Source organism: Ruegeria sp. CH2, assembly GCF_056537065.1.
In genome coordinates this window covers 54163-111833 of the sequence record NZ_JBQFQV010000002.1, presented here as the reverse complement: position 1 = coordinate 111833, position 57671 = coordinate 54163, and the positions used below count along the sequence as shown (strand labels likewise).

The window sequence follows — 57671 nt, the reverse complement described above, 5'->3', positions numbered from 1 at the left end:
AAATCGTGGATCAAACCGGGCTGGAATCGCGGCTTGAATGTCTGAAGCAGTTGCGACGGCCAACATGGGTTCCATCTGTGCAGGAATGAAAATCTTGGGCGGCGTTAAGGAAACTTCCGGCTTCTCCGTTGCCGCTTCAGGATTCGGGCCGGTTGCAAACTCGCTTTCCGGCATGACAGTGTTTTCCGGTTCCTGGGCGGGCGTTGCATCGGATTGATCCAAAATTACCGGATCGACGGACTCGCTATTTGGCTTGTCCAAGGGTTCGCTGACGTCGGCGGGGATTGAGAAAGGCTCAGGCTCGGAGGCCCCTGAAACCAAAAGATCCTCTGGCGAAGGGGCGTCTTTCGGGTCCGGCAGGCTGGTGGTTGCAGCCTCAGGCGGTTCTTCGGGGACCAGAAAGGTTTCAGAAAGCGCATTCAGAACAGCCTGATCTTCTGCGTCTGCGGATGGCCAGTCATCAAAAAGATTTGCAACGACCCATTGCAAGGCGGCCCCACACAAAAGGGCAAGCAGTACTAACGCGACCCAAGTTTTCCGTTTTTTTCTGACGCGCGGTTTGTCCAGATATAGCGAACGGACCCGCTCGGAAACGATCTGCTCAGTATCTGTATCATCCGGAGGGGGAGGATTGTCTGTCTGGACAGATGTCGAAACAGGTTCTTCCTGCGCCTTCGCAAGCACCGACGCGCGCTTCTCCCGCGCCTCTTTCAGGCGCGCTTCCCAGGTTTTCGTGCTTTTCGCAGCAACGGTGTTATCGAGTGTCCCGTTGCCGTTTTCAGTGTCAGACACGGGGTTCAAACTTTCAAAACATATCGAATTTATCCGAACAACACCAAGCGGTTACGGCCAGAGCAATCATAACCTTCAGATCCCTACCCGGTGTAGCCCTTGGAAACATAACACCTTGCCGGACGTTTGAGAAGTTTTGCACCTGATACAGAACGGCAGGTCAATCCGGCTGCGTTTCACCCAAGGCGCAGACCACTTTCCATTGATCGTCTGTTACCGGCTGAACCGACAAACGAGAGTTTTTCACCAGCACCATGTCGGAAAGCCGTTCGTCGGCCTTGATCTGGTCCAGTGTCACGGGCTTGGAAAATGGTCGGATGGCCTTGATATCCACGCATTCCCAGCGCTCATCATCGGTGGAACTGTCGGGATGTGCCTCGGCGCATACCTCGACAATACCCACAACCGATTTGTCCTTTTGAGAGTGGTAGAAGAACCCCCAATCCCCAATGGCCATCTGACGCATGAAATTGCGCGCCTGATAGTTGCGCACACCGTCCCATTCCTCGCCCGTGTCCCCCTTGGCCATTTGCTGGTCCCAGCTCCAGGTCGAAGGTTCGGACTTGAAAAGCCAATACGCCATCAGCCGATCACCTTTTTCCAGGGAATCAGCTCAACCGACTGGAACAATCCTGCCTTTGCATAGGGGTCATTATCTGCCCAGTTTTGCGCAGCAGCCAGATCTTCGACGTCGAGCACAACCAGCGAACCGATCATGGCGTCGCCATCCAGCAGCGGCCCTGCCTGCGATACAACACCCGTTTCTTCGATATAGGCCAGATGGGCCGCGCGATTGTCCAGCCGGGTTTGCAGTGCCCCGGCTTTGTCACGGGCGATGAGTGCGATCTGCATGTTATTCCTCCTTGAGTGGGCGATTGAGCAGATTTTGGATGGCCTCGGTTACACTGTAGGCACCATGGCTGAGATCCGCCACAGTTGTACTGATGGGCATGTCCAGCCTTTCCCTGACGGCAATCTCTGACATGGCGCGCGCAGTGGCGACGCCTTCGACGGTAGTATGTTGGTCAAATGGTTGGTTCAGACCCAAACTAAGGCCAAAACGGTAGTTTCGGGACAGTTCTGAGGAGCAGGTCAACACCAGATCCCCAAGCCCGGACAAGCCCATCAGGGTGTCAGGACGCGCGCCACGCAGGGTGGCAAAGCGCTGCATTTCCGCAAAACCGCGAGTCATCAACGCGGCCCGGGCGCTGTCCCCCAACCCCGCGCCGATTGCTGCGCCGCAACCGATGGCCATGATGTTCTTCAGCGCCCCGCCAAGTTCAGCACCTATGGTGTCAGTGGTCCGATAGAGGCGCAGATTCGCAGTGGCCAGTTTGGTCTGCAATGCTTTGCCAAGATTCGTATCACCGCAAGCCAGCGTTAACGCAGTGGGCAAACCGCGCGCTATGTCATCAGCAAAACTGGGTCCTGTCAGCAAAGCGATCGGGGCGTCGGGGACAACATCCCTGATGACCGCAACGGGCCCGAGGCCAGAATCCAACTCTATCCCCTTACAGCAAGCGACCAATGTCTTGCCGCGCAGCACCGGGGCGTGATCCTGCAAGGCGCTGCGCAATTGCTGCATAGGAACAGCCAAAAGCAGAATGTCAGCCTTCGACGCCTCAGCGATATTTGCGGTTACGGCGATGTTCGTGGGTAAGGAAACCCCAGGCAGCCGGGTGGAGTTTTCGCGCGTCTCGTGCATCTGCCGCGCCTGATCGGCGTTTCTGGACCACAGCGTTACCGGCCCGTTGCCTGATAGCGAGATCGCCAAAGCGGTACCAAACGCGCCGGATCCCAGGACAGATATGTTCATGCCTTGGCCCCTTTCTTACCGCTGCCCAGCATGGCCGGGCTGCGTTGATCCAGCGGCCAGCGGGGGCGGGCAATCAGGTCCAGACCGTCGCGCGCGCCGGTGCGAAAGCGTTCAAGACCCGCATAGGCAATCATCGCGGCATTGTCCGTGCACAAAGCCAGCGGAGGTGCCGTAAACCGGGCACCTTTCTGGGCACAAACAGACTCTAACGCTGTCCGAATGGCCGAATTCGCCGCCACCCCACCTGCGACCGCGACAACGGGATCAACAGGGTTGTGATCAAGGTACAGATCAATCGCGCGGCGGGTTTTCTCGGCTAATGTGTCCACAATGGCCTGCTGGAACCCTGCGCACAGATCAGCACGGTCCTGACGGGTCAGCCCACCCTTATCGGCCACGATCTGGTCGCGCATCCGCATCAACGCTGTTTTCAGCCCCGAAAAAGACAGGTCACAGCCGGGCCGGTCGAGCAGTGGCCTGGGAAAGCGGAACCGCTGGGGATTACCATCACGGGACTCAGCCTCGACAGACGGGCCGCCGGGTTGCGGCAGGCCCAGCAGGCGAGCGGTCTTGTCAAAGGCTTCCCCTGGCGCATCGTCGATGGTGCCGCCCAGGCGGGTAAACTGCTCGGGGGTATGGGCGATCAGGTATTGGCAATGGCCGCCCGACACCAGAAGCATGAGGTAAGGGAAGGCGATGCCGTCCGTCAGGCGGGGTGTCAGGGCGTGACCGGCAAGATGATTGACGCCAATCAGCGGCAGGCCCGTGGCGGCGCTCAGCCCTTTGGCACACATGACACCGGACATGACCCCTCCGATCAGACCGGGCCCGGCGGTGACGGCAATGGCGTCCAGGTCGCGAAGTGACAGACCAGCGGCCTCCAGCGCCTGCACGACGCAGACATCCAGCTTTTCGGCATGCGCACGGGCCGCAATCTCGGGCACGACACCGCCAAAGGCGCTGTGCAGATCGGTTTGACCGTGCACCACAGAAGACAGGATTTCGGCTTTGGCACCTTCGGTCTGGCGCACGACCGCTGCGGCTGTGTCGTCACAGCTGCTTTCCAAACCCAATACGGTAAGTGTTTGCACCATCACCCTGATCCGTTGCATCATGTATATACGGCGGGGTATCACCCTGCGCGGATGCAAACAATCCTGAAGGGTCAAGGCGCCACACGTTGTTTTTGTTGATGACCCGCCCTCGCTCCGCCTCGGAAAGGTTTGTCGAGCAGCTGCCAACCGGCGTCAGATCCCGGGTTCAGGTCCTCTATTCGCCGATCATGGAAATCCGGCCTCTGCCAGTTGCGGTGGATACCAAAGGTGTAAAGGGACTGATCTTTACATCGGCCAATGCGGTGAATGCGGCGGTCTCGAAAGGTGTTGACCGCACTCTGCCGGCCTATTGCGTGGGACCCGCAACAACCGGTACCGCGAAAGGGTATGGGTGGCAGGCCAAGATGGTTGGAACCACGGCAGAAGAATTGGTCGGGCATCTGCTCAAGCATCGGCCCAAAAGCCCCCTTTTGCACCTGCGGGGTGAGCATACACGGGGCAATGTCGCTGGCAGCCTGACCGAATCTGGTCTGACCGTTCGGGAACAGCCGGTCTATCAGCAGCGATTGTTGCCGCTAACACCCGAGGCAACCGAGGCCGCCAGAGGAGATCAGCCTATTATTGCTCCGCTTTTCTCGCCGCGTACGGCGCGACATTTTGCCGATATCTGGGCCGGATCAGCCCCCCTTTGGCTGGTTGCGATCAGCCAGGCTACGGCTGATCCCCTTTATTCCTTGGGCTATGAGCACCTGAAGATCGCAAAACATCCGACACCGAAGAAAATGCGTAAAGCTGTTAAAAAGCTTGCGAAACATGTGTTGCGGGTTGAGGGAGGCGAGGTCCCCGATTAACTTAACCTGGGCTGTTATTCATCTGAATTTGGATTCGATAAGGGGAATATTGCGGTGGCTGGTAAGAAGAAATCCGATCAAAAGCCGGTGGAACCCCTCCTAGCGGATGATGCAGTTGAAACTGATCTGCGGCAGGACGATACGCCTGTTGACCCGACTGAACCTGTAGAAGAAGACCTGTCCGAAGCCGAAGCCGAAGCCGAAGCCGAAGCCGAAGCCGAAGCCGAAGCCGAAGCCGAAGCCGAAGCCGAAGCCGAAGCCGAAGCCGAAGCCCCGGTCACTGAAAAGACCGTCGAACGCGTAGTTGAAAAACGTGGCGGTTTCGTTCCGGCCCTGTTGGGGGGCGCGCTGGCTGCCGTTGCAGGTTTCGCGCTGGGCAACGGAGGGCTGTTGCCAACCAGCCCGGACAACTCGGGAGCGCTGGCAGAGCTGGAAGCAAAGCTGACAGAGCAGTCGGACCAGATCGCCAAACTGTCACAGGCGCTTGCAAACAGCCCTGATGTGTCTGGACTGGCAGATCAGGTCAAAACGTTGTCGGACAAGCTGACACCGGTTGAAGGCGACCTGAGCACGGTAAAATCCTCGGTCGATGCGCTGTCCGGTCAGGTCGCGCCATTGACGGACCGGATCGCTGCGCTGGAAAAAGCCCCGATTGCCTCCACTGCCTCGCCCGAGGCAACCGCCGCGTTTGAGGCGGAACTGAAGAAACTTCAGGATTCGCTGGCAGCGCAACGGGCTGAAGTCGAAAAAATGGTTTCGGACGCTCAGGCCCTTGAAGCGAAAGCCTCGGCAGAAGCACAAGCCGCAACGAATGCTGCCACTCTGGCGCGCCTGCGTGGGCAGCTGGATACCGGTCAGCCTTTTTCGGAACTGGTTGCTGAATTGAAGGCAGGCGGCGTGAATGTGCCGGACGCCCTGTCCGGCCCGTCGGAAAAAGGCGTGGAAACACTGACCGCGCTTCGGGCGTCGTTCGAGCCTGCGGCGCGAGATGCATTGGCCGAGGCGCGCGAGGCTGAAAAAGGAACGGGTTTGGTCGCCTTCCTGCAACGCCAAACGGGCGCCCGTTCCGTCACGCCTCAGGAAGGTGATGGTCCAGACGCTGTTCTGTCGCGCGCGCAGGCTGCGCTGGCAGATGGCGACCTGACCAAAGCGTTGAATGAACTGAAATCACTTCCCGAAGTGGCGCGGGCTGCGATGGCCGATTGGGAGCAGGCGGCCGGGATACGAGCCGCCGCCGTTGACGCCGTGAATACGCTGGCTTCCAGCCTGAACTCGAACTGAAGGACCTGCCATGCTGTGGTCATTGTTTAAGATCCTCGTTTTTGTTGCGATTATCGGCCTGCTGGCGCTGGGCGGTCACTTCCTGATGCAAACCAGTGGTGGGGTGCAGATCACGGTCGCGGGCACGGAATTCACCCTTGGGCCGCTTCAGTCGGTGATTGCGCTGGGTGTTCTGGTATTTGCGGTCTGGCTGTTCTTCAAACTGCTCAGCCTTTTGGTTGCGACGCTCAAATTCCTCAACGGCGACGAAACCGCCCTGTCGCGTTATTTCGACCGCAGCCGGGAACAGCGCGGCTATCAGGCGCTGGCCGATGGGTTGATGGCGTTGGCCTCGGGCGAGGGGCGCATTGCCATGACCAAGGCCAGTAAAGCCGAAAAGCTGTTGAACAAGCCGGAACTGACGGATCTACTGGTGGCGCAGGCTGCCGAGATGACGGGTGACACCAAGAAAGCTTCGGACACCTACAAGAAACTGGTGACAAACAGTGCGACCCGATTTGTCGGGGTGCGCGGTATCATGAAACAGAAGCTTGCCGAGGGAGATGATGAAACCGCCCGCAAGCTGGCCGAAAAGGCACTGGCCATCAAACCCCGCCACGAAGAGACACAGGATGTTCTACTGAATTTGCAGACCAAGGCGCAGGATTGGGCCGGTGCCCGGTCGACGCTGACTTCCAAGTTGAAAGCAGGGTATCTGCCGCGCGACGTCTTCAAACGCCGCGATGCGGTTCTGGCGCTGTCCGAAGCCAAGGGAATCCTGGATGAAGGCGCAACTGTCGAGCAACAGGAGCGCGCGATCGAAGCCAATCGCCTGTCGCCCGATCTGGTTCCCGCCGCCGCCATGGCAGCCCGCGCGTATATCGCCAAGGGCAAGTCGCGGGCAGCGACAAAGATCCTGAAAAAAGCGTGGGAGGTTCGCCCACATCCGGATCTGGCCCATGCCTTTGCCGAGATCGCGCCGGATGAAACTCCGGAACAACGGGTCAGACGATTCACGGCACTGACCCGCATTCATCCTGAAAACATGGAAACTCGTTTGATCCTGGCCGAGCTGAACATTGTGGCCGAAGACTTTCCCGAAGCCCGCCGTGCCCTGGGTGATGTTGTCGAAAAACGGGGTGATGCGCGCGCCTATACATTGATGGCTGCTGTTGAGCGCGGCGAGGGTGCCACGGACGCCGTTGTCCAAGGTTGGCTTGCCAAGGCACTGAACGCGCCGCGCGGCCCGCAATGGGTGTGCGACAACTGTCATGACATTCAACCCGAATGGGGACCTGTCTGTCAGAACTGCCACAGCTTCGATACGCTCAGCTGGCAGACACCACAGACACCCGAGATTGCAACAGCAACCGGGGTTCACATGTTGCCGCTGATCGTCGGCGCACTTGAAAACCAGACCGAAGAACCCGAAACAGTCGAGCCTGCGGAGGACGATGATGTGGTTGAAGTCTCAGTGGATGCCGTAGAGGTCGCGGACGACGCAGAGGCTCAGAAACAGGTCTGAGCCCTGCTGTTGCTAACTGTGAATTGTCGCAATCAATTCGGTTTGCTAACGTCATCCTCGCGTCGGGGAGGGCGTTCAAATCCAAATGCTGGACTACTCTCACAACACTTGGTTGGTGGTGGCTTCGCTTGCCGTGGCGCTCATGGCCGGGTTCACGGGTCTGTACCTGACGCATGGCGCGTCAAGGCTGGATAGCCAGCAGCGCAAGTTCGTGGTGGCATTGGCCGCTGTCATTCTGGGCGGCGGCATCTGGTCGATGCATTTCGTAGCGATGCTGGGGCTGCAACTGCCAATCCTGTTCTACTATGATGCCCTGATCACTCTGATGTCGGCACTGGTCGCGATCCTGATGGTCGGGCTGGCGTTGCTGCTGCTGCATTTCCGGCCTCGCTCGGTTCAGACGATGATCGGATCTGGTGTGATTGTCGGGCTGGGCATCGTCGCGATGCACTTTGTCGGGATGGCTGGTATGCAGCTTTGCCGCCCCGTCTATGACATTTTCGATGTTGCTCTGTCAGCACTGGCATCAGTAATCTTGTCGGTGGCTGCAATTTGGGTGGCTTATGGCAACCGGACACAACGGAACATCCTGCTTGGCACGGTTTGTTTCGGGCTGGCGGTGTTCACCATGCATTTTGTTGCCACGGGCCTGACTGATTTCGTCGCGAGCGACAGCCTCGGCGGGGCGGGTCCAGCGCTGGATAATCAGGTTTTGGCAATGGGGGTGACGGTATCCGTCTTTCTGATCTGTGGTGCTTTCCTGTTGACCGGTATTACGTTCATAGAGCCAAAGCCCGTGACTGCACCTGCCTCAGGACCTGTGTCGGAACCCACCCCAATGCGCGCTGGTGTTCCGTATGAGCGCGAAGGCCAGACTTTTTTTGCGCATCCCGCGCGGATCGCCGCAATTCGGGCCGAAGGGCATTACACGGTACTCTATATGGATGCAGAGAAACTGTTCTGCCCCTGGTCGATCACCGATGCGGAAACGCGGCTTTTGCCCGAAGGGTTCCTGCGGGCGCATCGCAGTTATCTGGTGAACCCGAAACACGTCTCGCGATTTGAACGTCACAAGGACAACGGCACCTGTTATTTCGATGGTGTTGACGCGCTGAGCAAGGTGCCGGTCAGCCGGTCCCGCCTGACAGATATTCGCGAGGCACTGGGGGTCTAGGCGCAACTCGTGCAGTTCTTTCGCATTTCGTGAAACAAGCCGCGCGCTCCGTTTTCCTTAACTGGATCAGTTAAATCCGCCGTTCTTTCCTTACCTCAGGTCCCCCAAGGCATATCGCCCGGACCCAGGGAGGAAAAACATGATACCAGCCGGCTTTGAGTATCACCGGCCAGGCGACATTGCCTCGGCCATCGGCATTCTACAGGAATATGGCGACGAGGCGCGCGTGATCGCGGGCGGGCACAGCCTGATCCCGATGATGAAGCTTCGCATGGCCGAGATGGGTCATCTGGTCGATCTTCAGGCCATTGAAGAGCTTAAGGGGATAGAGGTCGGGCCTGACACCGTTACTTTGGGTGCGATGGTCACGCAGCACGAGCTGATCACCCACAGCGGTCTGGCCGAAGCCATTCCGTTGATCCGCGAGGCGGCGCTTCAGATTGCGGATCCGCAAGTGCGGTACATGGGCACTGTCGGTGGCAATGTAGCCAATGGTGACCCGGGCAATGACATGCCGGGTCTGATGCAATGCTTGAACGCCTCGTTCGAGTTGTCCGGCCCGGACGGGAACCGGACAGTTGCCGCGCGTGATTTTTATGAGGCCGCGTATTTCACCGCCCGCGAAGACGAAGAAATCCTGATCCGGATTTCGATCCCTGTGCCGGGTGCAGGCGTGGGGCAGGCCTATCAAAAGCAAAAGCGCAAGATAGGAGATTATGCGACCGCCGCTGCGGCTGTGATGGTTGGCAACGGTCAGGCCTCGGTTGCGATGACCAATCTGGCCGACACGCCCATCTGGTCGGATGAGGCCAGCACCGCGCTGGCTGCGGGCGATGTCGAAGGGTGCGTTGCCGCAATGCTAGACGCAATCGATCCGGTCGCTGACAACCGCGGCCCTGTCGAATTCAAGAAACACGTGGCAGCCGTGGTGCTGCGCCGCGCCATCGACCGTGCGCAAAGCCGCGCGGGCTGAGGGGGAGGGAACCAATGTCGAAAATGCATGTCAAACTGACCGTAAACGGCAAGCAGGTTGAAGGTCTGGCCGAGCCGCGCACGCTGCTGATCCACTTCCTGCGGGAAGACCTGAAAATCACCGGCCCACATATCGGGTGTGAAACCAGCCATTGCGGGGCCTGCACCGTTGATATCGACGGCAAGTCGGTCAAATCCTGCACCGCCTTTGTAGCGCAGGTAAACGGTGCTGAGATCACAACCGTTGAAGGCCTGACCAATGACGATGGCAGCCTTGGAGTGTTGCAGGAAATGTTTCGCGAACATCACGGGCTGCAATGTGGGTTCTGCACGCCGGGCATGATCACCCGGGCGCATCGTCTGCTTCAGGAAAACCCGAACCCGACCGAGGAGGAAATCCGTTTCGGCATGGCCGGAAACCTGTGCCGCTGCACCGGATACCAGAATATCGTTAAGGCCATCTCGGCTTCGGCTGATTTGCTCAATGCTCAGAAGGAGGCCGCGGAATGAACGACCAGACTCTGACCCCCGAAGAACGCGCTGCCAACCTCAAAGGTATGGGCTGCGCCCGAAAGCGCGTCGAGGACGTGCGTTTCACCCAAGGAAAGGGTAATTACGTCGATGACATCAAGCTGGACGGGATGCTGTTTGGCGATTTTGTGCGCTCCCCCTATGCCCATGCCCGCGTCGTCAGCGTGAACAAAGAGGCGGCCTTGGCACTGCCCGGCGTGATCGCCGTTTTGACCGCCGAAGACCTGTCTCCTTTGGGATTGCACTGGATGCCGACACTTGCCGGTGACAAGCAGATGGTGCTGGCCGATGGCAAGGTGCTGTTCCAGGGTCAGGAAGTTGCCTATGTCGTCGCCGAAGACCGCTATGTCGCGGCGGATGCCGTTGAATTGGTCGAGGTCGAATACGAAGAGCTTCCTGTCATCACGGACCCGTTCGAATCGTTGAAGTCGGACGTGGTGCTCCGCGAAGACCTGGAAGGTCAGACCGAAGGCGCACATGGTCCGCGCAAACATCACAACCACATCTTTACGTGGGAACAGGGCGACAAGGACGCGACCGAAGCTGTGCTGGCCGAGGCGGACGTGGTCGCCGAAGAGATGATCTATTACCACCGCACCCATCCGTGCCCGCTTGAGACCTGCGGTTGCGTGGCGTCGATGGACAAGGTGACTGGCAAGCTGACTCTGTACGGGACGTTCCAGGCCCCCCATGCAATCCGGACAGTTGTGTCTCTGATTTCGGGGCTGGCCGAGCATAATATCCGCGTGATCAGCCCCGATATCGGTGGTGGGTTTGGCAACAAGGTGGGGGCTTACGCAGGCTATGTGTGTTCGGTGGTGGCCTCGATCGTTACCGGCAAGCCGGTGAAGTGGGTCGAGGACCGGATGGAAAACCTGATGTCCACTGCCTTTGCCCGCGACTACTGGATGCAGGGGAAGATTGCCGCCACCAAGGATGGCAAGATCACCGGATTGTGGTGTCACACCACGGCGGATCATGGTGGTTTCGACGCTTGTGCCGATCCGACCAAATTCCCTGCCGGCTTCATGAATATCTGCACCGGGTCTTATGACATCCCGACTGCCTATCTGGCGGTGGATGGTGTCTATACCAACAAGGCGCCGGGCGGTGTGGCCTATCGCTGTTCCTTCCGCGTAACCGAAGCTGCCTATTTCATCGAACGCATGATCGAGGTTCTGGCCATCAAGCTGAACATGGACGCGGCCGAGCTGCGCCGGATCAACTTCATCCGCAAAGATCAGTTCCCGTATCAGTCGGCGCTGGGCTGGGAATATGACTCGGGCGATTATCACACCGCCTGGGACAAGGCGCTGAAGGCCGTGAACTATGAGGGTCTGCGGGCGGAACAGGCGCAGCGGATCGCAGATTTCAAGGCTGGGAAAACGCGCAAGCTGCTGGGCATCGGCCTGACACATTTCACGGAAATCGTCGGGGCCGGACCGGTGAAGAACTGCGATATCCTCGGGCTGGGAATGTTCGACAGCTGCGAGATTCGCATTCATCCGACCGGATCAGCGATTGCGCGGCTGGGGACGATCAGTCAAGGGCAGGGCCACGCCACAACCTTTGCCCAGATCATCGCCAGTGAAATCGGCCTGCCCGCCGATGACATCACGCTGGAAGAGGGTGACACGGATACCGCACCTTACGGGCTTGGGACTTATGGGTCCCGGTCTACTCCGGTCGCTGGTGCGGCCACGGCGATGGCGGCCCGCAAAATTCGGGCAAAAGCCCAGATGATCGCGGCCTATCTGCTGGAGGTGCATGACAATGACGTCGAATGGGACGTGGATCGCTTTGCTGTCAAAGGCGCTCCTGAGCGGTTCAAGACCATGAAGGAAATCGCATTCGCCGCCTATAATCAGGCCATTCCTGGACTGGAGCCGGGTCTGGAGGCCGTCAGCTATTACGACCCGCCGAATATGACTTATCCGTTCGGGGCCTATATCTGTGTCATGGAGATTGACGTGGATACCGGTGAATGGGAGGTCCGGCAGTTCTACGCTTTGGATGACTGCGGCACCCGGATCAACCCGATGATCATCGAGGGTCAGGTCCATGGGGGTGTGACCGAGGCACTGGCCATCGCGATGGGTCAGGAGATTGCCTATGATGACATGGGCAATGTGAAAACCGGTACGCTGATGGACTTTTTCCTGCCAACCGCGTGGGAGACGCCGAACTATACCACTGACCATACGGTGACCCCATCCCCGCACCATCCGATTGGCGCAAAGGGTGTGGGGGAAAGCCCGAATGTCGGCGGTGTGCCTGCGTTCTCGAACGCAGTGCATGACGCGTTCCGGCCTTTTGGGTTGGTGCAGAGCCATATGCCGCACGATCACTGGCGGATTTGGAAGATTGCCAATGGTCTGGGGATGCATGGGTGATTGGGATCGGACCGGCTGTTGCCGGTCCGACCGACGGAGGGGGCTCTGCCCCCTCCGAACCTCCCCCGGGATATTTGGGGCCAGATGAAGATAGGATCCTGGTTTTGACCTTGAACGACGTGCAGAACGGGTTGGCCGAGCAGGGCTATGTTGCCGATGATCGGTTGGTCATGGCGCTGCATCTGGCGCAGAAACTTGGGCGCCCGTTGTTGCTGGAGGGGCCGGCGGGTGTGGGGAAAACCGAAGTTGCGAAAGCGGTGGCAGCCTGGCGCGATACGCGATTGATACGTCTGCAATGCTACGAAGGTCTGGATGCCAGTCATGCCATCTATGAATGGAACTATCAGCGACAGCTATTGGCGATCCGGGCGAGCGAAGCGCAAGGCGGCGTCGCTGAGGCGCAGCTGTTTTCGGATGAATATTTGCTGAAAAGGCCTTTGTTAGAGGCTATCTCGGAAACGAAACCTCCGGTTCTGTTGATTGATGAGATTGATCGGGCGGATGAGGAGTTCGAAGCCTATCTTCTGGAAATCCTGTCAGACTTTCAGATCACCATACCCGAGTTGGGAACGGTGCAGGCACATGTGCGGCCTGTCGTCATTCTGACGGCCAACGGGACGCGGGATTTGTCGGATGCGCTGCGCAGAAGGTGTTTGTACAGCTTTCTTGACTATCCTTCGAGGGAGACCGAACTGGCAATCCTGCGGGCGCGACTGCCTGAAATCGAGGGGATTCTGGCGCGTCAGATCATCGGTGTTGTACAGGCGCTGCGTCAGGAAGATCTTGAGAAGAAACCGGGCATCGCCGAAATGCTGGATTGGGCAGCAGCCCTGTCCGGGTTGGGTGTCAATGATCTGGCCAAATCCCGCGAAGACGTCCAGGCGACGCTGGTGTGTTTGCTTAAAACTGCCGCAGATTACAATGCGGCACCGCCCGAGGTGATGGATCGCCTGATTGGAAAGGTCGCGTGATGCAGGTTACGCGCTTTCCCTCTCGGGCCTCGGGTCTTGCCGACCGTATGTCGGGTTTCATAGCGCATTTGCGAATGAACGGTATGCAATTGGGGGCGTCGGATGCGGGGGACGTGCTTGCCGCCTTGTCCGAAGTGGATGCAACGGATGCCAAACAGGCCCGGCAAGCCATGTGCGCGGTATTGACCGGAGATGCGGAAGATTGGCGCCGATTTGATGAACTGTTCGACGCCTATTGGTTCAACGCTGGCGCACAGCGTTCGGGAAAAGCGAAAAACAAGCATGTGCGGGTGCAGTCCGCCAAGCCAATGATCTGGCAGACCAGAACTCAGGGTGAGGACGAACCACGATCCGGGTCGGAGCAAGAGGCCACTCTGCCTGACTGCGGTGAAGGGGAAGCCGAAGGGGTGGACGGCAAGTTGATCGCCACGCGAACGGCCAACCTGTCACGCCGGGACTTGCGAGAGTTGATGGACGAAGAGGCCCTAAAACAGGCTGAAACAGCCGCGCTGACCTTGGCGCGGGCATTTCGGGACAGGCGATCGCGCCGCCGGAAACGGGCGTTGCGCGGGGCTGTTCTGGATATGCGCCGAATACAGCGCGCCAGTCTGGCGCGTGGCGGTGAGCCGCTGGACCTGTATCGCCGAGCGCGGCCACCGCGCCCGATGCGGATTGTGGCATTGTGCGACGTTAGTGGTTCGATGACCGCGTACTCACGCGTGTTTCTGGCTTTTCTGAAAGGGTTGACCGGCAGCGGGATCGAGGCAGATGCGTATTTGTTTCACACGCGATTGATGCGGGTAACAGATGCGTTGCGCGACCATGACACCCTCCGGGCTGCGGGGCGATTGTCGCTGATGGCCGAAGGCTTCGGCGGCGGTACCGATATTTCCGGCAGTCTGGAGCGATTTCTGTCGGGATACGGCGCGCGGGCACTGAACGGGCGTACTGTCGTCCTGATCCTGTCGGACGGATATTGCAGTTCTGATCCGCAGGCTCTGGGGGATATGCTGGCGCGTATCAGGCGCAAGGCACGCCGGATCGTCTGGCTGAACCCCTTGAAGGGCTGGAAGGACTATCAACCTATTGCGGCAGCGATGCAGGCGGCTGAACCCTATCTGGATGCGCATTTGCCGGCCAATACACTGGATGCATTGGCAGCGCTTGAGCCGCAGTTCCAAAAGCTGTGAAAGGAGTCTGACCTTGGCGAATTTCGACATTTTTGACACCATCGATCAGCTGCGCGGAACCGGAGAGGCCTTTTGTGTGGCGACGGTTTTGCGCACGGCGGATGCGACCTCGGCCAAAGCTGGGGGGAAGGCGGCGATTACCCAGGCGGGTGAAATCCTGGGGCATCTAGGCGGGGCTTGTGTGCAGCGCGCAGTCCGGGCCGCGGCGCAACAAGCTTGGGCGTCCGGGGCACCGCAGATTATCCGTGTCAAACCTTCGGAAAAGGTGGTGAACATGACGGATCCCGATGGTGTTCAAACGTTCAAAAGTGGGTGCCCGTCCGGTGGTACAGTCGATCTTTTGGTCGAACCCTATCAACACGCGCCCCGGCTGGTGATTTTCGGCGAGGGGTTGATTGCCAAAGCTCTGGCAGCGCATGGATCGCTGGCCGGATTTCGCACGGCTGTCGAGGATGGGCTTGATATTGCTGGAAACCATGTGCGGTTTGCCTTGGCACATGTCGATGCGCTGGGTGTGGAGCCGCGGGACTTTGTCGTGGTGGCTGCGCAGGGGCGCAGCGATGCATCCGCTTTGAAGGCTGCATTGGAAACCGATGCGGCACGCGTGTCGATGGTGGCCAGTCGCCGCAAGGCAGCTACGCTGACTGCAAAGCTTATCGCCCAGGGATTGGACCCTTTGAAAGTTGCGCGCCTGAAATCCCCGGCGGGGTTGGACATACATGCCATAGATCCGCATGAGATCGCCCTGTCGATTTTGGCCGAGATTGTGATGTGGCGGAACGGTGAAAAGGCAGCAAAGGTGTCGCATGATGAAAAGCTTGCTTGAACACCTTTGCCACATGTGGCCTGCGTGGCTGGCTCAAAGGATAGAAACGGCTGCAATGCGCCTATTTCCAAGATGTTGTTGAACAAAGGAAAGACCTGAATGGAACTGACTGATGAAATCCGTATCGCAGCGCCACGCGACGTCGTTTACCGCGCGCTTAACGATCCCGACATTTTGATGGAATGCATCCCGGGATGTGAGGAACTGACGCAGAAATCACCAACCGATCTTGAGGCGAAAGTTGTTCTGAAAATTGGCCCGGTCAAAGCGCGCTTTGCGGGTGAGGTCACATTGGACACGGCCAATGCACCAAACGGGTTCTCTTTGATGGGTGAAGGCAAGGGCGGGGCGGCTGGATTTGCCAAAGGCGGCGCAGACGTTTCGTTGACCGAAGAAGGTGACGAAACCGTACTGAAATACACGGCGAAGGTTGATGTTGGTGGCAAGATCGCTCAGCTCGGCAGTCGGCTGATTGCGGGAACCGCCAAGAAGTTGTCGGCAAAGTTCTTTACGCGGTTCGGAGAGATCGTGTCAGAGCAGTCGACTGCATGATCCGGGGCGTTCCATAGCCGAGAGGTTGTCAAAGCATGGACCACTGACGACAAGGCGGGGGAACCCGCCATCAACCGAAGTGTGGCAATCGGCGGTGACTGCAAATACTCAGTCAGGACAACACCCTTCAGCGAGAGCTGCGAGCACCCCTGTCAACGGGGGGTTGAAAATCGGGTTTTGCCCATAAAAAATTGGCTTTTCCCGAAATAACCGGTAGATTTTCTGCAAAAGGTGGAAAACACCGGAGGCAGTAAGAGAGCAGATGTCACAGGCAAAAACTCGTGTTTTGCGGACCACGATACCTGCCGGTCTTGTCGGCAAACGGGACGGTCTTTTTTTCTTGTGGGGCGAGATTGAGCGCGCCCGTTTGAAAATTGAAGACGGAGCCCACCACGACTCTGCAACGCCAGATGGGCCAAATGTAAACATGGCAGACGCAGCAAGGCGTCTGGTACAAGTGCCGGTGGACGAGTTCATATTTTATTGATGGGCAACGTCTGGATGGAAATAGCGGAATCTATTCTTTTTCAAAGATCAGGATAACTTCGCCGAGGCGTATGCCAAAGCGTGAGACGTAAGCGCGGTTTAACAGACGGTCCTCGGTCAGCAGCCACATCCAATCGTCAAAACTGACGCGCATCGTGCCATCTTTGACAGGCAGGTCAATCTTGTATTTCCAGTTGAAGGTGTCGCCCCTCTCGGTCCCGCTGGCGGTTCCCAGCACACCGGGCGCAGTACCAGTCCACGTGTCATCGCCAGTCTTTGTCAGCGTCCAGATGCGCTGTTCGGTTGCGCCGTCGTCGTAGATAAAATCCTCGACCAGTGTCAGGGTTTCCCCGTCCCATGTGCCGTCGATATCGACTTCAAATCTGCGTGGAACATTCCCCAGTACATCCTGAAACTGCCCGTAAGCCACGGTCTTTCCGTCGAAGAATTCCTCGAGGTTCAGCTGCCGTTCAGACAGAAAGGTTGTCGGAACCTTCGGTTTGCCAGAGCAGGCAACCAGAAGTGCAAAGCTTGCGACGGAAACGCATGTAATCAGAGAGCGACCTGTGATCATTGCACCAGCCGCCTTTCTGAAGTGATGCTATACTCATTTGCGCCACCTACGTGGATCGGATGTGATTTGGGGGTTGGGCGCATTGTTGCAACGAGCTCAGCAACCTTGATGCCAAACTTACGCATCTCGGAGCGATTCATGATAACGCCCTGTTCTGTCAAATACATCCAGTCTGTAACATCCAGCGTGTGTCCTCCTGCGTCCTTGGGCAGAATGATCCTGTAGGTCAGCTTGATCGTTGCGCCGGATATCGTGCCGTGACCTTCGCCAACGATATCCTCTGCCGTTGCCGTAAACGTATTTCTGGTGCCCAGCGTCAGATACCACTTACGGTTCATCTTTTTGCCATTTGAGTACGTGAAAAACTCGGAAAGTGTGCCTGTGTTCCCATTCCACTCACCAACCATGCGGGCCACAAAGCTGTTCGACATCCTGCCATTGGGGCCATAGATCAGACCTTCGGACAGGATTTCACCGTTCAGATGCTTCTTCAGCGAAAAAGTGGGCCCGGTACCGGCATAGTCTGACGGGCTCTGCGCACGAAAGCTCAGCAGTCGGGCGCGGACAAACATTGCAATCAGCAGAGCCAGCAGGATGATGGCGAAAGCATTCATTTGCTTGTGACCTCGGTTGGCAGGGTCAGGACCATTCCAAAGGCCCCAAGTTTCAGGATGCAGGGCAGCATCGCGTAGGCGAGATTGAGTGCATCAAGCGCTTGGGCGGAATTGGTTTGACCGGGGGTGAAGCCATTGCGCTCCAGCAATGGCAGGGTAATAAAGGCTGCCAGGGCCAGGCCCAGCTTGCCAGCAAAGGACCAGATACCAAACGCTGTGGACGCGTTAAGACCGGCTCGTGTCAAAGTGACCGAAAACATGGCGGGCAGCACGACCATATCCGCGCCCAGAGCGGCACCCGAGGCGAGGCAAATCAACGCAAAACCGGTGAGGTTCCCAGCGCTCAGTGTGGCGGCACCGATAAATCCCGCGATGGAAAGCGGCATCGCAATCATCAGTGTCTGTTTCGAGCCAATTTTGTTGCTGAGCTTTGCCCAAAGCGGCACACTTGCGCCCGCGCTGAGGAAAAACAGGATCAGCAACGGTCCGGCTTTGCCGGGCAGTTGCAAACGGTCCTCTACGAAAAAGAGAAACAGGGTCGATGTGACGGCCACAGGCAGGCTGTTGATCAAAGCCAGCACCAGAAGGCGCAAACCCCCGGCCTTGCCCAGGCTTGCGAAAGACAGACCGGATCCGGTGATTGGGGGCCGCCGCCAGATCGGAACAGTCAACAAAAGGGTTGCGACCGATAGCAGACCCAGAAACAGACCAAATGCGGGATAGCCTTGCGCGTGGGCTCCGGCGGCAACAAAAAGGGCAGGGGCACTTGCCGCGATGATAACGCCTGTCAGTTGTCCGCCTTCCCGATAAGCGGCGAGGGTCATCAACTCCTTCGCGTCTGCGCGTTTTGCTAGCGTCGCACTACGCCCGTAGAGCAGGATAGTCCCCAGGCTATAAGCCGAAAACAACAGTATCAGAAGAACAATCAATGTCAGTACATCTGCGCCTTGTTGCAGGCTGAACAGCGCCGGAAATCCAATGGCAAGGCCGAGAGCTGCCATGGACGCAAAGACAAGCTGGCCACCGGGCCATCTATCTATCGCCCAACCGATCAGTGGGTCCTGTACCAGATCGACCAATCGGATCATCAGCAAGACGGTACCGATCACCCCCAGTCCAATGCCCAGATTCACCGCCGCAAAACGCGGCAGATGAATGTATAGCGGGATGCCCGCCGCAGCGAGCATCAGCGCATACAAGCTGACCCGAGGGTAAAGCATCACTTTCCCTGAAGCATTCGGGTGAAGGACGCCGACCGCGTGTTTTCGCCAAGGAAAACCGACATGAAACTGCGTTTGATGCCCGGATATGCCATTGTGCAGGTCTTTCGACCGTTCAGCCAGAAACTGACCTTGTCTGGCCCGTCGGACACCGCCAGATAGCTGTCACCCTTGGTGACACCTTTAAAACATACATCCAGTTGGTCGCCAATCGGGGCAGGGTGGCCGACGCGTTTCATCTCGTCGAGCGTCGAGTTGACCAGCGCATTCTTCTTGATGCTTTTACGGTATGTCAGCTGAAGCCCGAAATCTTCACTCCAGCTGAACGAAGCACCTTTGGGTGTGTAAAGCTTGGCGTCGTAGATCGGAAACCCGAGATAGCGGAAGGTTGCAGTTCCGCGAAGTTGTGCACCATCCAACTCTTCCGTCACAGGCGAGGCAATCAACCCAGTGGGGGCCAGCAAGGAAAGGCTCAAAAGGGTCGCGCGCAGCATCCCGCTATTCGGCGGCAACAGAGATGGCCGGATCTTGTCCAAGAATGGCATATTCAGCTCCGATTGTTTGCGGGGTGCCATTTATCCGCTCAACAACATGCATCGCGCTGGCAATCCCGTCTTCGTGAAATCCGTGCCGGTTATACGCACCGGCGAACCAGGTTCGGTTCTGTCCTTGTATTTCGCGAATATGCCCCTGTGCTTTCAGGGCGGCTTTGTCGAATACCGGGTGGGCAAACTCGACCTGATCATAGATTTTGTCCGCTGGAATCTCTGCCGAGGCGTTCAGCGTCACAAAAAGCGGGTCGTTGTCCGGTATGTTCTGCAGTCGGTTCATCCAATATGTAACGCCTACGTCTCCGGCCTGTGATCGATAGGTCCAGCTGGACCAGCACGCACGCCGCTTTGGCATCTGGCCAGGATCGCAATGCAGGGTGGCAGTGTTGGGTTGGTACCGAATTGCGCCCAGCGCAGCGGTTTCCGCCGGGGTGGCATTCCCGCCCAAAATGGCAAGCGACTGGTCAGAGTGGGTAGCCAGGATGATCTCATCAAACTGATCCACCGCACCCTGACTGCGGACCGTGACACCTGTATCACTCCGGGAGATGTTCTGAACCGGACTGGCCAAACGGATTGCCGCCCCTCGTGTCCGCAGGGCGGCATCGATCCTGCGGACATATTCGATACTGCCACCTTTAACTGTGTACCACTGGTGTTGACTTGCACGGCCACTGGCCAGAAGGGCGTGATTTCGAAAGAACTGCACCAATGAGCGTGCAGGGAACTGATCCACCAGCTCAACCGGAGTTGACCAGATTGCCCCACACATGGGCATCAGATAGTTGTGGCGGAACCAGTGTCCTAGCCGAAGCTGATCCACCAGCTCACCAATCGTGGTGTCGTCGTCTCTTGCAGCCTCCGGAGCCTTTTTGCCAAAGCGCAGAATGTCGGCAATCATCTTGTAATAGGCGGGGCGCGCAAGATTGCGCCTCTGCGCGGTCAGGGTGCGCAGATTGTTCAAACCATATTCGATACGACCATTGTCGATTGTCGCACCAAAACTCATTTCGCTTTCGATAACGGGAACATTGAGCTCATCAAAAAGTCGGGTCAGAAAAGGATAGGTTGCGTAGTTGAAGACGATGAAACCAGTATCCACCGGTTGATCGCCGTTCTTCCCGGCCATGACTGTGCGGGCATGGCCACCTAAACGCGGTTCCGCCTCATAGAGGGTCACGTCATTGTTTTCTGAAAGGTAGTAGGCGGCTGAAAGGCCTGAAATACCTGCACCAACAACTGCGATTTTCTTCCGTACGCCCTGGGTTTCGTCGAACATTCCAGCCTCGTTAAGTGGTTCTTAGAATGGAATACGCGGGGTAGGTGCAGCTGGATCAATCCGGTTGGAAGTTTTGTCAGAAGCGCGATCGCATTTGATCCAACTACGTCACGGGCCCGTAGAATATGAAACATGACTGAATCGGCCCGCGCATGAGCAGCTTTGACGGAAAAACCTATTGGATCATCGGCGCAAGCGAAGGTTTGGGTCGTGCTTTGGCCAATGCGCTAAGCGACAGGGGCGCGCATTTGATCTTGTCGGCGCGTAGTTCTGAACGTTTGGCCGACATCTGCTCCGAGCTTCCCAATGCCCGTGCGATCCGGTGCGATGTCACTGATTTAGATTCTGTTCGCGGGGCTGTGGCCGAGGCGGGTCTGGTCGATGGGCTGGTTTACAATGCCGGCGCGTATGACCCCGTGCGCTCGGCGGATTGGGATACAGAGGCGTCGCTCAGGATGGGTGATGTAAACTATCTGGGTGCTTTGCGTGTGTTGGGTGAAACCGTCTCGGACCTTGTTAAGGCAGGTCGGGGGGATATTACGCTGATCGGGTCGCTCGCGGGCTATCACGGGTTGCCAGCGGCCATCGGATATGGGGCCAGCAAGGCGGCACTGATTTCCCTGGCGGAAACGATGCGCCATGATCTGGCGGGCACCGGCGTGACCGTGCGGATCATTAATCCCGGCTTCATCAAGACCCGTCTGACTGAGAAAAACAGCTTCAGGATGCCCATGCTGATGAGCCCCGAGGATGCGGCGGATCGTGTGGTCAAGGCGATGTTGCGGCGCCGTTTCCGTACAGATTTTCCTGCACCATTCTCGTGGTTTATCCGTCTGATTGACTATCTGCCGGATCTGTTGGTGTACCGAGGGAAATAGACCCTAACCAAACTGCCCGTGACAAAACCAGCCTGCAGACATGGTTCCGCCATGGCCATAAAACAGCCACAACCGCTCGCCCTGCTGTGTCACCACAACCCAGTAGTCCCGCACGCCGCTGCGCCAGTTCGGGTCATCCAGCCACCATTCCGGTGCGATCCGTTCCGGGCCGGTGGCCTGCGCCAGCTGCCAGTTACGCCCGCGCCAGCGAAAGGCGCTGGGCACGTCAGGGGTTTCCGGTGCCATCACCGGCTCAGGCTGCCACATCAGCAGGGGGCGGGGGCGTGGCGGCGCAGGCCAGTCGCGGGCAGGTTCCGACCATGCCGCCGCCAGCGTTTGCGCCGTTTTCTCAGGGATGTGCGAGGCCGCGGGATGGCGCCGGGTGATCGCCTCAAGCCCCACCCGCGCGCCCAGCTTGCCGATCAGATCATCCACGGCGGTGTTGCCCGCCAGCCGGTTGCGGGCCACACGGCGGGCTTCGGCATGGCCGGCCACGGTACGGGCGTGGATGGGTTCTGTCTGAACCGCCTCAAGCCGCAGCATGTCGATGCCGTAGCCTGCGTCGATCTTGTCAACTTTCATCTCTAACAAAGGGCGAATGCGGTATTTATCGTAAGTTGGGCGGGCCAGGCCGACCTCGATAACCTCAGCTGCCTGATCGGCGCGGTGCGCCTCCAGCCGCAGGGTGCGGGCACCGCGCCCCTTTTCTTCCAGCTTGGTGCAAAGCGTTGGCAGAACCCGATCAACCGCAGCCATGACATCCTCAACCAGACCAATCGGGTTGGGCAGGGTCATCCGCACCGCGAAATGGTGCGGCGGGCGGGCGGGCGAAACAGGCTCGGGCGCGCTGCCCATGGCCTGATCCAACCGCAGAACCAGCCCGCGTCCAAACCTCCGCGCAAGGCTGGCGCGGGGTTGACCCAGCAGATCGCCGATGCGGCGCAGGCCCAGACGGTTCAGCTGCACGACAACCTGATCTTCCAATCGCAGCGCGGCGATAGGCAGGGGGCTGAGTGCGCCATAAGATTGACCCGGCGGTGCGATCCGCGCGCCTCCACCCAGGGCCCTCACTTGCGGCGCGGTGCCGCCTTTGGTCCAGTGCCGCCGTTTACCCGCCCGGGCGCGGGTGGCACGGGCCTCCTGACTGATGGCGTCGCCATTGCGGTCGGATGTGGCCGCCTGCCCCGCATAGCGCGCCAAAGCCCAGGCTGCGCCCAGCGTGTCGGCGATGCCAATCTGTACGCTGAGGCCCATATCCGCGCAATCGGTTTCAAGAACGTTCAGCAACGCCTCCTCTCCGCCAAACAGATGGGCGCAACCTGACAGATCGACGATCAGCCCGTCCGGGGCCTCTTCGGCCACCCATGGGCTGAACTTTCCCGCCCAGCGACGCAACGCGGCCAGGAACGCGGCTTCGGCCGGGGCGTTACGGTGCCGCGTGATCAGGTTGGCACACATGGCATGAGCATCCCGCACCGGCTGGCCGATACGCAGCCCGACAGCCTGCGCATCGGCATTCACTGAGGTAATAACCTGCATGTTCGACTGTTCGGCCACGATGGCCAAAGGCCCGGTATGCAACCCCCGCGCAGCGCGGATCAGCCGTTCAGCCCCCAGGCGAGGGAACCATAGCGAAAGTATTCGGCGTTTGGGCATTTGCAGGCACCACAATGTTCTTACTTTGTTCTTAGGTGAGAATCGATGCCTGAGTCGAGTCCGCCCTTATCCGCAGGTCAGCCGCTGGATGATCCCGTCACCATTCACGTACACGTTCAGCCGGTCGATGCGGTAATCCTGTGTGGCGATGCCATCCGGGCCCAGCACGCGCGACCGTGCGGGCAGGTTTGCCTGAATGTTCGAAACCGGCTGGCCAACGGTATCGGAAAAATCTTCTCCCTGACAAAAGGCCAGATCGACCGGGGCAGGTTCCGGCGGCAGCAAAGCGTCTTCGGGCGCGGGCGGGGTTTCAGCACAGGCCGCCAGAAAGAACAGGATCGGGAAAAATCGGTGCATTGGCGTTCCTCATTCTGGCAATGTCGTTTCTGCAATATCAATTAATTAGCCAACCTGCCATGAAAGCACGGTTGAAAACACCCTGTAATTGACGCAGGGTCGGGGCAAAAGTGACAGGGAGATAAGTAGCATGCGTACCCGTGCCGCCGTCGCCATTCAGGCAGGCAAACCTTTGGAAGTGATGGATGTGAACCTCGAAGGCCCCAAGGCGGGCGAGGTTCTGGTCGAGATCAAGGCCACCGGTATCTGTCATACCGACGAATTCACCCTGTCGGGTGCCGACCCCGAAGGCTTGTTCCCGGCCATTCTGGGCCATGAAGGCGCAGGCGTGGTGGTTGAAGTGGGTCCGGGCGTAACCAGCCTGAAGCCGGGCGATCATGTGATCCCGCTTTACACGCCGGAATGTCGCGAGTGTGAATACTGTCTGCACCCCAAGACCAACCTATGTCAGGCGATCCGGGAAACCCAGGGCAAGGGTCTGATGCCCGATGGCACCTCTCGTTTCTCGACCTTGGATGGCGATCCGATCCTGCACTACATGGGCTGCTCGACCTTCTCGAACCACACAGTTCTGCCTGAAATCGCCCTGGCCAAGGTGCGCGAGGACGCGCCGTTCGACAAGATCTGCTATATCGGCTGTGGTGTCACGACCGGTATCGGCGCGGTCATCAACACCGCCAAGGTGGAAATCGGCAGCCGCGCAATCGTGTTTGGTCTGGGCGGTATCGGCCTGAACGTCATTCAGGGTCTGCGTCTGGCCGGAGCAGACCAGATCGTCGGCGTCGACCTGAACCCCTCCAAAGTGGAAATGGCCACAAGGTTTGGCATGACCGACTTCGTGAACCCGTCCGAAGTTGAAGGCGATCTGGTGCCGTATCTCGTCAACCTGACCAAGGGCGGAGCGGATTATACGTTTGACGCCACAGGCAATGTCGGCGTGATGCGCGCAGCACTTGAATCGGCGCATAAGGGCTGGGGTGAGTCGATCATCATCGGCGTGGCTCCTGCAGGGGCCGAAATCTCGACCCGGCCATTCCAACTGGTCACCGGCCGTTCGTGGCGCGGTACCGCATTCGGCGGCGCGCGTGGGCGCACGGATGTGCCCAAGATCGTCGACTGGTACATGGAAGGCAAAATCGAGATCGACCCGATGATCACCCACACCATGGGTCTGGACGACATCAACCACGGCTTTGACCTGATGCATAAGGGCGAAAGTATCCGTTCGGTGGTTATCTACTAAGAGTAAAATCCACAGTTTTCCAACCAAGGCGCGCTGATCGGCGCGCCGTTTTTGTTGGACCTACTTTCCAGGCCGTGACGCCCCGGTATCTGAACGCGGCGACCGAACCCGCAGAACCGGGGTGTTGACCGAGGTGGTGTTGGCCCGGCTTTCTCGCCAAACAACATAGACGCCGGACGCGATGATGATGCTGGCACCGACGGCGACCCAGATGTCAGGGCGCTCGTCGAAGAAGATCATGCCAAACAGCGTCGCCCAGATGATCTGGCTGTACTGGCTGGGGGCGACGACACCGGCGGGTGCGGCGCGGTAGGCCAGAATGATCAGGTGTTGCGCGATGACCGAGAACACCCCAACCAGCGCCATCATCGCCAGATGCAGCAGGGACGGCGGCTGATATACAGCCGGTTGGGCAAGGCTCATCACGACGATGGCCAGCAGCATCGGATAAAGGATCAGCACGGCCGAGCGCTCCTCATTCCCGATCTTGCGGACAAGGACCGAGGCAAAGGCGCTGCAAAAGGCGGCCATCAGGGCGGCCATATGGCCCAGTGTGATATCCGTTGCACCGGGGCGCAGAACGATCAGGACGCCGATCAGGCCGACGCCAACCGCAGCCCAGCGCTGGACGCGGACCACTTCACCCAGTATCGGGATCGACAGCACCGTGACGATCAGCGGGAATGAAAACAGCAGGGAATAGACCTCGGCCAGTGGCAGAACCGAAAACGCGTAAAACGCGCAGGACATGGCCGTAACCATCAGGCCCGAACGCAGCAAAACCAGCCATGGGTGATGCGGCAGAAAGTTTCCCGTCGTGCGGTCGGTCAGGATCGTGACGGCCATTGGAACGAACGAAAACAGCGTGGCGAAAAAGATGATCTGCATCACTGAATAGGTGCCGCCCAGCACCTTGATCAGCGCGTCGTGGCTGGCAAAGACGGCAAATCCCAGAAATGCATAGCCAAGCCCCCGCAGGGTGTTGTTTTGAGCACTCATCAATCCGGCCTCGGCCTATGTTGGTTTGGTGACGATACATCATAGCAGCGCAGGCAGGGTTCCCGGCTGTCCGTAGTGCTGCTTAACCCTATTCCGAGGGCGCGAATAGCCCTTATTTTATCGCTAACATCGCATGGCCGCCATGATCCGGGATCATCGCAGGATCGGCGGCGCGTCTTTGGGCTGTCGTGCGGATTGGACACCTGCCTTCATGCCGACACCGATGCGGCGGGCCAAGGCGACCCACGGGGTGGCCGTTTCCGCGGGCAGAGTTCGGGTGGCGACCTCCTCGAACAGATCCAGCCAATGGGCAAAGAATTTCGGTTTCACATCGGGCCGTTCGATATGGACCCGTTGCGGATTGCCGTCATAGCAGCGCTCATACAGGATGGCATTGCGCCAGAAGGCGGCGATCTTGTCTTCATGCGCGGGCCAGTCGGTGACGTGGTTGGCAAATACGGGCCCAAGAACCGCGTCTTGCCGGACACGGGCATAAAAGGCGCGAACTTGCGCGTTGATTTGCTCGGGCGTCGCGGGAAAGCGCGGGGGAAGGATGGGTCTGGTCATGACGGCCTGAATTTCGACTCTGTTTTCGGCAGATAGGGTGTTCCGGGGTTACGGAACAGAGGTGGTTTTGTCGCGCCCATCCGGCGTCAGCAGATGCCGCAGCAGGGCCACCGGGTGCGCCCGCAGGCTGAGGCGGGTGGCGACGTAATCTTCGACCACCTGTTCGCCCAGCGTCATTTGCGGCAGATAAGCCTCGGGTTCGTCCAGCGCCTCGCCCTCCAGATCTTGCGAAAACAGGGGCAGAGGCTTGGCTGTGGCAATTGCCTTGGCCTGCCACAGCGCCTCGCGCCGGGTCAGGTCGCAGGCGGCGAAGGCATCAGCCTCGGCCAGCCGTTCGATCACCGATGGTCCAAGGCCTGCGCGGCGCCAGACATCGTCGACCTGGGTGTAGCCGTTGCCGCGCGCGGCGGTCAGCCAGCTGGCGTCTTCCTCGCTCAGGCCCTTGATCTGGCGAAAGCCCAGCCGCAGCGCCAGCCCGCCATGGCCATCAGGCTCCATCACATTGTCCCAAAAGCTGGCATTGATGCAGACCGGGCGCACCTGTACCCCATGTTTGCGCGCATCCCGCACAATCTGGGCCGGCGCGTAGAACCCCATCGGCTGCGAATTCAGCAGGGCGCAGGCGAAGATGCCCGGATGGTGGCATTTGATCCAGGCCGAGGCATAGACCAGCAGCGCAAAACTGGCCGCGTGGCTTTCGGGGAAACCGTACGAGCCGAAGCCTTCGATCTGGGAAAAGCAACGTTCCGCGAAATCCTGTTCATACCCGTTGCGTTTCATCCCGCGCAAAAAGAGCGCGCGGAATTCGCTGACATTGCCATGTTTCTTGAAGGTCGCCAGCGAGCGGCGCAGCCGATCGGCCTGTTCCGGGGTGAAGCCCGCGCCGACAATGGCGATCTGCATCGCCTGTTCCTGAAACAACGGCACGCCCAGCGTTTTGCCCAGCACCTCGCCCAGCGCGTCCGAGGGGAAGCTGACCTCCTCCTCACCGTTCCGGCGGCGGATATAGGGGTGGACCATGTCGCCCTGAATGGGGCCGGGGCGGATGATGGCAACCTCGATCACCAGATCATAGAAATTACGCGGCCGCATCCGCGGCAGGAAGTTCATCTGTGCACGTGATTCCACCTGAAACACGCCGATGCTGTCCGCCTTGCAGAGCATGTCATAGACTGCCGGATCCTCGGGTGGCAGGGTGGCAAGGGTATAGCTGGTCTGGTGGTGCTGGCCGATCAGGTCAAACGCCTTGCGGATGCAGGTGAGCATCCCGAGGCTGAGGACATCGACCTTGAGGATGCCAAGACTGTCGATATCGTCCTTGTCCCAGCAGATGACCGTGCGACCCTCCATCGTGGCGTTTTCGATGGGGACAAGCTCATCCAGCCGACCCTCGGTGATGATGAATCCTCCCACATGCTGCGAGAGGTGGCGGGGAAAGCCGTCGATCTCATAAACCAGCATTAGAGTCTGTTTCAGGCGCCGATCTTCGGGGTCGAGACCAATTTCGCGCATCCGTTGCGCCTCAAGCCCCGAGGCCGAGAAAAAGCCCCAAAGCTGTGAGGAAAGCGCCGAGATTGTATCTTCGGTCAGGCCCATGGCGCGTCCAACCTCGCGGATGGCGCGTTTGCCGCGGTAATGGACCACCGTGGCACAGAGGCCCGCGCGTTCGCGGCCATAGCGGTCATAGATGTGCTGGATCACCTCTTCGCGGCGTTCATGTTCGAAATCGACGTCTATGTCTGGCGGTTCATCGCGCGCCTCGGAGACGAAGCGTTCAAACACCATGGTGCCCATCTCGGGGCTGACCTCGGTGATGCCGAGGCAAAAGCAAACGACCGAGTTGGCAGCCGATCCGCGCCCCTGGCAGAGGATGCTGCGCGAACGGGCGAAATGGACGATATCGCGGACGGTCAGGAAGTAGGGTTCGTATTTCAGCTTGCCGATCAGCGTCAGCTCATGCGCCAGCATTTTTTTCGCCTTTTCGGGCGCCCCGGCGGGATAACGCCATTTCAACCCCTCATGCGCCAGACGGTGCAGGCGCTGGGTCGGGGTTTCTTGTGTGCTGCCCTCGTTGGGGTATTCATAACGCAGCTCGTCCAGCGAGAACGTGAGTTGTTCGCTGAGCGCATAAGCGCGGGCAACGGCCCCCTCATGACCTTTGAAGATGCGTAGCATCTCGGCCCCGGAGCGCAGGCGCTGTTCACCATTGGCCAAAGCGTCCCGACCCAATGCATCCACTTTGCGACGCAGGCGGATGGCAGTCAGCACATCGCCCAGTTTGCGGCGGGTGCCGTGGTGCATCATCGGTGTCGCGCTGGCGAGCGTTAGGATGCCAAGCTGTTTTGCTTCAGTCTCTAATAAAGAGAAAAATGCGCTATCGGCGCCATCATACCGGGGGTGCATCAACAGATGCATCCGCCCGGCAAAGCGGCGCGTCAGCTGCTGCGCCTGTGTCCGCCACGCGCCCGCGCCGCCCGGAGAGCCCGCCGCCTGTGGCCACAGCAGCAGGTGGAGGCCATCGGAAAATTCGAGCAGGTCAGACAGGTGCAGGATGCAGTCGCCCTTATCGGCGCGCAGGCGGCCTTTGGAGAGGATGCGGCACAGGTTGGCCCAGCCCTGCCGGTTCAGGGGCAGAGCGGTAACCATGGGCGCATTGGTGAAGATCAGTCGCGCCGCCGGGATCAGGCGGGGAACCGCGTGGATGGGATAGGAGGGCGGCTTGGGGATATGATCGGGGCAGGGTGGCCCGATTGAGGTATTCTGCGCCTCCCACGCCAGCCGTTCGCGGACCTTGCGGGCGAGCTCGCGCGCCTGAGTGTGGGCGCGGACGATCCCGGCGACCGAGTTGTCATCGGCAATCGCAATGGCGGGTAGGCCCAGGGTGACGGCACGCTCCATATACTCCTCGGGGTGCGACGCCCCGGTGAGGAAGGTAAAATTCGACGTGATCGACAGCTCGGCATACATGGCGATTCCACATTATATTCACGTTTTGTTCTTTTTCGAGTCCTTTGCGCAGGAAACGGGTCGATTGGGTCCGGTCGCACGGGCATGGTCAGCAAAAAGGAGATCCGAGATGTTCAAAATCACCGCTTTGCCCACCAACGATGTACGCGCTCTTCAGGCAGGTGGCGCGGATGCATATGGTTCAACGCCGGAACGCGCTGTTTCGACGGGTGCAGGTAACCCGTGCCGCCACTGCCTGCGACATATCCCCGAGGGCGATGAGATGCTGATATTGGCACATCGACCTTTTTCAAAGACACATCCCTATGCGGAAACCGGCCCGATCTTTTTGTGTGCAACACCATGTGATCGGTACGAGGAAGACGCGCTGCCCGAAATTCTGACCACCTCGCCCGACTATCTGATCAAGGGCTACGGTACGGATGACAGGATCGTCTATGGCACTGGGGCGATCACGCCGACGGATCAGATCGGCGCAAAAGTCAGGGATATCTTTTCCCGATCCGACGTTGCCTATATTCACGTGCGATCCGCGCGGAATAACTGCTATCAGGCGCGAATAGACCGGGCTTAAAGCTTGACGCGGTGGATGCCCCGGCGTGGCTGATCCTGATCATCCGCCGGATGATCTTCGGTACGGGACGAGGTCAGGGCAAGGAATACATCCTCAAGATCGGCCTCTTCGGTGCGGACGTCGCGGATGCGGATATTCGCGGCGCGCACCGATTCCAGAACCTGTTCGGCGCTGGTCTGGATGTTTCGGTATTGCAGGACAAGGCTGCCATCATCGCGGAGAGCTGCCTCGACGCCTTCTGACACAGGCAGATCAATGATCGGGCTGTCGGGCACAATCACCATGGTGCGGCTGTCCAAGCGGCCCAGCAAGTTGGCCGTGCTGTCCTGCGCGACCTTTTCGCCGTGGTTGATAATGGCGATCTCGTCGCACATCTCCTGCGCTTCTTCCAAGTAGTGGGTGGTCAGGATGATGGTCATGCCCCGTTCGTTCAGCTTGCGCACATTGGCCCAGAGCATCTGGCGCAGTTCGATATCCACTCCCGCTGTGGGTTCATCAAGCACAAGGATTTTCGGGTGATGCACCAGTGCCTTGGCCAGCAGCAACCGCCGCCGCATACCGCCCGAAAGAGTGCGGGCATAGGCCTCGGCCTTGTCGCTGAGACCGACCAATTCCAGAATCTGATCACTGCGCCGTTGGGATTTCGGAACGCCATAGAGACCGGCCTGAACCTCAAGCGCGCCGCGCGGGGTGAAAAACGGGTCGAGGTTGAGCTCTTGTGGCATTACACCAATGGCCGATCGCGACTGGCGTGGATTCTGATCCTGGTCGAAGCCCCAGATCGCCACGCGACCCGCCGATTTTACCACCAGACCAGCCAGAATATTGATCAGGGTCGATTTTCCGGCACCATTCGGGCCCAGCAGACCAAAAACCGAGCCGCGCGGGACGGTCAGGTCAATGCCTTTCAGCGCATGCTTTTCGGGCTGACCCTTGCCTCCGCGATAGGTTTTGCGCAGCCCTTCGATCCTGATTGCCGCGTCGCACATGTGGCACTTGCCCCCGGTTTGATCATCGCTCATAAACGCACCTAATACATGCCCGCGTGGCCGACAACCGAAGAAGGATCGCCAGCCGTGACCATCGAAGCGCCGGAAACCAAGATCGTCGAAACCGCCCGTGTTGCCTGTGATGGCGGCGAAGGTGCGTTGGGCCATCCGCGCGTGTGGCTGCAAATTCCAGAAGACGCAGGCTGGGTTGAATGCCCCTATTGCGACTGCAAATATGTTCTGGCCGGGCATCAGACTGACGCCTGAGCCTGTGTTGCCCTGTGTGGGCATTGAGTATTTATGAAAAGATGAAGTTTGCGGCTGCGGTGCGGGTGGCTCTATCGTTGCGCCCGTGGCATTAGTGTTTTCGCAAACGATCAGAGAGGGCGCGAAATGACCACGAATTTCGGAAAAGGGTGTCACCTGCATCTGATCGACGGATCGGCCTTTATTTTCCGGGCCTATCATGCGCTGCCGCCACTGACCCGCAAGTCGGATGGGTTGCCGATTGGGGCTGTTTCGGGCTTTTGCAACATGCTGCAGAAATATGTCGAGGGAAACACCGGGGCAGATGCGCCGACCCATGTGGCAGTGATCTTTGATAAAGGTTCTCATACTTTCCGGAACGATCTTTACGACCTCTACAAGGCCAACCGCGAGGCGATGCCCGAGGATTTGCGCCCACAGATGCCGCTGACCCGCGAGGCGACAAAAGCGTTCAACATCGCCTGCAAGGAGATGGAGGGTTATGAGGCTGACGACATTATTGCGACCCTCGCCGTTCAGGCGCGGGATGCAGGTGGCCGTGTGACCATCGTGAGTTCCGACAAGGATTTGATGCAGCTGGTCGGGGACGGCGTCGAAATGCTGGATGCGATGAAGAACAAACGCATTGACCGGGATGGCGTGGTCGAGAAGTTCGGGGTCGGACCGGAACGTGTGGTCGATGTTCAGGCGTTGGCCGGTGACAGCGTCGACAATGTTCCGGGGGCGCCGGGAATCGGGGTCAAGACGGCGGCTTTGCTGATCAACGAATTCGGCGATCTGGAGACCCTGCTGGACCGGGCAGATGAGATCAAGCAGCCTAAACGCCGCCAGACCCTGATCGAAATGCGAGACCAGATCGAGCTTTCGAAGAAACTGGTTCAACTGGACGAGAATACACCGCTGGATTTCACCTTGGACGACCTTGAGGTGAAGGACCCCGATGCGGACACGCTGTTGGCGTTTCTGGCTGAGATGGAGTTCCGCACCCTCACCAAGCGTATCGCTGACAAGCTGGGGGTTGAGGCTCCGGTGATTGCCGACGCTCCTGCGCCAGCGGTGGAAGCGGTCGAGGCCGAGGTGATCCCGTTTGACAGCTCGAAATACGAATGCGTGCGTGATGCAGCGGCCCTGCAAAAGTGGATTGACCAGGCCTATGAGCGTGGTTGGGTTGCTGTGGACACAGAGACCACGGGCCTGAACGAGATGATTGCCGGTCTGGTGGGTATTTCGCTGTGTGTCGAGGCCGGAGAAGCCTGTTACATCCCGTTGACCCACCGCGATGGATCAGCGGATGATCTGTTTGGCTCGGATGCTTTGGCAGAAGGGCAGATGCAATTGGATGAGGCCCTGAGGCTTTTGAAACCGATGCTCGAGGACCTGTCGGTCCTCAAGATCGGGCAGAACATGAAATATGATGCCAAGATCTTCAGGCGGTATGGCATCGACGTGGTACCCATCGACGATACGATGCTGATGTCCTACGCCATGCATGGCGGTGAGCATGGGCATGGGATGGACACCTTGTCCGAGCGTTATCTGGGCCACACACCAATCCCGATCAAACCGCTGCTGGGGTCGGGAAAATCGGCAATTACCTTCGACAAGGTCGCGATTGACGAGGCCACGGCTTATGCCGCCGAAGATGCGGACATCACCTTGCGTTTGTGGCAGCTGTTCAAGCCGCAATTGCACCGGGCGCAGGTGACCACGGTCTATGAGACGCTGGAACGGCCGCTTGTGCCGGTGCTGGCCGAGATGGAGATGCATGGCATCAAGGTCGACCGTGATGTCCTGAGCCGGATGTCCAACGCATTTGCCCAGAAAATGGCCGGGTTAGAGGCTGAAATTCACGAGCTGGCCGGAGGAAGCTTTAATGTCGGGTCGCCTGCTCAGCTGGGCGAAATCCTGTTCGACAAAATGGGTCTGGAAGGTGGCAAGAAAGGCAAGACCGGCAAATACTCGACCGGCGCTGATATTCTGGAAGACCTCGCAACCGAGCATGAACTGCCGCGACGTGTTCTGGACTGGCGGCAGCTGAGCAAGCTGAAATCGACCTATACCGACGCGCTGCAGACCCATATCAACCCCGACACAGGTCGGGTGCATACGTCTTATTCGATCACCGGAGCAAATACAGGGCGTCTGGCCTCGACCGATCCGAACCTGCAAAACATTCCGGTGCGGACAGAAGAAGGGCGGCGTATTCGTGAGGCTTTCATCGCCGAGCCGGGCAATGTGTTGGTAAGTCTCGACTACAGCCAGATCGAGTTGCGGATTCTGGCCCATATCGCCGATATTTCGGCTCTGAAACAGGCGTTTTCGGACGATTTGGACATTCACGCCATGACTGCGTCCGAGATGTTTGATGTGCCGTTGGATGAGATGACGCCTGATATCCGCCGTCAGGCAAAGGCAATCAATTTCGGTGTGATCTACGGCATCTCGGGCTTTGGTCTGGCCCGAAACCTGCGCATTCCGCGGGCCGAGGCGCAGGGCTTTATTGATCGTTATTTCGAACGTTTCCCAGGCATTCGCCGCTATATGGACGACACAGTCGAATTCGCGAAAGAGCACGGCTATGTGCAAACCCTGTTCGGGCGCAAGATCCACACGCCCGAGATCAATGCCAAGGGGCCACATGCCGGGTTCTCGCGCCGCGCGGCGATCAATGCACCAATTCAAGGTACTGCGGCGGATGTGATCCGGCGCGCGATGGTGCGAATGCCGGACGCGATCAACGGGTTGCCTGCCAGGATGCTGTTGCAGGTTCACGACGAGTTGCTGTTCGAAGTGGCCAAAGATGCGGTGGATCAGGTGATCGACGTGGCCCGAGACGTGATGGAGGGCGCCTCGGATCCTGCGGTCAAACTGGATGTGAAGCTGGTCGTGGATGCCGGGAAGGGGGCGAACTGGGCCGAGGCGCACTAGCGGCGTTGTTCATCAGGCCTCGGCGGGCTGTCCTTGCAGCGGGTCAGCCCTGCGGCCTGACCATACGGTTCACCATTCGTTGCACGGACGGGCCAAACAGCAGGATTACGGTGAAGGCAATGGGCCAGCAAAATGCCCAGGACGCCATCCAGTCGCCAACTGTGCCGGGGTTAAACCCGATTGCTTTGACCGTCGCGATCCCCGTTACAATCAAGGACATGAGGCCGGACATGATCAGGCTGAAAATGGCACGGGCATAGCGGGCTGGTATCAAGGCAGGCATCCTAATGGTCGCAATGCCCTTGATGTGCGGTATCTGAATGAAAATTACCAGTGCAAGTCCCGCATCCAGTCGAGTGTGTCGCAGGTGCGTTGAGTTGAGGGTGTGTATTCCGCGCTGATCCAGCCGCTATAACCTGCCGCGTCCATGGCCGAGAACAAGGCCTTGAAATCCGTTGGTCCGCGACCCGGTTCCGTGCGATCCGGGGCTGCGCCAACTTGGGCATGGACCACCTGCGGATGAAAGCGGTCCCAGACAGCCAGCGCGTCGCCATGGATCATATGGGCGTGAAAGCTGTCATATTGCAGGCCGACATTCGGGCGATCCACCTGGTTGAGAACCTCTGCTGCCAGATCGTAATCGTTCAAAAAATATCCGGGCTGTGAAACCGGGTTGAGCGGCTCGATGGTGAATTGTTGCTGTGGGGCGAAATCGGCGGCCCATTGCAGATTTTGCACAAAACAACTCAATGCATCCGGCCCGGTGGCGTATCCGGACATGATGTGGATCAGGCCGGGGCGTAGCACCCCTGCATATCGCAGGACACGGCGAATGTCCGACTGGAACCGCGATTGACCATCGGGGATTGCTGCGTAACCCGGCGCACCGCCGGTGTAGTTGGGCGGTGGCGCGTTGATCAACACAAGCTCCAACCCGTTGGCAAGCAAGGCACGGCGGGTTTCCGTCGCGGCGATGTCGTAAGGAAACAAGACCTCGACCGCTGTGAACCCAGCATCTGACGCAGCCTGAAATCGCTCCAGGTAAGGCATTTCGGTAAATAGCAGTGAAAGGTTGGCAGCAAATCTGGGCATGAGCGGTCAGTGGTTGTGTTGATCCGACCATAACCAAGGGATGATTTTCGAGGAAGGGATCGAAAACGACAGATTGTCGAAAATCGACCAGATCGCTTGCACCGAATCAGCAAGGGTCCGCTCAGCACGGCGCGTCATTACGGGTGCCGTCTTAACAAAAGGTCCGAATCCAATGGCGATGAGCCCGGAACCCGTACGCGGGGCAACTACCGCTATGTCTGGTGGCCGAAACCCTGCGTTGTCAGGGAATGGGCTGGCGGTTGCCTCCATGATTACCTGGGCAGCGGGGTTCCCGGCGGCGGAAGTTTTGCTGCAAACCTGGCCCCCTGTTGCATTGCTGACCGCGCGCCTGGCGCTGGCGATTGCCGTTCTGATACCGGTCTGGATCCTGCTGGATGGCCCCAGCAGAGTGTTACGCGCAAGATGGGGTCGGGCGATGGTTGTCGGCGGCTTTGGTTTTGGCTTTGCCATGTTTCTGCTGATCGTTGCGCAGAAAATGACGGACCCGGTGACAGTCGCGATCATTGCATCCTGCGCGCCTTTGCTGGCAACGGTACTGGAGCTGATGGCAGGAACCCGACGGCTGAAGTGGACCTTTGCGTTGGGTGTTCTGGTGTCGGTTCTGGGTGGGCTGATTGCAACCAGCACCGCCGCGCCCGAACAGCTGGGGCTGGGCGCGGTTCTGGCGATCCTTGCAACGGGCCTGTTTTGCTGGGGCAGCATGGCCACTGCGCGCGACTTCCCCGAACTCAGTCAGATCGGGCGCTGTACAATTACTTTCGTCGGTGGGTTGCTCATGGCCGCAGTGCTGAGTTTTGGGGCGGCCCAGCTGGGCATGGATGTGCTGCCAACCGCCGCCATTGATGGGCAGCAATGGGGGATGCTTGGGATCTATGCCTTGATATCACTGGGGCTCAGCCAAGTGTTGTTCATCTCGGCCGTGGGAAAGCTGGGCGTGGCGCTGGCTTCGTTTCACATCAATATCGCCCCGTTTTACGTGATGCTGATCATGCTGATGCTGGGTGAAGACTGGAACTGGACCCGTGCGCTGGGCGCGGGCGTAGTCGCCTTGGCCGTCGTGCTGGCCCAGGATCGCGCTCCACGGTCAGCCAAGATCGGCTGAAGGGATCAGCGGGAAGAATTGCCCACCTGACCAGACACCAAACCAGCCCTCATGGTGGCCGCCAATCTCGACAAGGCGATAGAAGCTTTTGCGATCTATGCGCGCTTCGAGGTTCGTGCGGATCAGTATGTAGGGTGACGGTTCTTCTGTTTCAGGATCGATTACAATCCGGATTGGATGCGCGGGCCCTGCAACAGCGATGTCGTCCACTTGTGTGCGAAAGGTCAGGTCTTGCGTCCGACCTTCGCCGGTTTGCTCGAAATCCACGGCGATGAACGGCGCGTCCTCGACAGTGATTCCCACCTTTTCAACCGGCGTGACCAGATAGTATTTCCCGTCTTCTTTCTTAAGAATTGAGGAAAAAAGCTTCACAAGCTCGAACCGATTGATGGGCGAGCCTAAATAACTCCATGTACCATCTTTTGCGACACGGATGTCCAGATCGCCACAAAACGGAGGATTCCACAGGTGAACGGGCGGTAAACCCCGGGTTTTGGCGGCTTTTACCGATGCGGCCAATCCGTCGGGCGAGGGTTTCACAGGTTTTTGTCCGCTCATTGCTTTTGCCATTTCCTCTCAGCGCGATACACTTCAATCATATTCGTCCACGGAAGGGAAAGTCATGAACGAACCTGCCGACCTCGTAGCCGAGATCGAAGCGCTGGAAAACAAGCTGCAAGAGGCCAAGGCCTCGATCACCCGCCGCTTCATCGGGCAGGAAAGGGTCGTTGACCTGACCCTGGCTGCGCTTTTGTGCGGTGGTCACGCCCTTCTGATCGGTCTGCCGGGCTTGGGCAAGACGCGTCTGGTTGAAACCCTGTCAACGGTGATGGGGCTGCATGGCAATCGCATTCAGTTTACGCCCGACCTGATGCCAGCCGATATTCTTGGATCTGAGGTGTTGGATACGGCCGATGATGGCAGCCGTCATTTCCGTTTCATTCCCGGCCCGATCTTCTGTCAGCTGCTGATGGCGGATGAAATCAACCGCGCAAGCCCGCGAACGCAATCCGCGCTGCTGCAGGCGATGCAGGAGCGTACGGTGACAGTAGCCGGTGAGGACCGTTCCCTTGGTGTGCCATTCCACGTTCTGGCCACGCAAAACCCGATCGAACAGGAAGGCACCTATCCCCTGCCCGAAGCGCAGCTGGACCGGTTTCTTGTGCAGATCGATGTAGAATACCCCGACCGCCAGACCGAGCGGGATATTCTGCTGGCCACGACCGGTGTTGACGAAGACGAAGCACATCAGATTTTCAGCAAGGAAGAACTGCTGGCTGCGCAGGTCTTGCTGCGTCGGATGCCGGTCGGGGACTCGGTTGTCGAACTGATCCTTGATCTGGTGCGGGCCTTCCGCCCAGAAGAAGCGGGTGTATCCGAACGGGTTGCTGAAACCGTCGCGTGGGGTCCTGGGCCACGCGCTGCACAGGCGCTGATGATGACGGTTCGGGCACGTGCGATGTTGCAGGGGCGTCTGGCACCCAATGCCGAGGATGTGCTGGATATGGCGCGCCCGGTGCTTAGTCACCGGATGGCTCTCAACTTTGCGGCACGGGCACGCGGCGACAGTTTGGCCGACCTGATCGACTCGACTGCTGTCGGGTTGATCCGGACCGAGGCGGCAGCGTGAATGCCGCGCTGACCCTTCGCGAAAGATCCGAGGCCGAGGCATCGCGGCTGCCGCCCCTTTTGGCGCGGGCCGAGCATCTGGCGGGCACCGTTCTGCTGGGTGACCATGGACGGCGGCGCTCTGGCATGGGGGATGATTTCTGGCAATACCGCCCAGCACAGATCGGGGACAGTCGCCGGATGATCGACCACCGCCGCTCGGCGCGTGGAGATCAGCAATATGTGCGGGAACGCGAATGGCAGATCGCGCAATCGGTAATGCTTTGGGTCGATCAGGGGGCGTCGATGCGGTTTGCGTCCGACAAATCGTTGCCGACCAAGGCAGATCGCGCCCGGCTTTTGGGACTGGCAACGTCCATCCTGCTGGTCCGCGGTGGAGAGCGTGTTGGCCTGACAGGCACGACCTTGCCACCCCGGCGTGGCAATGCGCAGATCATCCGGCTCGCGCAAGCCTGGTCCGAGGATGATCAAACGGATTACGCCCCGCCTGAACATCGCGCCATGATCCCGCATGCCCGTGCCGTGTTCATTTCGGATTTTCTTGGTCCAATGGACGAAGTTGAACTGGCCCTGACCAAAGCCGCAGACCGTGGTGTTCGCGGCGTAATCCTTCAGGTGCTGGACCCGGGCGAAGAGACATTTCCTTATCGTGGGCGTACGATTTTCGAAAGCGTCGGGGGGTCCGTCCGGCACGAAACGCTCAAGGCGGCAGAGCTGCGGGACCGCTATCTGCAACGCCTCGCCCACCGTAAGGATGCGCTGACGCAGCTTTGCCGGGCGACTGGCTGGCAAATGGGCCTGCATCACACGGGCGATAGCGCGCAAGCGGCTCTGTTGTGGATATATCGTGCGCTGGACGGGGGAACGCGATGACGGTTCTGGCGGGCATCGGCTTTACCGCTCCATGGGTGCTGCTGGGTCTTCTGACCCTGCCGATCCTGTGGCTGATCCTGCGCGCGGTGCCGCCGGCGCCGATCCGTCGGATGTTCCCGGCGGTGACGTTGCTCTTGGGCCTGAAGGATGACGAAAGCGTTTCGGACCGCACGCCGTGGTGGCTGTTGCTGCTGCGGATGCTGGCAGCTGCGGCGGTGATCATAGGTCTGGCCGGTCCGGTTCTGAACCCGTCGCGGGATGAGATTGGGTCCGGGCCGCTGCTGATGGTGCTGGATGCCAGTTGGGCTGGCGCGACCCGATGGTCGGCCACGCTGGATCAGATCGATGCGCAACTGACCGAGGCTGGCCGCGCAGGGCGCACGGTGGCTATCCTGCGCCTGACCGAACCGGAAACACCCGTTTTTCAGGCGGCCGAGGCTTGGCGGGGACATTTGCCGGGATTGATGCCCAACCCATGGCAGCCGACAGAACCTCAGATCGCACAGACCATTGCGGCATTAAAATCAATTGATGGCGGGTTTGATACTCATTGGTTCAGCGACCGGCTGGATTATGTAGATCATGCGGCGCTGGTCTCCAGCTTGGAGGCTCGTGGCGATGTGGTGGTGTTTCAGGCGGCGTCCCGGCCCATGGCGATCCTGCCAGCCGCTTATCAGGACGGGTTGATCCAATTGACAGTGCAGCGCGCGGGCCCCGGACCCGAGGAACGTGTGACAGTATTGGCACAAGGGCGCGACCCGGCCGGAACGGCGCGTGTGCTACATTCAGTGGAACTGACCCTTGAAGCCGGGAACGCTTCGGCGCAGGTCGATCTGGCGCTGCCATCCGAACTCCGCGCGCGGATCACGCGGTTCGAAATCCAGGGCCAAAGGTCTGCCGGGGCCGTGACCCTGACCGATGACAGCCTGCGTCGGCGCGAGGTCGCGCTGATTGCCGGGAGTTTGAACCGCGAAGGTCTGGAGCTGCTGTCACCCCTGCATTATCTGACTCAGGTCCTGAGCCCCACGGCGGATTTCGTCGATGGTGGCCTACCCGAGGTTCTGCCCGCCAATCCGGATGTCATTGTTCTGTCCGATGTGGCCCAGATGTCGGAACCGGAAAAGGCGGACCTGATTGAATGGGTCGAACAGGGCGGTTTGTTGCTGCGCTTTGCCGGCCCGCGCATGGCGGCCAGCGATCTTGGGCGCGACATCGAAGACACCCTGCTGCCTGCACGGCTGCGCAGCGGTGGTCGATCTGTCGGCGGCGCGATGAGCTGGGGTGAGGCCAAGACCTTGGCACCATTCCCCGAAACCTCGCCCTTCTATGGACTGGACATCCCTGATGACGTGGTCGTTTCCACTCAGGTCATGGCACAACCAGACCCTAACTTGGCGGATCGCGTGATTGCCTCACTGTCTGACGGCACACCTTTGGTGACTCGTAAGGCGTTGGGGTTGGGGCAGGTGGTGTTGTTCCATGTGACCGCCGATGCAGAATGGTCGAGCCTGCCACTGTCGGGCCTGTTCGTTGAAATGCTGGATCGGCTGGCCGTGGCTTCGGCTGCAAAGTCCCGGCAAGAGGCTCAGCTACTGGGAACAACATGGGAGCCGGTACAAATCATGGACGGGTTTGGCACCTTGTCAGATGCCGGAACCCTGGCCGGTGTCGACGGGGTTGAACTGATATCGGGCCAGATCGGGCCGGAACTGCGCCCAGGTCTTTATGAAAGTGGCAAGCAGAAGTTGGCGTTGAACGTCGTTTCGGAAGAAACTCAGCTGCGCCCTGTTGTCTGGCCCGCGAATGTGCCGATCAAAGGGCAGGAGGTCAGTACGGAAACGCCACTGGGCGGTCTGTTGCTCAGCCTTGCACTGATTTTGCTGACAGTCGATGTTATTGCATCGCTTGCTTTGTCGGGCAGGTTGGGTTTGGCCCGAACGACGGCCGCTGCGCTGGCCGGTTTACTGCTGGTCCCCGAAGGTCACGCACAAACGCCTGAGGACACCGAGTTTGCATTGGCTGCGACCCACGAACTGGTATTGGCGCATGTCCTGACTGGCGACGCTCAGGTGGATGATATTGCGCAAGCCGGGTTGCGGGGACTTGGTCAAACCCTGTTCTATCGCACATCGGTCGAACCGGCAGACCCCATTGGTGTTGATCTGGAACGGGATGAACTGGCGTTCTTTCCGTTGCTTTATTGGCCGATCTCAGCAAGCCAGTCGCAACCTTCGGCCGAGGCTTATGTGAAGCTAAACGCCTATCTGCGGTCCGGGGGGATGATCCTGTTTGACACGCGTGACGCGGATATCGCCGGTTTCGGTGCCTCCAGCCCAAATGGCCGCAAACTGCAACAACTGGCCGGACCGCTGAATATACCTGCATTAGAGCCGATTCCGCGCGATCATGTTCTGACACGCACGTTCTACCTGTTACAGGATTTTCCGGGCCGATATTCAGGCACCGAGGTTTGGGTTGAAGCCGCGCCGCTGGATGCAGAACAGATCGACGGGATGCCTTTCCGCAATCTGAACGACAATGTGACGCCGGTGGTCATCGGCGGCAATGACTGGGCCGGTGCCTGGGCGGTGGATCGCCACGGGCAGGCCCTGTTGCCCGTCGGGCGCGGTTATGCCGGGGAACGGCAACGCGAGTTGGCCAATCGTTTTGGTGTCAATCTGGTGATGCATGTGCTGACGGGGAACTACAAATCCGATCAGGTTCACGTGCCCGCCCTTCTGGACAGGTTGGGACAATGACAGGAACCGTCATCTTCGATCCGCTGATCCCGTGGGCGATGCTGCTTGTCGTGGGTATGATTGCCGTGGCCGGAGTCGTTCTGGCTTTGTGGCGTGGATTGTCGGGATGGGCCTTGCGTGGGTTGGCGGCGCTGGTGATCATCGCTGCGCTGTCCGGCCCGGTCTATCAGATCGAGGATCGTGCACCTCTGACAGATATCGTTCTGATGTTCGAGGATGAAAGCGCCAGCCAGGCGCTTTCAGACCGGGTGGAACAAACGGCTATGGCCGCAGAGGATTTGGCCACCGAGATCGAGGCACGCGACAATACAGAACTGCGCCGCATCCGGGTCGGCGATGGTGAAGGCGATGAGGGCACGCAGATCATGGCAGCCCTGAACGAGGCCCTGGCCGAAGAGCCGCGTGCGCGTATTGCCGGTATCCTCGTGGTGTCCGACGGGATAGTGCATGATGTCGATCAGGCCCCGGATCTGCCCGCACCGATGCACCTGCTGCAAACCGGGCGGGAAAGCGACTGGGATCGCAGGCTTATTGTCCGAAACGCCCCTGCTTTCGCCATCATTGGTGAATCGGTGACCTTGACCCTGCGCGTCGAAGACAGCGGAGCTGCCCCCGCAGGTGCAACATCTGCACCGTTGGAAATTTCGGTGGATGGGGGCGAGCCCGAACAGTTCAGCATTCCAATCGGTCGCGATGTCGAACTGCCCGTCACATTGCCCCATGGCGGGCGCAACGTGATCCAGTTTTCCGTTCCTCAGGCTGAGGGCGAGTTGACCGACCGCAACAACACGGCCCTGATCCAGATGAACGGCGTAAGGGACCGCCTGCGCGTGCTGCTGGTCTCGGGTGAACCGCATCCGGGTGGTCGCACGTGGCGTAACCTGTTGAAATCCGACAGTTCTGTTGATCTGGTGCATTTCACCATCCTGCGCCCGCCTGAAAAGCAGGATGGTGTGCCGGTGGACGAGCTGTCGCTGATTGCCTTCCCGACGCGTGAGTTGTTTCTGGAAAAGATCAACGATTTCGACCTGATCATCTTTGACCGCTACAAGCGGCGCGGGATTCTGCCTGCGATCTATCTGGACAATGTCACAAGCTACATCAACGAAGGCGGCGCGGTCCTGGTTGCCGCCGGACCTGATTTCGCCGGTGCCGACAGCATCTTCCGCTCGCCCCTGGCGCCAGTTCTGCCAGCTCAGCCAACCGCGCGGGTGATCGAGGAACGATATGTGCCGATGGTCAGTGATCTGGGGCATCGTCACCCGGTCACGACCAACCTTGGAGAATCCGAGGATTGGGGGGCGTGGTTGCGACAGATCGACGTGAAACATCGCTCGGGCGACGTGCTGATGACCGGGGTCGAGGATCGTCCGCTGCTTGTCCTGAACCGTGTCGGCGAAGGGCGCGTTGCGATGCTTGCGTCTGACCATGCCTGGCTTTGGAGTCGTGGCTTCGAAGGAGGGGGTCCGCAGCTGGAGCTGTTGCGCAGGCTGGCCCATTGGATGATGAAGGAACCGGAACTGGAAGAAGAGGCGTTGTGGGCCGAGGCCAACGGTCAGTCCATGCGCATCATTCGTCAGACGCTCGGGACAGAAGTCGGCCCGGTAACAGTCACCTTGCCGAATGGCGAGACGTTGGAGATTACTTTGAAAGAGGTTTCTCCGGGTCGGTTTGAAGCGCAGTATTACGGCCCCGAGATCGGCCTTTATCGTTTGCAGGAAGGCGACCACATGGCTGTGATCGGCCTTGGCCCTGCTGCACCGAAGGAGTTCGAGCGCACCATCGCGACTGGTGATGTCCTTGAACCGGTGCTGGCCAGGTTGCGGGGCGGTGTGATCCGGTTGGAAGATGGGCTGCCGTCGATCCGCAACGTACGCGCCGGACGCCCCGCCGCCGGTCGGGGCTGGATCGGTCTGACCCCACGCAACGCGTATGAGACGCGGGATGTCACGCAGGCCGGGTTGCTGCCGCCCTGGCTTGTCTTGCTGCTGGCTGGAGGCTTTCTGCTGGGCGGTTGGCTGCGGGAAGGGCGGCGTTAACGCTGGCCCATTGCTGTTCTTTAACGGGAACCGGGCGCGCTCTGGTCGATCCGGAACGAGGCCCGGTCGGATTGGCCCTGTGCATCCACCACCACAAGTGAGGTAAATCCGGGTCCGGGATTGGGAATTTCGAATTCTCGCTGCCGTTGCCCGGTCAAGACAGGCACGCCGTTGGTCAAAACGGAAAACGGCCCGACACCACCGCGTAGTTTCACCGTGAGAGGGCTCCCGAAAGTCTCTAACACAGCGTTTTCTGGTGGAAACAACAGATCAGGTGCGGTTTGGTCCGTTTCGAAAGCCGCCGCGCGGGGCCGGAAACGTTGCAACGGTTGCGGCAATTGCGCCGCGCCAACCAACAGTGTTGATGGTGGCGGTGGGCGCAGGGGCGTGAGTTCGGGTTTCAGCAGGCCGAAAGCCTCGGTCAGAAGCGGCGCGGCAACGTCCCCTCCGAATGCGCCGGGAACAGGTGTGCCATCCGCGCGTCCCAGCCAGACCCCGATGACATGCTGCCCGTCAAAACCAATGGCCCAGGCATCGCGGTGCCCATAAGAGGTTCCCGTTTTGAAGGCCAGCGCCCCTGAAGTGCTGCCCGTGGGTGGTGTGATCCCGGATAGGATATCCGCAATCTGCCATGCTGAGGTTTCGGACAAAACACGAGAGGTGAGCCGTGCATCAGCCAGGGCGTCATGGCGCAGAATCGGGCCTTGCCCACCAGCGGCCAGCGTCACGTAGATCTGCACAAGATCATGCAAGCTCAGACCGACGCCACCCAAGGATATTGCCAATCCGGGTGTACCACTGCTCAGGCGCGGTTCTGATCCTGCTGTCCGCAGTGCTGCCATCACGCGCGCAGGGCCCAGCTCGTGCGTCAGGCGCACGACAGGGATATTCAGCGACAATTGCAGCGCGTCCCGAACCCTTACATCGCCCCGGAAAACGCCATCGAAGTTTCGCGGGGCGTAACGCCCGAACATCACCGGGCTATCGCGGATCAGGGTTTCCGGATGGGCCAGCCCCTGATCGAATGCCAGCCCGTAAACCAGAGGTTTCAGCGTCGATCCGGGCGACCGCACGGCTTGGGTCATATCCACGAACCCTTGTCGTGCATCCTGATACCCGGCTGACCCGACCGAGGCCAAAATCTTACCGTCGCGATGATCTGCCACGATCAGCGCAGCGGACACGTGCGGCCCGACGCGCGCAGCGGCCCGAGCGACCACAGTTTCCAACCGGGCTTGCACCCCTGCATCCAGGGTCAGATCAAATACACCGGTTGCACGGGTTTGGCCTTTCACGCGGTCGGTCAGATGGGGTGCAAGGCGCGGAAACGGGATCATTTGATCAGGAATGGTTTCCGTCAGGGCTGCGTGCGTCTCAGCCTTGGTCAATACGCCGTGGCGCTCTAACCTGCGCAAAATCCGATCACGGGCAATTTGGGCTGTCTCGGGTCTGCGATCCGGGCGCCGCGCCTCCGGGGATTGCGGCAAAGCGACCAGCAGGGCCGCCTGTGCGGCGGTCAAACGGGTTGCTTCTTTGCCGAACCAGGCGCGGGCACCGGCACGGATACCTTCCAGATTGCCGCCATAGGGGGCATGGGTCAGGTAGAGGTTCAGGATCTGTGTCTTGCTCAGCTGCCGTTCCAGCGCCAATGCGACCCTAATCTGGCGAAATTTGCCACTCCAACGCCCGGTCGATCCATCTTCGATCAGCCGCGCGACCTGCATGGTCAGGGTTGATCCGCCCGAAACCGCGCGCCCATTCCAAAGGCTTTGCCCGGCTGCGCGCAGCAACGCGACAGGGTCCACGCCCGCGTGGGTCCAGAAACGTTTGTCTTCGTACCGGACCAGCATGGTGGTGAAATTGGGATCGACTGCGCCGGGTTGCAGCCTCCAGATGCCATCTGCAATCGGGAACACGCGCAGAAGGTCACCGTTACGATCCCGTATCTCGACCGAAGTTTCAGTCAGAACAGGCGGCAGCACTGTGGCGTCGACCCAGCGGTCAACGCCATCCCGCGCCAATGCCGCCAGATAGAGAGCGCCGGCCAACGCAAATAACAGGCGCGGCACCCTAGGCATGAGCGCCGCCCAAACAAGGATATGAACGATGGCCGGTCACTGCACCTCGACCCGTCCCGTCGCCGTTCGTGCGCGGTTCTGGGGGCGATACATATCTTCGACCGAGGCCGCCGGATGGTGGAACACGCCCGGTGTGACGGCACGGGCGACATAAGCCAGCGTCACGGTCTGGCGTCCAGACAGGTCAACCGCAGCCAGGAACCTGTCCAATCGGAACTCGGTATGCGTGGCATCAGACAGATCCAACCAGTCCAGCGACCGTACATCGCCCGATCGCAGCAGGTTCGGGTTGTCGATCTCGATCCCGGCGGCAAGAGGATCGTCTACCATCAGACGCGCCCCACCGTTTTCAAACGGCGTGACCGTCAGAACCGTGACGAACCGGTCCCCCACGGCAAAGCGGCCTGCGTCAATCAGATCGCCGTCCATCGAATAATACTGCCGTTCGATTGCATAGCCGGTGCCACCAGCCCCTGGCGGATCCTCGGGGATTCCGGTCACCGTCAGGGTGATATCGGTTGCGTGACCGTCGGTCGCAGTGATATTGACCTCCTCCGCCTGCCCGGATTGCAGAACCTGAACAAAGGGGCCGGAAACTGACACGCCATTGACCGTCAGGCCGGACCCTGAAGGGTCTGACACCAGCGCGTGCGCCGCCAACAGGGACCACGCGGCCTCTTGTGTGGACAGGGGTGTGCGGCCCGTGCTTACCCGTTGGATCAATGCGTTGCGGTCAATCGCCTCGCTGCCTGCATCTACGGCTAGGGTCAGCAGGCCCGCCGCATCCCGCAGGCGGGTGCCGTAATCCGCGCGCCAGTGGTTTTCCTGATCGTTCGGCACCTGTTGCAACATCCGCGCCGCACGGGCGAACATCACGTCTGCGCGGGTTTGGTCCCCGTACGACGCCAGCGCAGCGCCCAGTTGTGCGGCTGCCAATGGCGTGTCAAAAGCATCCCCTTTGACATCCGCATAGTAGCGCAGATCGCCCATCGCCGCCGCGCCTTCCCGCGCAAGAACCATCAGGGCATAAGCGATATCCTGACCACCTTCGTCGAAATCCGGCGCATAGTTGACCCGATTGCGCAGGTTATCCATGGCCTGCGCAAAAGCCCGATCCGGCACCGGGTGCCCGTGCGCACGGGCGCGCGACAGGAAATCGGTTACATAGGCGTCCAGCCAGAAATCACCGCTGCCTGCGCGCCACAGGCCAAAGGCACCGTTTGCAGCCTGACGAGTCAGGATGCTTCGGATTGATTCCGTGATGCGTTGATTCACCTCCGGGCCATTGCCCAGCCCCGAGGCCTGCGCGACGGATGACAGGTAAAGCAGCGGCAGCGCCTTGCTGGTGATCTGCTCGGTGCAGCCATAAGGGTAACGGTTCAACTGATCCAGCAGGCCGGGCATATCGAACTTTGCCAGTGCTCCGGCGGACAGAATGGCCTTGGCCGAGCCGGGTTGAAACCCATCAAAAACATCCTGTGAAAACAGAAAGCTGTCACCCGCACCCAGCGCAAAGCGCCGTGTCCGGGCAATCACGGGATCATTGGCCCGCACCGGCATCCGAAGGGTTTGCGACAGATCGCGCCCGTCTGGTGTGGTGATGGAAACGCTGATCTCTGGATCGCCAATAACATGGGCCGTTACAGGGATGTCGAACACCGCTTTGCCACCATCCTCCAGCAGAAAGCTTGCCGGTACCGGGCCCAGTTCCAGCCCACCAGTGGTGGTCAGGCCAAGCGCCATGTCTCCGGATGTGCCATCCGCATGGACAATCTCAAGCCGCATCCGACTTTGATCGCCGGGGGCCAGAAACCGCGGCAGACTGGCAGTAACCACCACCGGATCGCGGACGATCATGTCAGCTTCGGCCTGACCGACGGCTTTTTGTGACCACGCGACGGCCATCAGTCGGACCGTACCATTGAAGGCGGGCAGGGGGATGTCGACCTCAACCGCGCCATCCGCACCGACCTGAACCGGGCCGCTGAACACCGCCATCAGATCTTGCGTCGGTGGCGGGGATTGGCGGCGCATCCCGTTGTCATTGTCGCCGCCAGAGCGAACCGTACCCATCGTTCCGTTCATGCCGTTGATCAGCCGCCCGTAAACATCACGCAGGTCCACACCCAGCCGACGTTGCCCGAAATAGTACGCTTGCGGGCTTGGGCTTTCGAACCCCGTCAGGTTGAGGATGCCCACATCCACAGCAGCAAGGGTCAGCCAGACTGGATCATCGCTTGCAACATTTTCGACCCTAACAAGGGCCTTCTGTGTTTGACGGGGCGAGGTAACCTCGGGCACCTCAATGGCAACCGACAGCGTGCGATCCGCAGGATCAATGGCAGCATAGGCGACGCCCATGGCGCGTGCCGGGTTCTGACCGGCCGCAACATCCATCGGTCGGATCACCGTGGCAGTGACATAGGCACCTGCACCCCAATCTTCTGTCACCTCTATCGGGATAACACTCTCGCCCTCCTTTACGGCAACCATCTGGCGATGGATCAGTCGGTTCGACAGCACTTCGACTTGGGCGATACCTGCCATGCGCGGAACGATGCGCAGCTGTGCGGTTTCCCCGGCGCGATAGCTGTCGCGATCCAGCGACATCTCAAGCCGGTCAGGCGTGGTCGAAGCATCTGCGGCCTGATACCAGCCTGCGTGGAAATCGACAGCGGTTTCCGTAAAGGTGCCATCAATACGTTGGACCACCAGTTCATAACGGCCCCAGTCCACGGGTTGGGACAACGTCAAAGGAATAGTGGCGACGTCAATCTCTCCGGTGGCAACGCGAGTGCGTCTGGTTGTCGGTTCCCAATTCCAGTTTCCGTAAAGCTGATACCATTGATACCGCGTTTCGATCTTGTTCAGCGTCCAGCGCAGGCGCATCGGGCTGGGGCTCAGGTCGGGTGCAAGGCCGATGATCTGAAACGCGGCCTCGGTACCTTCAGGGAGTACGTCTTCGAACAGGGGTTTGACACCGATGACAGGTTGCGGCGGCAGGACAGGAACGCTCAGGTGACGTTCAACAGGGCGGCCTGAGCCGTCAGCCAGTCGCGCAATAACCTCGGCTTCAATTGGCTTCCCTTCCGTCTCTAACACAGGGATTTCAACGGCAATAGATGCTTTGCCGTTTGCATCTGTACGCGTGTCACCAAAATAGGTGCTTTTGATCGATGTCTCGGCGTCATAGCGGCCAAAGCGATACCCGTCGTAGCCCGGCACTGTGTCCGCCGGGCGTGCGATAACCTGACCGTCGATGCTCAGGTCCGACCCCGGCGCACCAAACAGATAGCGCGCGTCGATCGAAAGCGGAGGGCTGTCGCCGGGACGCAGGGGCGCGTCCGGCAGGGTCAGCTCAAAATCTATACGTTCCGGCAGGAAGTCTTCTACCAGCACTGTTTGCCGCGCCAACGCATCGCTTTTGGGATCAGACCTGATCTCGATCCGCCAAGCACCGCGCGGTGCATCCTCCGCAACAGGCAGGGCAAAGATATGCCCCCCGGCGACGCCGCCATCCGAGACGGTTCGGCGGTATTCCACGCCGTCAGGGCGATACAGGATCGCAATCAGGGGCAGGCCCTCGATAGCCTGCGCCTCACCATCGCGCGACAAGGCGGTGAGGTGGATCACCTCTCCGGCTCGATAAGCGCCGCGATCCGTGGCTAGAAAAACATCAACCGGCCCCGCAGGTGCACGTCCTTCAACACCACGATCTGACAGGTCAAAGGCAGGATCGGTCAGGGATAGAAAGCTGAAGTCACTGTCCCCGGTCGATGCCATCACCAGCGCGGGCGCACTTGCCCCCTTGCCCCGTGTCAGGCCGGGATCGAACCGGACATAACCCGATTCATCCGTTCGCGCTTCGGCGATGACCGCATTTGCGCTTGTGACCAGTGAAACCTCGACACCTTCACGGGGTGCCGCGTCGCTCAGCCCGCGCACCGTGACGTGCAACCCGTCGGTGCCAAGCACGCTGCTGATCCCAAGATCGGACAGAACAAACCATTGCGTTGCGCCCGGGTCGTCATAGGGATCAGCCCCCGGAACACGGGCGGTCAGAGCATAAATACCGGCGGGCTGATCCGCGATCGCCTCGGCCATGGGCAGGCGCGCCGTCATGGTCTGGTTCAGTTCGTTGGCCACTTCGGCGATGCCAGTCCAGATATCCTCGGCAATTTCATCGGAAAATTCTGCTTCCTGCCATTCACTAAGCGGACGACCGAAGAAATCCTGCTGCACCGCGCGCAACAGGTTCCGGTCGCTGACCCTCCGCAGGATCAGGTTCAGCTCGGTGACGTTGACCGTTTCAACGGGCAACGCAGCATCAGCGGATTTCGGCAGAACGTAGCTGCGCCCGGGAAACCGGACCGAAGGCGCCCGGTCGCGCACGTAATGGGCAAGCTCAACATTGCGGTTCAGCGCCTCGCCCGAGGCGGAGGGCAAGCCTTCGCGTAGCGTCAGGCGATAGCGCTGACCATGGGCGACACCGCCAACGCACAGCTGCCTGCCCTCAGCCTGTACCACCAACCCGTCATCGTTGCGCTGGACAAACGGATCATAGTCGACCCCCGCCTTGACCAACGGTTCCGAAAACTCGACGCAGATCAGCGGCGTGGCGGCGTCGCTTTCGACAGAACTGTCGACCACGCGAAACCCGTATTTCCCGATGGCATCATTCAGTGCGGCCAGTACATCCTCGCGCGGTTGGATTTGCTCGGCCAGCCGCAGCACCGGGATCATATCGCGCCCACGCTCGACCTCCTCCAGGGCGCGGGCCAATGTCATCAGGGCGGCAATCTGCGTGCCGGGAGCGTCCGCGCGCAGAAAGCCATTGGTTGCGGCATTCAGCGCACGGTTGCGCAGGTCGCGCCTTTCACTCCAGTCCGAAGAGTTTGTCTGCAACAACAGGCGCGCGTATTCCACCCACAGATCAGGCGCATCGCTGAGCGATACGGCCTCACCAATCCAATTCATCGCCTGCCGCGGGCTGCTCGCGCTGCGCGCCGCGTCCAGAACAGCCTGCAGGTCGTTACCCTGTGCCATATGCAAAAAGCCCAGATCGCGTGCCTGATCTGCGGCCTGCTTCAGGTCGGCAGTACCAAGTACATTCAACGTATTTGCACGCGTTTTTGCCAATGTTTGGGTCTGATCTGGAGTAAGCACCTTCTGCGCAGACACAGCCCCCTGATAGGCCTCTTGCCGGTTTACACCGCTTTTTGGAAAGCAGGCATTGGATCGGGTGTTGTAGGTGAACGCGGTGCAAAGTGTATTGGCGGAACAAGCCTGAATGCAGGACTTCAGATCGGTATCGAAAAGGGCGTCCAGATCCGAGCCATAAAAATCTGCGTCCCGTGTCGTGATGTAGCGGAAATCAGGCACTGCATCTTGCGCCTGGGTGGCGCCGGGCTGGACCAATAGTGAAAAGACGTAAGTTATTGAAATAAAAACAAAGCGGCGCATGGTGCCCTCCTCTTTGGGCACAGCGTTGCATGGTGTGCGCCTGTTGTGCAACGGCTTAAACAGTTTTTCATCTTCCGCCGGGATGCTGGGTGCAGAGCGTTCTGGAATCAATCAAATGAGTCTTGCACATAAATTGGCACAGGAACGGCGCGCGCGTTTGGCAGCTGAACGGATGCTGGCCCTGAAACAGGCCGAGCTTTCGGCAGCCAATCGCAAACTGGGCCAACATGCCATGGCGTTGACCAAACGAATTGGCGAAACGCAGGCTGAGGTTGAAACCGTTCGGGATGAAAACGAAAAGGTCAAATCCGATCTCTGCGTGGCCAACGCCAAGATCGAGGTTGCCGAACGCCGTTTGTGGCACTCGATTCAGACAATTCAGGACGGATTTGCCTTTTTTGACGGTGACAACCGGCTGATCGGCGCAAACACCGCGTATCTGAGCGTTTTTGAAGGCCTGGACGAGGTCGCGCCGGGGATATCATACCCGCGTATTCTGCATTTGCTGACGTCAGAAGGTATTGTCGATATCGGGGATGAATCTGCGGAAGACTGGCAGGACAGAATGCTGGCCCGCTGGAGCCGCGCCAACCCGCCACCAATCGTCATGCAGCTTTGGAACGGTCACTATATCCGCCTGATCGACCAGCGCGGCAGCGGTGGCGATATGGTGAGCCTTGCTCTCAACATCACGGCGTCGGTCCGGCACGAAATCGAGCTTAAGGCGGCGCGCGAGAGGGCCGAAGCAGCAAACCGGGCCAAGTCGGCCTTTCTGGCCAATATGAGCCATGAAATCCGCACCCCGATGAACGGCATCGTTGGCATGTCCGAATTGCTGGACGAGACACCGTTGGACGAAGAGCAGCGGCTATACGTCAACACGATCCGCAATTCGGGTGAGGCGTTGCTGGTCATCATCAACGACGTTCTGGACTATTCCAAGATTGAGGCGGACAAGCTGACTCTGCACCCCGAACAGTTCGATCTTGAACGTTGCATTCTTGAAGTTGCGATGCTGCTACAGCCCAGCGTGCGCGATAAGGGGCTGACATTGCTGGTGGATTACGACTTGTTCTTGCCAACCCTTTTTGTGGGCGATCCTGGTCGGATACGGCAGGTTCTGACCAATCTGGTCGGCAACGCCGTCAAGTTCACCTCCGAAGGCTACGTGCTGGTCCGGGTGACAGGGGTGCCCAACCCGGATGTGCAGATCTGCGACATCCATATCGCGATTGAAGACACCGGAATTGGCATCGACGCCGAGAAAATCGATCACATATTTGGCGAGTTCAATCAGGTCGAAGACGAGCGCAACCGCCAGTTTGAAGGCACCGGGCTTGGCCTTGCCATCACCAAGCGGCTGATCACCTTGATGGGCGGCTCGGTCTGGGTTGAAAGCGAACCGGAACAGGGATCCTGTTTCGGTTTTCGCGTGACACTGCCCACGGTAGAAGGCCCGCAACCCGAGCCTCCGAACCTGGCGGATTGTTTGAAACATGTCCTACTGGTCGAAGATCTTGCCGTGAACCGGGCCATTCTTGCCAAACAGCTTGGGCGACTGGGGGCTGAGGTGACGGTTTGCACGTCGGGGACCGAGGCGCTGTCACAGATGAATGATCAGATTGATTTGGTTCTTTGTGACCACGATCTGCCGGATATGGATGGCCTGGATCTTGCGGTCGCGCTCAGGGATCGCGGGTGGGGTGACATTCCGGTGGTCGTGATGTCTGCAAGCCCCGGTTTGATTCACGCGCATCCTGCCCGTGACCTGATCGACGGTGTCTTGCAGAAACCCATCCCTCGATCCGAGTTGTATGGCAGGTTGATGGCCCTCGACGGCTCATCGTTGGAAAGAGGCCCTTTGGATATGGGTAAAACAGTCTCTAAAAAGAGAGATTCTGAATCTGCGCACCCCCGACGCATGAGGGTTCTTGCCGCCGAGGACAACCGCACCAACCAATTGATCCTGAAGAAGATGGTCAAGGATCTGAATATCGATCTTCGCTTTGCCTCCAATGGGATTGAAGCGGTTGAGATCTATCAGGCGTTCGAGCCAGATCTGATCTTCATGGATATTTCAATGCCGAAGATGGACGGCAAACAAGCAACAGCGGAAATTCGCGGGCTTGAGGTTGCAACCGGTCGTCACGTTCCTATCGTTGCCCTGACGGCCCATGCCATGGCGGGGGATGATCAGGGTATTCTGTCAGCCGGCTTGGACCACTACCTGACCAAACCGCTACACAAGAACCGAATTCACCAGATGATCCTGCAACACCAACCCGATTGCGTCTGCTCGGTCGCAGACACCATGCCCAGTGTCAAAATCCGGCGTGAGCGGGGCGAAAACCCAAATCCGACCTCGTCGGGCTGACACTTCAGGCGTATGCCATCGGGATGCAAGTTCAAGTGATCTGGGTTTCAGGCCGCATAAGGTCTGACGAAAACGGGCTTATCCGCTTCCGACAGATCAGGGCGGTATTCATAGCCGCCACTGTCGAAATCCAGCAGTCCCTTAGGGTCGGTCAAGCGGTGTTGGATGACATACCGCGCCATGGCACCGCGCGCCTTTTTGGCAAAAAAGCTCACAATCTTTGGGGTGCCGCCCTTATCTTCCATGAAGACCGGTGTGATGACGCGCAGGTTCAGGGCATTCAAATCCACCGCACCAAAATACTCCTGACTGGCACAATTCACCAGAATGTTGCTGTTAATCTCGGCACCTTGTGCATTCAGTGCCTTACTCAGCTGATCGCGCCAGTATTCGTAAAGGTTCTTCCCTCTTCGGGTTTTCAGTTTGCTGCCCATCTCAAGCCGGTAGGGCTGTATCGCATCGAGTGGTCGCAACACACCATAAAGGCCGGAAAGGATGCGCAAGTGGTCTTGCGCCCATGACAGCTCGTCTTCGTCCAGCGATGCAGCTTCAAGTCCTTGATATGTGTCGCCAGCAAAAGCAAGCGCAGCCGGGCGTGTGGCCTTGGCGTCGGGTGCATCCGAAAAAGCGCGATACCGGTCGCGGTTCAGGCGTGCCAGATCGTCGCTCAGGTCCATCAGCTTTTTCAGATCACCCAGCGTCAGGTTGCGGGCGGTTTTGGACAGCCGGATTGCATCATCCTGAAAATCGGGCTGCGTAACCCCTACACTCCGCTCGGCCCAGTCCAGCCGTTTGGCCGGGGAAATCACGATCAGCATATCCGCCCTCTTTCTTGCCTGTTTTGGGGTATCTAGCCCGCCTCTCGCAGTACGTCCAGAAAAGCGGCGCCAAACCTTTCGTGACGTCGATCACCCAGCACCTGTGCAATTCCACGGGGATCATCGGGGCGCAGTTGTGCAACCTTTGCCAATTGTGAGGCCGAGCAGGTCAGGGGCTTGTCGATCCCGTCCGGTCCGCGCGACAGCAAGGACTGAACTTCCATCAAGCGGTCGTAAATCTCACCCTGATTGCGGCCAGCCAGTTTTCGGCGCGCCGGATGAACGCTTTTTACCGCCCCTGCGATCACTTCAAGGAACGTGTCGCCATAGCGTTCCAGCTTTTTGGCCCCAACACCGCCGATCCGGGCCATTTCGTCCAGCGTTACAGGGCGCTTTTCCGCCATCTCGATAAGCGTGCGGTCGGGAAAGATGACATAGGCCGGAACACGTGCAGCTTCGGACAGGGCACGGCGTTTGGCCTTGAGCGCAGACAGCAGCGGAGCGTCTTCTTCGGATACCATAGCCTTGACCGCAGGCCGACGTACCGCATTGCGCAGCGTATCCTTGCGCAGGTTTATCTTTGCCTCGCCTTTCAAAATTGGTTTGGCCGCCTCGGTCATGCGCAATGCGCCGTGACGTTCAGGGTCTGGGCGCACCAGATCGTGGCCCATCATCTGGCGGAAAACGGCCTGCCATTGCGGGCGCGTCCAATCTTTGCCGATGCCAAATGTGGACAAATCCTCATGGCGGCGGGCGCGGATTTTGTCGGTCTCGTTTCCCAGAAGGATGTCGATCAAATGGCCTGTCCCGAACCATTCCTCGGTCCGAAGGATCGCAGACAGGGCCATACGCACCGGAGTTGTGCCGTCGAAAACTTCGGGCGGGCTGTCGCACAGATCGCATTTGCCGCAGCGTGCTGTGGCCTCGCCAAAGTAACCCAACAATGTCTGGCGGCGGCATTCCAAGGCCTCGGCCAGACCCAGCAAGGCATTCAGGCGCGCATGATCGGCCATGCGCCGCTCGGGCGGCGCTAGACCCTCGTCAATCTGTGATCGCCGCAGGCGAATGTCATCGGGGCCAAACAGGGTCAGCGTTTCGGCCGGGCCGCCATCGCGTCCGGCGCGCCCGATTTCCTGATAATAGGCTTCGATCGATTTGGGCAGGTCCGCATGGGCGACCCAACGGATATCGGGTTTGTCGATGCCCATGCCAAAAGCCACGGTTGCGACCACGATCAACCCGTCCTCGCGCGCGAAACGGGTTTCGACAATGCGGCGATCTTCGGGGTCCATCCCGCCGTGATAGTGGCAAGCCGAGTGCCCCTCGGCGCGCAGGGCCTGAGCAATCACCTCGGTTTTATTTCTGGTGCCGCAGTAAACGATACCGGACTGGCCTTTGCGCGCATCTGCGAAATCAAGGATCTGCTTGCGCGGTCCGTCCTTTGCGGCGAAAGCCAGATGAATGTTAGGCCGGTCAAATCCGCGCAGAAATTTGCGTGGCTCAATGCCATCGAACAGTTTTTCGACAATCTCATCCTGCGTTTCGGCGTCCGCCGTGGCGGTAAACGCGGCCAGCGGAACCTTCAGGGCGCGCCGCAACTCTCCGATCCGCAGGTAATCAGGGCGAAAGTCATGCCCCCATTGACTGACACAATGGGCTTCGTCCACGGCGATCAGGCTGACGTTGATCCGACGGAGCATCCCAAGCGCCGACCCGGCAGCCAGACGTTCGGGTGCCATGTAAAGCAGCTTTAGCCGCCCGTCTTCCAGCGCGTCCCAGACGGCCTCGGTTTCCTCGGGCGTGTTGCCGGATGTCAGCGCACCGGCCTCGACCCCGGCCTCTTGCAGCCCCCGCACCTGATCACGCATCAGGGCAATGAGCGGAGATATAACGACCGTCACGCCATCGCGGAGCAGTGCAGGGAGTTGAAAGCAAAGAGACTTCCCGCCACCTGTGGGCATGATCGCCAGCACGTTTTCACCTGCCGTTACGGCGTCGACAATCTCTTCCTGCCCGGGGCGGAAGGCGTCGAATCCAAAGACATCTCGCAGCAAGGGTGCGGCGTCGAACATATGCGGGGGTGCCCTGTTTTAAGGTTTATCTGCTCTTAAGCCAGGACAATCACATACTAAGATTCAGTGAACAAGTGGTCAGTAGAAATAGGGCGCGTTGTTGATAAGGATGATCCGCAAGGCATAGACGCCGATCAGCACCACCAGCGGGGTCAAATCCAACCCACCCATATTGGGTAGAACGCGGCGGATCGGCCCGTAAATAGGCTCTAATATCCGATTTAATCCGTACCAGATTTGTGCAACCAGTTGTTGGTGGAGGTTGAGCACCTGAAAGTTGATCAGCCAGCTCATGATCACATGGGCCAGAATGATGAACCAGACAATGTCCAGGATCAGCAGCAGGATTTGGATCAGCGACAGCATGGGATCTCCGTTTTCTTGTTGGACGAGACCTAAGCACCCTTTCAGCAAAGAGCAAGTAGGCTGAACTCTGCGCTTGCGAATTGCCCCAAAGCCCCGTCTTATGACCGCAACAAGAAAACAGGGGCAGAAATGGCAGAAATATCCAAGCGCAGGCGTATCTGGGGCTGGTGGTTCTTCGATTGGGCCAGTCAGCCCTATCACACTCTTTTGGTCACGTTCGTGTTCGGCCCTTACTTCGCGGGCGTCGCTGCGGAATATTATCTGGCGTCCGGCCTGGACGCGGGGTCTGCGGATGCACAGGCGCAGGTGGTCTGGGCCAACTGCATGACCATAGTTGGTTTGATTATTGCCTTCGGTGCACCGCTGATGGGGGCGATGGCCGATGTGTCGGGTCGGCGAATCCCCTGGATATTCGCCTTTTCCGTGATGTACGCAGTAGGTTCCGGCGCGCTTTGGTACACGATGCCCGATGGCTCGAACATGTGGTTGATGCTGTCTGCCTTTGGTCTGGGTTTCATCGGCGCGGAATACGCCCTGATCTTCATCAATTCCCAACTGCCCGATCTGGGTGATGACAGCGAAGTGGGCGAAATCTCCGGCTCGGGCTTTGCCTTCGGCTATTTCGGCGGCCTGATCTCGCTGGCGATCATGCTTGCACTGTTTGTGGAGCAGGCCAACGGCAAAACGCTGATCGGGATGGACCCCTTGTTTGGGCTGGATGCGTCGCAACAGCAGGGTACGCGGTTTGTTGGGCCGTTTACTGCGGGGTGGTTCATTCTGTTCATGGTGCCCTACTTCCTTTGGGTCCATGACGACGAAACGACAAACAAAAAGGGCAGCGTTGCCGAGGCGCTGCGGCTGTTGGCAAAATCAGTGTCTAACCTGCGCCATCGCACCAGTTTGGCCAGTTACCTGGGCTCATCCATGT

48 protein-coding genes (2 of these 48 only partly in view) are annotated in these 57671 nt (G+C 59.3%); 24 read left to right on the top strand and 24 right to left on the bottom strand.

Going from position 1 to position 57671, the window contains the following annotated elements; translation table 11 throughout:
• From ACR0M9_RS05170 to tsaD, 5 genes are all read right to left on the bottom strand, one after another.
• Positions 1 to 792 carry the 5' portion of a hypothetical protein gene (locus tag ACR0M9_RS05170; protein WP_480773013.1) on the bottom strand. 492 nt of this gene lie to the left of the window's left edge, so the window shows 792 of its 1284 coding nt (coding positions 1–792); it begins with the start codon at positions 790 to 792; its stop codon lies off the left edge, out of view.
• A 160-nt stretch (positions 793 to 952) separates the two neighbouring features.
• Positions 953 to 1375 (bottom strand): EVE domain-containing protein, encoded by a 423-nt coding sequence (locus tag ACR0M9_RS05165; protein ID WP_480773012.1) that lies wholly within the window; start codon positions 1373 to 1375, stop codon positions 953 to 955.
• On the bottom strand, positions 1375 to 1644 hold the full coding sequence (locus ACR0M9_RS05160; protein WP_480773011.1) for a YciI family protein: 270 nt from the start codon (positions 1642 to 1644) through the stop codon (positions 1375 to 1377). Before ACR0M9_RS05160 ends, ACR0M9_RS05165 begins: the two co-directional genes overlap by 1 nt.
• Before the next feature lies 1 nt (position 1645).
• Entirely contained in the window at positions 1646 to 2608 is a 963-nt protein-coding gene (locus ACR0M9_RS05155; RefSeq protein ID WP_480773010.1) for an NAD(P)H-dependent glycerol-3-phosphate dehydrogenase, read from the bottom strand.
• Entirely contained in the window at positions 2605 to 3702 is a 1098-nt protein-coding gene (gene tsaD / locus ACR0M9_RS05150; protein ID WP_480773111.1) for a tRNA (adenosine(37)-N6)-threonylcarbamoyltransferase complex transferase subunit TsaD, read from the bottom strand. Before tsaD ends, ACR0M9_RS05155 begins: the two co-directional genes overlap by 4 nt.
• Positions 3703 to 3800: 98 nt before the next feature.
• On the opposite strand from tsaD, the gene ACR0M9_RS05145 reads away from it, so the two are divergent.
• From ACR0M9_RS05145 to ACR0M9_RS05090, 12 genes are all read left to right on the top strand, one after another.
• On the top strand, positions 3801 to 4514 hold the full coding sequence (locus tag ACR0M9_RS05145) for a uroporphyrinogen-III synthase (RefSeq protein ID WP_480773009.1): 714 nt from the start codon (positions 3801 to 3803) through the stop codon (positions 4512 to 4514).
• A 54-nt stretch (positions 4515 to 4568) separates the two neighbouring features.
• Positions 4569 to 5795 carry a COG4223 family protein gene (locus ACR0M9_RS05140; RefSeq protein WP_480773008.1) on the top strand — a complete coding sequence of 409 codons (1227 nt, stop codon included), beginning with the start codon at positions 4569 to 4571 and terminating at the stop codon, positions 5793 to 5795.
• A gap of 10 nt (positions 5796 to 5805) precedes the next feature.
• Positions 5806 to 7299: a heme biosynthesis HemY N-terminal domain-containing protein gene (locus tag ACR0M9_RS05135; RefSeq protein WP_480773007.1), complete on the top strand. Its 1494-nt coding sequence runs from the start codon at positions 5806 to 5808 to the stop codon at positions 7297 to 7299.
• An 85-nt stretch (positions 7300 to 7384) separates the two neighbouring features.
• A complete protein-coding gene (locus ACR0M9_RS05130) occupies positions 7385 to 8473 on the top strand; it encodes an MHYT domain-containing protein (RefSeq protein WP_480482627.1) in 1089 nt (362 codons plus the stop codon).
• Positions 8474 to 8612: 139 nt separating this feature from the next.
• Entirely contained in the window at positions 8613 to 9446 is an 834-nt protein-coding gene (locus tag ACR0M9_RS05125) for an FAD binding domain-containing protein (RefSeq protein ID WP_480773006.1), read from the top strand.
• Positions 9447 to 9460: 14 nt separating this feature from the next.
• Complete coding sequence (locus ACR0M9_RS05120; protein ID WP_480474462.1) at positions 9461 to 9955, top strand: (2Fe-2S)-binding protein; 495 nt, start codon at positions 9461 to 9463, stop codon at positions 9953 to 9955.
• On the top strand, positions 9952 to 12369 hold the full coding sequence (locus ACR0M9_RS05115) for an aerobic carbon-monoxide dehydrogenase large subunit (RefSeq protein WP_480606180.1): 2418 nt from the start codon (positions 9952 to 9954) through the stop codon (positions 12367 to 12369). Before ACR0M9_RS05120 ends, ACR0M9_RS05115 begins: the two co-directional genes overlap by 4 nt.
• 104 nt (positions 12370 to 12473) lie before the next feature.
• A complete protein-coding gene (locus tag ACR0M9_RS05110; protein ID WP_480487920.1) occupies positions 12474 to 13340 on the top strand; it encodes an AAA family ATPase in 867 nt (288 codons plus the stop codon).
• Entirely contained in the window at positions 13340 to 14530 is a 1191-nt protein-coding gene (locus tag ACR0M9_RS05105; RefSeq protein ID WP_480773005.1) for a vWA domain-containing protein, read from the top strand. Before ACR0M9_RS05110 ends, ACR0M9_RS05105 begins: the two co-directional genes overlap by 1 nt.
• Before the next feature lie 13 nt (positions 14531 to 14543).
• Positions 14544 to 15356, top strand: coding sequence for an XdhC family protein (locus tag ACR0M9_RS05100; RefSeq protein ID WP_480587462.1), 813 nt, complete (start codon positions 14544 to 14546; stop codon positions 15354 to 15356).
• A 99-nt stretch (positions 15357 to 15455) separates the two neighbouring features.
• Positions 15456 to 15908, top strand: a complete 453-nt coding sequence (locus ACR0M9_RS05095) for an SRPBCC family protein (protein WP_480487916.1) — start codon at positions 15456 to 15458, stop codon at positions 15906 to 15908.
• A gap of 262 nt (positions 15909 to 16170) precedes the next feature.
• Positions 16171 to 16395, top strand: a complete 225-nt coding sequence (locus tag ACR0M9_RS05090; protein ID WP_267367879.1) for a hypothetical protein — start codon at positions 16171 to 16173, stop codon at positions 16393 to 16395.
• Between the two features lie 30 nt (positions 16396 to 16425).
• On the opposite strand, the gene ACR0M9_RS05085 is transcribed toward ACR0M9_RS05090, so the two are convergent.
• The 5 genes from ACR0M9_RS05085 to ACR0M9_RS05065 are packed head-to-tail and all read right to left on the bottom strand — an operon-like array spanning position 16426 to position 20632.
• On the bottom strand, positions 16426 to 16968 hold the full coding sequence (locus ACR0M9_RS05085) for a DUF3833 domain-containing protein (RefSeq protein ID WP_480487914.1): 543 nt from the start codon (positions 16966 to 16968) through the stop codon (positions 16426 to 16428).
• On the bottom strand, positions 16965 to 17582 hold the full coding sequence (locus ACR0M9_RS05080; RefSeq protein ID WP_480482643.1) for a DUF3833 domain-containing protein: 618 nt from the start codon (positions 17580 to 17582) through the stop codon (positions 16965 to 16967). Before ACR0M9_RS05080 ends, ACR0M9_RS05085 begins: the two co-directional genes overlap by 4 nt.
• Complete coding sequence (locus tag ACR0M9_RS05075; RefSeq protein ID WP_480773004.1) at positions 17579 to 18802, bottom strand: MFS transporter; 1224 nt, start codon at positions 18800 to 18802, stop codon at positions 17579 to 17581. The genes ACR0M9_RS05080 and ACR0M9_RS05075 overlap by 4 nt, the downstream gene beginning before the upstream one ends.
• The gene (locus tag ACR0M9_RS05070; protein ID WP_480773003.1) at positions 18802 to 19347 is read right to left on the bottom strand and encodes a hypothetical protein; all 546 of its coding nucleotides are present in this window, start codon (positions 19345 to 19347) and stop codon (positions 18802 to 18804) included. Before ACR0M9_RS05070 ends, ACR0M9_RS05075 begins: the two co-directional genes overlap by 1 nt.
• Complete coding sequence (locus ACR0M9_RS05065) at positions 19301 to 20632, bottom strand: NAD(P)/FAD-dependent oxidoreductase (RefSeq protein WP_480773002.1); 1332 nt, start codon at positions 20630 to 20632, stop codon at positions 19301 to 19303. Before ACR0M9_RS05065 ends, ACR0M9_RS05070 begins: the two co-directional genes overlap by 47 nt.
• A 152-nt stretch (positions 20633 to 20784) precedes the next feature.
• On the opposite strand from ACR0M9_RS05065, the gene ACR0M9_RS05060 reads away from it, so the two are divergent.
• The gene (locus tag ACR0M9_RS05060; protein WP_480773001.1) at positions 20785 to 21510 is read left to right on the top strand and encodes an SDR family NAD(P)-dependent oxidoreductase; all 726 of its coding nucleotides are present in this window, start codon (positions 20785 to 20787) and stop codon (positions 21508 to 21510) included.
• A 3-nt stretch (positions 21511 to 21513) separates the two neighbouring features.
• Here ACR0M9_RS05060 and ACR0M9_RS05055 read toward each other — a convergent pair whose 3' ends face one another.
• Together ACR0M9_RS05055 and ACR0M9_RS05050 are read right to left on the bottom strand one after the other, a co-directional pair.
• Positions 21514 to 23166: a DUF6504 family protein gene (locus ACR0M9_RS05055; RefSeq protein WP_480482653.1), complete on the bottom strand. Its 1653-nt coding sequence runs from the start codon at positions 23164 to 23166 to the stop codon at positions 21514 to 21516.
• Positions 23167 to 23232: 66 nt separating this feature from the next.
• Positions 23233 to 23523, bottom strand: a complete 291-nt coding sequence (locus ACR0M9_RS05050; protein WP_480773000.1) for an I78 family peptidase inhibitor — start codon at positions 23521 to 23523, stop codon at positions 23233 to 23235.
• Between the two features lie 130 nt (positions 23524 to 23653).
• On the opposite strand from ACR0M9_RS05050, the gene ACR0M9_RS05045 reads away from it, so the two are divergent.
• The gene (locus ACR0M9_RS05045; RefSeq protein WP_267364409.1) at positions 23654 to 24766 is read left to right on the top strand and encodes an S-(hydroxymethyl)glutathione dehydrogenase/class III alcohol dehydrogenase; all 1113 of its coding nucleotides are present in this window, start codon (positions 23654 to 23656) and stop codon (positions 24764 to 24766) included.
• A gap of 60 nt (positions 24767 to 24826) precedes the next feature.
• On the opposite strand, the gene ACR0M9_RS05040 is transcribed toward ACR0M9_RS05045, so the two are convergent.
• The 3 genes from ACR0M9_RS05040 to ACR0M9_RS05030 all read right to left on the bottom strand — a co-directional run bounded on the left by ACR0M9_RS05040 (position 24827) and on the right by ACR0M9_RS05030 (position 29299).
• On the bottom strand, positions 24827 to 25765 hold the full coding sequence (locus ACR0M9_RS05040; protein WP_480506582.1) for a DMT family transporter: 939 nt from the start codon (positions 25763 to 25765) through the stop codon (positions 24827 to 24829).
• A 153-nt stretch (positions 25766 to 25918) separates the two neighbouring features.
• Positions 25919 to 26332 (bottom strand): group III truncated hemoglobin, encoded by a 414-nt coding sequence (locus ACR0M9_RS05035; protein ID WP_480482659.1) that lies wholly within the window; start codon positions 26330 to 26332, stop codon positions 25919 to 25921.
• 48 nt (positions 26333 to 26380) lie between these two features.
• The gene (locus ACR0M9_RS05030; protein WP_480772999.1) at positions 26381 to 29299 is read right to left on the bottom strand and encodes an error-prone DNA polymerase; all 2919 of its coding nucleotides are present in this window, start codon (positions 29297 to 29299) and stop codon (positions 26381 to 26383) included.
• Between the two features lie 109 nt (positions 29300 to 29408).
• On the opposite strand from ACR0M9_RS05030, the gene ACR0M9_RS05025 reads away from it, so the two are divergent.
• On the top strand, positions 29409 to 29873 hold the full coding sequence (locus ACR0M9_RS05025; protein ID WP_267364402.1) for a DUF1203 domain-containing protein: 465 nt from the start codon (positions 29409 to 29411) through the stop codon (positions 29871 to 29873).
• Here the strand turns inward: ACR0M9_RS05025 and ACR0M9_RS05020 are convergent.
• A complete protein-coding gene (locus ACR0M9_RS05020; protein WP_480773110.1) occupies positions 29870 to 30862 on the bottom strand; it encodes an ABC transporter ATP-binding protein in 993 nt (330 codons plus the stop codon). The genes ACR0M9_RS05025 and ACR0M9_RS05020 overlap by 4 nt on opposite strands.
• 87 nt (positions 30863 to 30949) lie before the next feature.
• Between ACR0M9_RS05020 and ACR0M9_RS05015 the strand changes: the two genes are divergently transcribed.
• Together ACR0M9_RS05015 and polA are read left to right on the top strand one after the other, a co-directional pair.
• A complete protein-coding gene (locus ACR0M9_RS05015; RefSeq protein ID WP_267364399.1) occupies positions 30950 to 31129 on the top strand; it encodes a zinc-finger domain-containing protein in 180 nt (59 codons plus the stop codon).
• A gap of 126 nt (positions 31130 to 31255) precedes the next feature.
• Complete coding sequence (gene polA, locus ACR0M9_RS05010; protein WP_480772998.1) at positions 31256 to 34057, top strand: DNA polymerase I; 2802 nt, start codon at positions 31256 to 31258, stop codon at positions 34055 to 34057.
• Positions 34058 to 34100: 43 nt separating this feature from the next.
• On the opposite strand, the gene ACR0M9_RS05005 is transcribed toward polA, so the two are convergent.
• Complete coding sequence (locus ACR0M9_RS05005; protein ID WP_480772997.1) at positions 34101 to 34331, bottom strand: DUF2798 domain-containing protein; 231 nt, start codon at positions 34329 to 34331, stop codon at positions 34101 to 34103.
• A 53-nt stretch (positions 34332 to 34384) separates the two neighbouring features.
• The gene (locus ACR0M9_RS05000) at positions 34385 to 35149 is read right to left on the bottom strand and encodes a hydroxypyruvate isomerase family protein (protein ID WP_480772996.1); all 765 of its coding nucleotides are present in this window, start codon (positions 35147 to 35149) and stop codon (positions 34385 to 34387) included.
• A 268-nt stretch (positions 35150 to 35417) separates the two neighbouring features.
• Between ACR0M9_RS05000 and ACR0M9_RS04995 the strand changes: the two genes are divergently transcribed.
• Positions 35418 to 36272: a DMT family transporter gene (locus ACR0M9_RS04995; RefSeq protein ID WP_480482669.1), complete on the top strand. Its 855-nt coding sequence runs from the start codon at positions 35418 to 35420 to the stop codon at positions 36270 to 36272.
• On the opposite strand, the gene ACR0M9_RS04990 is transcribed toward ACR0M9_RS04995, so the two are convergent.
• Entirely contained in the window at positions 36255 to 36830 is a 576-nt protein-coding gene (locus tag ACR0M9_RS04990) for a DUF1285 domain-containing protein (protein WP_267365918.1), read from the bottom strand. The genes ACR0M9_RS04995 and ACR0M9_RS04990 overlap by 18 nt on opposite strands.
• A gap of 64 nt (positions 36831 to 36894) precedes the next feature.
• Here ACR0M9_RS04990 and ACR0M9_RS04985 point away from each other — a divergent pair, with 64 nt between their 5' ends.
• Genes ACR0M9_RS04985 through ACR0M9_RS04970 form a run of 4 tightly spaced genes read left to right on the top strand, consistent with a single transcriptional unit; the run spans position 36895 to position 43572 of the window.
• The gene (locus tag ACR0M9_RS04985) at positions 36895 to 37902 is read left to right on the top strand and encodes an AAA family ATPase (RefSeq protein ID WP_267365919.1); all 1008 of its coding nucleotides are present in this window, start codon (positions 36895 to 36897) and stop codon (positions 37900 to 37902) included.
• Entirely contained in the window at positions 37899 to 38774 is an 876-nt protein-coding gene (locus ACR0M9_RS04980) for a DUF58 domain-containing protein (protein WP_267365920.1), read from the top strand. Before ACR0M9_RS04985 ends, ACR0M9_RS04980 begins: the two co-directional genes overlap by 4 nt.
• Positions 38771 to 41533 carry a DUF4159 domain-containing protein gene (locus tag ACR0M9_RS04975; protein ID WP_480772995.1) on the top strand — a complete coding sequence of 921 codons (2763 nt, stop codon included), beginning with the start codon at positions 38771 to 38773 and terminating at the stop codon, positions 41531 to 41533. Before ACR0M9_RS04980 ends, ACR0M9_RS04975 begins: the two co-directional genes overlap by 4 nt.
• Positions 41530 to 43572 carry a hypothetical protein gene (locus tag ACR0M9_RS04970; protein ID WP_480482675.1) on the top strand — a complete coding sequence of 681 codons (2043 nt, stop codon included), beginning with the start codon at positions 41530 to 41532 and terminating at the stop codon, positions 43570 to 43572. The genes ACR0M9_RS04975 and ACR0M9_RS04970 overlap by 4 nt, the downstream gene beginning before the upstream one ends.
• A 20-nt stretch (positions 43573 to 43592) precedes the next feature.
• Here ACR0M9_RS04970 and pbpC read toward each other — a convergent pair whose 3' ends face one another.
• Both pbpC and ACR0M9_RS04960 read right to left on the bottom strand, forming a co-directional pair.
• A complete protein-coding gene (pbpC, locus tag ACR0M9_RS04965; protein WP_480772994.1) occupies positions 43593 to 45650 on the bottom strand; it encodes a penicillin-binding protein 1C in 2058 nt (685 codons plus the stop codon).
• Positions 45651 to 45686: 36 nt separating this feature from the next.
• Positions 45687 to 51113, bottom strand: coding sequence for an alpha-2-macroglobulin family protein (locus ACR0M9_RS04960; protein ID WP_480772993.1), 5427 nt, complete (start codon positions 51111 to 51113; stop codon positions 45687 to 45689).
• A 115-nt stretch (positions 51114 to 51228) separates the two neighbouring features.
• Here ACR0M9_RS04960 and ACR0M9_RS04955 point away from each other — a divergent pair, with 115 nt between their 5' ends.
• Positions 51229 to 53487 carry a response regulator gene (locus ACR0M9_RS04955; RefSeq protein WP_480772992.1) on the top strand — a complete coding sequence of 753 codons (2259 nt, stop codon included), beginning with the start codon at positions 51229 to 51231 and terminating at the stop codon, positions 53485 to 53487.
• 47 nt (positions 53488 to 53534) lie between these two features.
• Here the strand turns inward: ACR0M9_RS04955 and yaaA are convergent, their stop codons facing one another.
• The 3 genes from yaaA to ACR0M9_RS04940 form a co-directional block, all read right to left on the bottom strand.
• Positions 53535 to 54305, bottom strand: coding sequence for a peroxide stress protein YaaA (yaaA, locus tag ACR0M9_RS04950; RefSeq protein WP_480546900.1), 771 nt, complete (start codon positions 54303 to 54305; stop codon positions 53535 to 53537).
• Between the two features lie 32 nt (positions 54306 to 54337).
• Positions 54338 to 56377: a DNA helicase RecQ gene (gene recQ / locus ACR0M9_RS04945; RefSeq protein WP_480772991.1), complete on the bottom strand. Its 2040-nt coding sequence runs from the start codon at positions 56375 to 56377 to the stop codon at positions 54338 to 54340.
• Between the two features lie 78 nt (positions 56378 to 56455).
• Positions 56456 to 56743, bottom strand: a complete 288-nt coding sequence (locus ACR0M9_RS04940) for a YggT family protein (RefSeq protein ID WP_170382138.1) — start codon at positions 56741 to 56743, stop codon at positions 56456 to 56458.
• A 129-nt stretch (positions 56744 to 56872) separates the two neighbouring features.
• Between ACR0M9_RS04940 and ACR0M9_RS04935 the strand changes: the two genes are divergently transcribed.
• Positions 56873 to 57671 carry the 5' portion of an MFS transporter gene (locus tag ACR0M9_RS04935; protein ID WP_209598483.1) on the top strand. It continues 569 nt past the right edge of the window, so the window shows 799 of its 1368 coding nt (coding positions 1–799); the start codon lies at positions 56873 to 56875; its stop codon lies beyond the right edge, outside the window.

What these genes read in the sequence shown, in the direction of transcription:
- ACR0M9_RS05165 (WP_480773012.1), bottom strand. Translation starts at nt 1,375, where the DNA reads ATGGCGTATTGGCTTTTCAAGTCCGAACCTTCGACCTGGAGCTGGGAC.
- ACR0M9_RS05160 (WP_480773011.1), bottom strand. Translation starts at nt 1,644, where the DNA reads ATGCAGATCGCACTCATCGCCCGTGACAAAGCCGGGGCACTGCAAACC.
- ACR0M9_RS05155 (WP_480773010.1), bottom strand. Translation starts at nt 2,608, where the DNA reads ATGAACATATCTGTCCTGGGATCCGGCGCGTTTGGTACCGCTTTGGCG.
- tsaD (WP_480773111.1), bottom strand. Translation starts at nt 3,702, where the DNA reads ATGGTGCAAACACTTACCGTATTGGGTTTGGAAAGCAGCTGTGACGAC.
- ACR0M9_RS05145 (WP_480773009.1), top strand. Translation starts at nt 3,801, where the DNA reads ATGACCCGCCCTCGCTCCGCCTCGGAAAGGTTTGTCGAGCAGCTGCCA.
- ACR0M9_RS05135 (WP_480773007.1), top strand. Translation starts at nt 5,806, where the DNA reads ATGCTGTGGTCATTGTTTAAGATCCTCGTTTTTGTTGCGATTATCGGC.
- ACR0M9_RS05130 (WP_480482627.1), top strand. Translation starts at nt 7,385, where the DNA reads ATGCTGGACTACTCTCACAACACTTGGTTGGTGGTGGCTTCGCTTGCC.
- ACR0M9_RS05125 (WP_480773006.1), top strand. Translation starts at nt 8,613, where the DNA reads ATGATACCAGCCGGCTTTGAGTATCACCGGCCAGGCGACATTGCCTCG.
- ACR0M9_RS05120 (WP_480474462.1), top strand. Translation starts at nt 9,461, where the DNA reads ATGTCGAAAATGCATGTCAAACTGACCGTAAACGGCAAGCAGGTTGAA.
- ACR0M9_RS05115 (WP_480606180.1), top strand. Translation starts at nt 9,952, where the DNA reads ATGAACGACCAGACTCTGACCCCCGAAGAACGCGCTGCCAACCTCAAA.
- ACR0M9_RS05105 (WP_480773005.1), top strand. Translation starts at nt 13,340, where the DNA reads ATGCAGGTTACGCGCTTTCCCTCTCGGGCCTCGGGTCTTGCCGACCGT.
- ACR0M9_RS05095 (WP_480487916.1), top strand. Translation starts at nt 15,456, where the DNA reads ATGGAACTGACTGATGAAATCCGTATCGCAGCGCCACGCGACGTCGTT.
- ACR0M9_RS05090 (WP_267367879.1), top strand. Translation starts at nt 16,171, where the DNA reads ATGTCACAGGCAAAAACTCGTGTTTTGCGGACCACGATACCTGCCGGT.
- ACR0M9_RS05085 (WP_480487914.1), bottom strand. Translation starts at nt 16,968, where the DNA reads ATGATCACAGGTCGCTCTCTGATTACATGCGTTTCCGTCGCAAGCTTT.
- ACR0M9_RS05080 (WP_480482643.1), bottom strand. Translation starts at nt 17,582, where the DNA reads ATGAATGCTTTCGCCATCATCCTGCTGGCTCTGCTGATTGCAATGTTT.
- ACR0M9_RS05075 (WP_480773004.1), bottom strand. Translation starts at nt 18,802, where the DNA reads ATGCTTTACCCTCGGGTCAGCTTGTATGCGCTGATGCTCGCTGCGGCG.
- ACR0M9_RS05070 (WP_480773003.1), bottom strand. Translation starts at nt 19,347, where the DNA reads ATGCCATTCTTGGACAAGATCCGGCCATCTCTGTTGCCGCCGAATAGC.
- ACR0M9_RS05065 (WP_480773002.1), bottom strand. Translation starts at nt 20,632, where the DNA reads ATGTTCGACGAAACCCAGGGCGTACGGAAGAAAATCGCAGTTGTTGGT.
- ACR0M9_RS05060 (WP_480773001.1), top strand. Translation starts at nt 20,785, where the DNA reads ATGAGCAGCTTTGACGGAAAAACCTATTGGATCATCGGCGCAAGCGAA.
- ACR0M9_RS05055 (WP_480482653.1), bottom strand. Translation starts at nt 23,166, where the DNA reads ATGCCCAAACGCCGAATACTTTCGCTATGGTTCCCTCGCCTGGGGGCT.
- ACR0M9_RS05050 (WP_480773000.1), bottom strand. Translation starts at nt 23,523, where the DNA reads ATGCACCGATTTTTCCCGATCCTGTTCTTTCTGGCGGCCTGTGCTGAA.
- ACR0M9_RS05045 (WP_267364409.1), top strand. Translation starts at nt 23,654, where the DNA reads ATGCGTACCCGTGCCGCCGTCGCCATTCAGGCAGGCAAACCTTTGGAA.
- ACR0M9_RS05040 (WP_480506582.1), bottom strand. Translation starts at nt 25,765, where the DNA reads ATGAGTGCTCAAAACAACACCCTGCGGGGGCTTGGCTATGCATTTCTG.
- ACR0M9_RS05035 (WP_480482659.1), bottom strand. Translation starts at nt 26,332, where the DNA reads ATGACCAGACCCATCCTTCCCCCGCGCTTTCCCGCGACGCCCGAGCAA.
- ACR0M9_RS05030 (WP_480772999.1), bottom strand. Translation starts at nt 29,299, where the DNA reads ATGTATGCCGAGCTGTCGATCACGTCGAATTTTACCTTCCTCACCGGG.
- ACR0M9_RS05025 (WP_267364402.1), top strand. Translation starts at nt 29,409, where the DNA reads ATGTTCAAAATCACCGCTTTGCCCACCAACGATGTACGCGCTCTTCAG.
- ACR0M9_RS05020 (WP_480773110.1), bottom strand. Translation starts at nt 30,862, where the DNA reads ATGTGCGACGCGGCAATCAGGATCGAAGGGCTGCGCAAAACCTATCGC.
- polA (WP_480772998.1), top strand. Translation starts at nt 31,256, where the DNA reads ATGACCACGAATTTCGGAAAAGGGTGTCACCTGCATCTGATCGACGGA.
- ACR0M9_RS05000 (WP_480772996.1), bottom strand. Translation starts at nt 35,149, where the DNA reads ATGCCCAGATTTGCTGCCAACCTTTCACTGCTATTTACCGAAATGCCT.
- ACR0M9_RS04995 (WP_480482669.1), top strand. Translation starts at nt 35,418, where the DNA reads ATGATTACCTGGGCAGCGGGGTTCCCGGCGGCGGAAGTTTTGCTGCAA.
- ACR0M9_RS04990 (WP_267365918.1), bottom strand. Translation starts at nt 36,830, where the DNA reads ATGAGCGGACAAAAACCTGTGAAACCCTCGCCCGACGGATTGGCCGCA.
- ACR0M9_RS04985 (WP_267365919.1), top strand. Translation starts at nt 36,895, where the DNA reads ATGAACGAACCTGCCGACCTCGTAGCCGAGATCGAAGCGCTGGAAAAC.
- ACR0M9_RS04975 (WP_480772995.1), top strand. Translation starts at nt 38,771, where the DNA reads ATGACGGTTCTGGCGGGCATCGGCTTTACCGCTCCATGGGTGCTGCTG.
- ACR0M9_RS04970 (WP_480482675.1), top strand. Translation starts at nt 41,530, where the DNA reads ATGACAGGAACCGTCATCTTCGATCCGCTGATCCCGTGGGCGATGCTG.
- pbpC (WP_480772994.1), bottom strand. Translation starts at nt 45,650, where the DNA reads ATGCCTAGGGTGCCGCGCCTGTTATTTGCGTTGGCCGGCGCTCTCTAT.
- ACR0M9_RS04960 (WP_480772993.1), bottom strand. Translation starts at nt 51,113, where the DNA reads ATGCGCCGCTTTGTTTTTATTTCAATAACTTACGTCTTTTCACTATTG.
- ACR0M9_RS04955 (WP_480772992.1), top strand. Translation starts at nt 51,229, where the DNA reads ATGAGTCTTGCACATAAATTGGCACAGGAACGGCGCGCGCGTTTGGCA.
- yaaA (WP_480546900.1), bottom strand. Translation starts at nt 54,305, where the DNA reads ATGCTGATCGTGATTTCCCCGGCCAAACGGCTGGACTGGGCCGAGCGG.
- recQ (WP_480772991.1), bottom strand. Translation starts at nt 56,377, where the DNA reads ATGTTCGACGCCGCACCCTTGCTGCGAGATGTCTTTGGATTCGACGCC.
- ACR0M9_RS04940 (WP_170382138.1), bottom strand. Translation starts at nt 56,743, where the DNA reads ATGCTGTCGCTGATCCAAATCCTGCTGCTGATCCTGGACATTGTCTGG.